The following is a 57671-nucleotide window of genomic DNA, read 5'->3' as shown; positions in this document are numbered from 1 at the left end:
GGCCATCATGTACAGGCAGACCATGATCGGGGTGAGCAACAGATGGCTGACGATTTTTCCTGAGCGTTGCGCAAGCCATTCATGCAAAGACTGTTGCTTCGTACTTCGATTAACCACAAACAGCAAGTACGCCCAGAAGGAAAAAGGGATACCGGCAATCAACACGCTCAACCAAGCATCTCTTCCGGCTTTACTCAATAAGAGGGGGATAACGGTTACGTGGTTCGTAATGCCGATCGTCAGCATCATCACCATAATGGCTTGACCAATCCCGATTTTTCCGTCCACTTTCATGAAAGACTTATCCCCCTGTGCGTGGTGGTGCTGTTAGGATTTGCCTGCTTGGCTGGAAATATGTATCACGTATAAAGGTTACATCCTCCCGAAAAAGTATGGTATTCTACTATGAGGTAAAAAGGTAGAAACGGAGTAAGGAGTGCAGCCGATGTATCAGCTCATAAGAAAATATCTGTTCCAGCAAGATGCGGAAGAGATTCACGAAAAGACAATTGGTGCCTTAAGGCTGGTGGAGGATTCTGCTCCAGGCAAAAGCATCCTGAAGATGATCTATCAGGTAAAAGACCAGCGGTTGGAGAATAAGCTGTGGGGAATGACGTTTCCGAATCCAGTCGGACTTGCAGCCGGTTTTGATAAAAATGCAGAAGTCTACCATGCGTTGGGTGCCCTTGGTTTTGGATTTGTGGAAATCGGGACATTGACGCCGCAGGGGCAGCCAGGCAATCCGAAGCCCCGATTGTTCCGATTGCCGGAACATCAAGCTGTCATTAACCGAATGGGCTTCAACAATCACGGTGCGTATTTGGCTTCCCAGCATTTGGTCGATTACGCATACTCAGATGTTCCGATTGGGATTAACATTGGGAAAAACAAAGTAACGCCCAATGAAGAAGCGGCCGTCGACTATAGCAAATGTATGGACATGCTCTATGCATACGGTCACTATTTCGTCATTAACATCAGCTCTCCGAATACCCCGAATCTGCGTGACTTGCAGGAAACAGAGAGCTTGCGTCATTTGGTGCGTGCAGTAAGGGAAAAGGCAACCGAAATGGAAGCGCGTTCCATCAAGAAAAAGCCGATTTTGTTGAAAGTAGCGCCAGACATGTCAGATGAGCACATGCGCGATGTGGTTCACGCTGCTGTAGAAGAAGGCATTTCCGGAATTATTGCTACCAATACGACACTATCACGCGAGGCGGTTTCCGGACATCGATTTGCCGAGGAAGCGGGCGGCTTGAGCGGAAGACCTCTTACAGAGCGTTCCACGGCTTGGGTGAAGGAGATTTATCAAGAAGTAGGAGATAAGGTACCAATTATTGGTGTCGGCGGTATTTATAACGGGGAAGACGCCTACGCGAAAATCCGGGCAGGAGCTAGTCTCGTTCAGGTGTATACAGGGATGATTTATCAGGGCCCAGGTATCGCCAAGCAAATCAACAAAAAACTGCTGAAGCTCATGCAACGCGATGGCTTTAAACATATTAGTGAAGTGATTGGCGTAGACGCAAAAGAATAGATAAAACAAAGTATGCATAGGTCGATGGCTCCGTTTGTAAGGGTCATCGACTTATGCGTTTTCGCTTATATTCTTCCGATTTATGTAGTGATCCGGTATAATGATGTGGGACAAACATGAATTGTCAGTCAATTGCATATAGTCGGCGTTAGGTGCCTTTATGTGACGCATAAAGGGTAACAGGGAATCGGGTGAAAGTCCCGAGCGGTCCCGCCACTGTAACCAGGGAGCTCTCTTTGAGAAGGAAACCACTCATTTTCGTATGGGGAAGGACAAGGAGCGCATGGATCTGGAAGCCAGGAGACCTACCTAGTAGCCACACCCACAGAACCTTCGCGGAAAGGAGCGGTGAATACGAGGCAATGAGGCTGTCTAGTCAGTCTGTTGTTTTGTGTGCACATCTCGTCCATTGATGGATGGGATTTTTTTGTTTGGAGGAAAGAACGAAAGTGAGTGAAGGAGGAATGAACATGAATCGATCTCGTCTCGTATCTACTTGTCTGATGATCGCGGGCTTCGTCCTGTATTTTTTGCTCAATGAACCTGAGACAGGACACGCGATGCACATCATGGAAGGGTATTTGCCTTTATCCTGGGCCTTATTTTGGTGGGCTGTCTTCTTGCCATTTTTTATTCTTGGGATTCGCTCGATTAACAAAATTGTAAAAGAACATCCCGAAATGAAGCTCCTAATTGGCGTTGCAGGAGCGTTTGCCTTTGTTTTATCTGCACTGAAAATCCCTTCGGTTACAGGCAGCAGCTCTCACCCGACTGGAACGGGCCTCGGTGCCATTATGTTTGGACCTTTTGCGATGTCTGTGCTAGGGAGCATGGTGCTCTTGTTTCAAGCCCTGCTATTGGCGCATGGAGGTTTGACTACGCTAGGGGCGAATGCTGTATCTATGGCAGTGGTAGGACCAATGGTGGCATACGGAATCTATCGGTTGATCATGAAAGTGGCAGGAAGCCAGCGACTGGCGGTTTTTGCGGCGGCGGCTTTGGCTGATCTCGCTACCTATGTAGTGACTTCGCTTCAACTGGCACTCGCATTTCCAGCTGAATCTGGCGGAGTGTTGGCCTCGTTTGCCAAATTCGCAGGAATTTTTGCATTCACGCAAGTACCGCTCGCCATCAGTGAAGGTCTGTTGACCGTTCTTGTTTGGAACTGGTTGTTATCTTACAACGCAAAAGAGCTTACACAGCTTCGTTTGCTCAAACGGGAGGAATCGCTGTGAAAAAAGGATGGAACTGGCTTTTACTCATTGGAGTAATCGTACTGGCTATTGTCCCGCTGTTGCTGGTTCAGGATTCGGAATTTGGCGGCGCAGATGGCGTGGCAGAGGAAGCGATCAAGGAAATCGCCCCGAACTACGAACCGTGGTTCCAGCCGCTGATAGAGCCGCCAGGGGGAGAGACGGAGAGTCTATTGTTTGCGGTGCAGGCGGCGTTGGGAGCGGGAGTGGTTGGCTACGCCGTGGGCTTGTACAAAGGCCGGTTGGATAAGCGGAAAAAATGAACGGTCTGCAGCTTGATTCTCTCTCTTATCAAAACAGGCTGAAACGTCTGCCGCCTGCTCATAAGCTATTACTGGCGAGCGCATTGTTACTGCTCGTCCTGGTAGGACATGTATGGATGCAGATGGCTGTCGCTGTGTGGATGACGGTATGGGTAGTGGTGTATGCCCGGATTCCTGTCCGTATCTATTTTACCTTTATGATCGTGTCGCTCTCGTTTTTCGCTGCGGGGCTTCCTGCTCTACTAGTTGAAGGGGCGAGAGCAGGAGAAGTGCAGGTCCAGGTCGCGGCAGCATGGGAGCTGGGTTCTTATGTGCTCTATGTGCCGATGTCGTCCTTCAGTAAAGCTTGGATCTTGTTTTGGCGTACCATGGCGAGCTTATCCTGCTTTGCTTTCATTTTGTTTACCGTGCCGTTTGCTGATATTTTGCAGGTGCTTCGCCGGCTACGTATGCCTGTCCTTGTAACTGACTTATTAATGATCATGTATCGGTTTATTTTTGTGTTGGTAACGATTTCTCATCAGCTCTGGATTGCCCAACGTTCGCGCGGAGGTCATCGCGGCTTCCGAGCGACGCTTCGGGATGCAGGGGTTCTCGTTGCGCAATTGTTTGTCAGAGCAATGCGCAAATACGAAGCCTTGCACAAAGGAATGGCGGCTAGGGGCTTTGGGGAGAGCATGCAGGTGCTCTCGTTTCATACCCATGCCCGCTCACGCCGCTATGAGTGGGAGGCAATCGCAGGCTGTATGCTGCTGGTGCTGCTTGAGTGGTGGACAGGAGGTTGGCGGTTATGACATCACGGTTGTTGGAGTTCATCGATTTGCAGTACACGTATCCGGGAGGGCGAGGACCTGTCCTGTCAGGGCTGTCCTTATGGATTCCTGAGGGGAAGAAATGTGTTCTTTTGGGACGGAATGGCTGTGGGAAGTCGACTTTGTTCTTGCATGGAAACGGAATCATCGAGCCACAGCAGGGACAAGTGCTGTGGAAGGGAAAACCGCTTGTCTACAAGCGAGCCGCATTGCAAGAGATGACGCAAAAGGTGGGCTTGGTCTTTCAAGATCCCGAGCATCAGTTGATCGCAAGCACGGTCGCAGAAGATATATCCTACGGTTTATGCAATCAGAAGCTGCCTGTGGAAGTAATCCGGGCAAAGGTAGAAAAGGTGCTGGATGCATTCGGGTTGAGAGAGCTGGCAGAAGCTCCGATTCATCATTTGAGCCTGGGACAAAAACGGCGGCTGGCGCTCGCGGGGGTCATGGTCATGGAGCCAGAGCTTTTGCTATTGGACGAGCCTACTGCGTATTTGGATCGCTATCAGACCAAAAATTTGCTGCGGGAGCTCGATGCCATTCACCGGCAAGGAACAACTGTTTTGATGGCAACACACGATATGGATATTGCCTTTGAATGGGCCGAGTGGATTTGCATCATGGATGCAGGCAGGCTTGTGTTCGCGGGAGATCCGCAGGAGGCATTGGAAAACAGAGCCATGCTGGAGAGTCTTCATCTGGGTATGCCGTTGCTCGTTGATGTGTGGGAGGCACTGCCTGAGCAGTGGAAGCGCGAGTTGGGCGGACATATTCCGCGTTCGGTCGATGAACTACGTGAAATGCTCCGTGTTCAGCGGGTGTGGTGAATGGAGTGGGCGCTTTCGGGTAAGCTAACCCCAAAAAGCCATGGAGGTACGCAGTATGGAACATGACTCTGTCTCGAGTTCATCTGTCCCAAATCATCAGGAAAAAGGAGTCCCTCGCCAAGTAAAGGATGAATTGATGTATCAGGTGTTGGAGAAAGACATGACCACCGCTGAACAGGAAAAGAAGATAAAGGATGATTACCTAAAAGGAAAGGCGTAAATTTGCGCCAAGAAGCCCTTCTCGTCACAAAAAGGCGTGAAGGGCTTTTGGACGTCTTAGGTAAGAGAGGGATTTGATTCTCGCTGAAAAAGTAAGAAGATTTGTGCGGATTTTGTAGGGATATGTCATTTCATCACGAATAACGTAAAGAAGGCACTTACTTACAATGGGAGAAGTGATGAGGTTGTGATTTCAACTTTGAATAAGACGCTATGCGTTCAGCAACTCGTAGAAAAGTTAAGAGACAAGCAGCTTCTTCATGTACCAATCGCTGATCTTCGAGAATCCAATAAAGCGTTGTATGAATACGTCAATGAGCTCAATGACTCGATTGCGATCATTCCGACCACGATTAATTCTGTCATTACAGGCGTCATCCGCTTCCAGGAAGGGTATTTTATTACCTTGGGCATGCTCATCTGGAAAGACGCCAACAAAAAAGGGGCATTCAAAGAAGGGACGTTTCTTTTTTACAAGCATGACGCTCATGATTCGATTGAGGATTGCGTTCATATTACCAATTCCATCGAGAATCACAATCTGATGGAAAGCCTATTCTTTGCGTGCTGCGAGAGCAAGGATGGCGATTCCGTGCTTTCCTATTCGCATATCGAGCATGCGATCACATACGGAGAGCTGTATCGTGATATGAAGACCAAAATCAAAAAAGGGTTTGCGTAATGAGGGAAACTTTACATGCCAAGTTTTGGGTGATATACTACTGAAAATTTATAAAATATTCCAATTGAAGAGGAGTTTTCCTACTTGATGATTAGGAAGTAACGTCTTGCCATTCACCAGTTGGCCCGACCCCCTCCACGTAAATGGTTTTGTTTACCCACAAATAAACACCACTTACAAGCAAATGGAGGAATATCACGATGAGTAAACCTGAAATGAATGTTGCCTTAGTAATTGGTCCGGATACGGATCTGGATAGCCAAGCAATCCGAAATACACTTGAGTATTTTGGAGCTCGAGTCTTTACGTACTGGATTGGTCGACCAAGCGATTTGATTGATGTATTGAATGGCACCGACCTTTACCCAAATACCGATATGATTGTTCTGAATTTCCATGGAGATGAGGGTAGCCTCATTATGCCAGAGCTAGGCGAGGACGTTTACGAGGAAGGAGAACCAAAGGGTGACTTTGGCTCTGACGAGGTTAGACGTTTTGCCAAGCTGGATGGAAAAATCGTGTTAGGTAACGGATGCTCGCTTGGTGATCCCGAATTAGCGAAGGCCTTTCTGGACAGTGGTTGCCATACGTATATCGGGCCAGATGATTACCCGGACGGAAATTCTGCGCTGATGTTCGCCCTGCGCTTTTTCTACGAGGTAATTCAAAACAAGAAAAGCGTGGAAGCAGCTTTTCGAATTGCAAAGGCAACGGATGAAGAAACCGGGATGTATCAGCTTTATGTAAAAGAGTAATGGAAACGCAAAGGGAGCCTTGTACGAGGCTCTTTTTGCATGTTTATGCCCGAAAAGTCTTGGAGGTATCATTCGTCTCTGTCGAGAATTGTCAGGTTGGCTGGATGTAGCTCCGGGCAATCAACGAAATACGGTAGCACCTGTGCCAACAACGCCAACTGGCACGGCTCCAGCTGAAGCTGAAGCAACCGCGCCAGCTACACCAACACAAGAAGCGACTGCTCCTGCAGCGACAGAGAAAGCAACGATCACGAAGAGTGAATTTGAACAGATTGAAAATGGGATGAGCTTGGAGGAAGTGAAAAAAATAGTGGGCGGAGAAGGCAAACTGCTTGCTGAGGTTGGGAAAAAGGGAGAGGAAGGACACACGATCGTCTACATGTATAAGGGAGAAGGGGCGATTGGGGCTAATGCGAATTTTTCTTTCCAAGGCGGGATTCTGCAAGTGAAATCGCAAATTGGATTGCAATAGCCAGAGTCAGTCTCTGCTTAAGTAAGAACGACTTCTAAAAAAACAAAATAGCTGCTAAATATAAGATGGGAGCTACGATGGCACGTTGAAAAGATTACACTCATATATTATTCTTATGGATTGAAATTTAGGAAATATTTACTAAAAAGAAAATGTAAAATGACATTTCATTACAAAAGTTTACACTACAAGAGGATTCTGCAAGTGAACATGACTCTTTGATAAAATGGAGATAAGCAAATAGGAGCTGAGCCACTCGGGACGCCGGGTGGCTTTTCTATTTTGTTTATTATCATCAGGTCTGTGATAAACGAAAAATTATAAGGAGTGAATTAAATTGAGTAAACTTCACATTATTACTTTCAAAGACAAAGACCACGGTAGAAACAAGCAGAAACTCAACAAGCAAGTCGAGAAGAATACCATGAAGTTGGCGGGAAAAGGACTAGTAAAGCAGCCCAAGATTCACGCAGAACTAAAACAGTTTCCTCAGTTGTTTATTATTGAAGATGCTAATGATGAAATGTTGAACGACTTGCGTAATGACCCGAATGTTTTGGATGTAGAAGAAGATTTTGTGTATAAAGCACACATGGCACAAACTATATCTTGGACTCACGTAGCACCCGCTGGTTCTCACATTACAGAGTTCCACAAACGAGGGTACACAGGGGCTGGTGTGAAGATTGGTTATCTGGACAGTGGAGCAGCAAATCACGAGGACCTAGTGTATGCTGGCAGATACAATGCATACAGCAATACAGTTCCCCCAGAAGCAGACCCCAGCGGACATGGAACGGCTGTAGCGGGCGTCATCGCCGGAAGAAACAACTCCTTAGGTTATGTGGGCGTTGCACCTGATGCACAATTATATGGTGTAAAAGTTGACGATAATAGTGGTGATGGGCTCATGAGAAATTCTGCTATTATTAAAGGACTCGAGTGGCTTGTATCTCAAAAAGTCAAAATTATCAGCTGTAGTTTTGGTTCAGAGAAAGAATCTTCTTCAGCAAGAACAGCTTATCAAAACGCTTACAATAGTGGTGCGATAATTTTTGCCTCTGCTGGTAATGAAGCAAACAATGTGACCGATTACAATCCAGTAAATAACCCAAGTAACATGAAGTATCCAGCCGGATATGATTTTGTTGTGGCCGTTGGAAACATAGACAAAACAGGTGCAATTGTCCATGCTTCTAGCAGAGGCTCTTATGTTGATGTGAGTGCCCCAGGAGAAAACGTAATGACAACACACCGTTCCATTGCAAACAAAAATGGGGAATACTCATCGATCAGTACGGAATACGGAACATTCGGTGGCACCTCTTCCGCTTGTCCACATGTCGCGGGAATGGCTGCTCTTTACTGGCAAATGAATCCGACATTTACGGCTGCACAAATCAGAAATCTGATTGAAACAAACGTGCAGGAAATGGGGGCAGAAGGTAAGGACATCACATATGGTTTAGGCAAAGTGGTGTCGCCGTGGGTTACGAAAGGTTATAGATACAACTTCACAGGAACATCTGTATCAAATACCTTAACTGCCGGTATGCCAGATACTTATAAATTCACTCCAACTGAAAGTGGTTTGTATAGATTCACAGTAGCGAGCCCGAATTCATTAATGTTTTCTTTATATACTTCAGATGGTGGATTAGCCAATGCGAACTGGGGAGGTGACTACCTTGTCGAGATGGAACTCACTGCTGGAAGAGCGTATTACTTGGAAGTTGCCACTTACTCAAGACAAGAAGCCGCTAGCTACACATTAAATGTAAACCGACCTGCAAATGGTGAAGTGGTTTCTGTTATGGCTGATTTTGAAATATTTGTTGGCTTTGCACCATTCGAGTTCACAGGTAATTGGGGTACATCTGGTAGCACCGGCTACAATGGAAGCGACGGAATTCGTTCTGCTCCCATTAGTCATGGCGAAAAAACGGATATGGCGTTTAACGTCACAGTACCAGCAGGAGCAACCGATGGAAAACTATCGTTCTGGTATCAAATGAATACAGAGTCTTCCGATAAATTCATCGTGTTGGATAATGGTTCAACTAAGTTGACTGTCGGTGGCACCCAGACTAACAAAACATTTGAAATGCCACTATCCGCTGGAACACACACGATCACTTTACGATATCAAAAAGATGGTAGTACCTCAAGTGGGACAGATTGTGTGTATGTTGACAATATCAAACTCAGTTATACAAATGGTACAGGTGGAGGAAGTACTCCTGGAGATTCTTTTACAAATCCAATTGTTGTATCAGGTACATCTGCTAATGGAACTTTGAAGGATACCAAGGACTTGTTTTTCAGATATACGGTGCCAAGTGCTGGTAGTTATACATTTACTACATCCGCATCGTTTGATTCTTATATGCAACTATTAGATAGTTCCCAAAACATCTTGGCTCAAGATGATGATGGCGCAGGTAGCTCGCAACCTAAAATCACATATGCGCTTTCCGCTGGCCAAGTGGTGTACGTAAAAGTTTACGGTTATAACCATGGAGCAGGAAAATACGGTTCAATTACACTGAACATTACACCAGCTTCTTCTGGATCTGCTCCTGGAACTCCTAACTTGACAGTAGGTTCTCCAACAGCATCTAGCTTAACCTTGAACTTCTTTGCTTCTGGAGCAGCGAGCTATGATATCTATCGTAATGGTGTTCGTATCGTAGCAGGAACTACTCAAACCAGTTATCAAGACACGGGTCTTTCTGCAAATACGACCTACAGCTATTTTGTAATAGGGATTAATAGTTACGGAACTACAACTAGTACCTCAGTGTACGGCACAACCTTGTCGAGTGGTGGCGGTGGAGTGACACCAACAACTATTCTTGAAGATTTTGAAGATGCGAACATGAACTTTAATTTCTCTGGAGATTGGACGCGAGTAACTAGAGGATATCAATCCACCTACGCTTTTATCAGTACAGTACCAGCTGTAGGAGCGTCTTCTTCGACTCAATTTACCGTTTCCGTACCAGCGGGTGCAACTACTGCACAGTTGAAGTTCAATGCAAGATGTGACTCTTCCAAAAATACAACTCCATTATGTGACCTCCAGGTTTTCGTTAATGGCTCTCTTAAACTTACACTCCCTGCAAATGCCACCACATGGTATGTAGATCAAGTTGTGGCACTTGGAACTGGTGACCAAACAATCAAGTTCCAATGGAACCGTAACAATAACAACACCTCCTTCTTAAGACAAGCGATCATTGACTCCGTAGAGGTAAAGTGGTCATAAAGTAAATTAGAACAGTAATAGATTGAGCCCAGACTCTGATAAGTAGAGTTCTGGGCTCTATTTTTATGTACGAATAAAATCGGAGGTAATTGCAAAAAGGGCGCAGGCAAATGCTTGCGTCCTTTTTGTTTAGTAGGTCATGGTACAGGCAAATCATGAGAAAAGCGCATACAGTAGTGTGTCTAAGGAAAGGGGGAGACAGAATGGGTTTCTTTGATGGCTTTGATGACTTTGCTCTGATCCTGGTCCTTTTCGTTTTGCTGGTAATTGTCGGTTGTGATTGTTAGGGAAACAAAGTAATGCAAAGGGACATACAATCCCTTTGCATTATTCATTTACGAATGGAGGGGAGGGTGAAAAGTGGCTAGAAAAATCCATGGTTTTACCCCTGAGTTTTCTGACTGGCTCAAGTCAAATAAGGTCTCGGTCAGAAAGCTGCAAAAAAATCCTGAATCCCTTGGCCAGTACTATCAAGAGTGGGCAAAAACAAGCCGTAAGACGAGAAAAGAGTCCCGACCGCCAAGGGTTTCCAATCTAAACCTTGATATGGACACCATTTTAAATGGTGTACGCATAGCAAACGAGGTATTCAGAACGTTCCAAGGAACAAATGGGATTGGAAGTATGTTTAAAAGGTTCATGTAGTGGATTACAAATCTTGTCGAGAGTTATTCCAGCAATCCCAGCTCTTGGTAAACCTTGCTGGACACGACACCGTTCGGTATTAATTTTCGATCCCGTTGAAATTTCTTTAGAGCTGCAGTTGTCGAGGATCGAAACTTCCCATCGCATATTCCGTGATAATAACCAGCGCTCTTTAATCGGGATTGAATGAGCTGTACATCTCCACCAACGTCTCCCTCGGCTAAATCTCTAGGATCGTGGCTCGGGTCCCCCAATACATGACCATAAATCGTTACTTTTGTTCCGAGTGGAATCATCGTGAACAGTTCAATGACGTCGTTGTTTCGCATGCGGATACAACCATGGCTCAAATGCTGTCCGATGGAGTGTGGCTTGTTTGTGCCATGGATGCCATAAATTCCCCAAGGGACGTTTAAACCTAACCATCGTGGACCGAATGAGGGTCCCCAATCTTTTCCTTTGGAAATGATTTTGTATTCTCCAACTGGTGTAGGTGTAGAAGGATTACCAACGGCAACGGGATACGTTTTTACTGTTTTTCCATGCTTTTTGACAATTAATTTGTGTTTTCTGGGATAAACCTCAATTGTAATAATCCCTTGGTCGCTTATGATTGGTAACGAATGCTCGGCGTAAACGACTTTTTGACCGATTTCGATTTCTGCAGGAAAGCTTACGGTTAGGAGAAGAATTGCAGCAAAACAAATGAGCAAGTGAGTTATCGTTCGATTCACCATTGTCAACGTTCATCCGATCATCTGTTTTTTTTCACAGTACAACTTTAATTTGTGAATGGAAACAGCATTTTATTCGGGAGAAAATGAAAGCCCTCCTCATCAGAGAAGGGCTGTTTCTTTGCTTATAGGTCGTAATACAGTTCATACTCTTTTGGATTCACTGTCCGTTCGACTTGCTCAATCTCACCGCGCTTTTGTGCAATCCAGCCTTCGATTACTTCTTTTGTGAAGACATTCCCTTCGAGCAAGAAATCATGGTCTTGTTCGAGTGCTACAAGTGCTTCTGCGAGAGAACCGGGAGCGCTCTTGATCTCGTGTTTTTCCGCATCGGACAAGTCGTAGATGTTTTTATCCATTGGTCCAAAGCCCAGTTCGCGCGGGTCGAGCTTGCGCTTGATGCCATCGAGGCCAGCCATCAGCATGGCGGCAAATGCCAAGTACGGGTTTGCAGTAGAGTCCGGGGTGCGGAACTCAACGCGGGACGCTTTTGGCGTAACGGCAGCAATCGGAATCCGAACGGCAGCAGAGCGATTGCCTTTGGAGAAGACGAGATTCACTGGTGCTTCATAGCCTGGAACGAGTCTCTTGAACGAGTTGGTGCTCGGATTCGTCAAAGCGATTAACGCAGGTGCGTGGTGCAAAATACCACCAATGTAGTGCAGCGCAGTCTCACTCAGGTTTGCGTAACCGCCTTGCTCGTAGAACAATGGGGTGTCGCCTTTAAACAGACTTTGGTGAACATGCATTCCAGATCCGTTGTCACCAACGATTGGTTTTGGCATGAAAGTAGCCGTTTTTCCGTGTTTCGCAGCTACATTGCGCACGATGTATTTGAACAACAATAGATTGTCTGCTGTACGAGTCAGTGTATCGAAGCGGAAATTGATCTCACCCTGACCGGCTGTTGCCACCTCATGGTGATGGCGCTCGACATGCAAGCCGCATTTTGTCATCAACGTGCACATTTCATTGCGGATATCCATTTGGGAGTCGGTTGGTTGAACAGGGAAGTATCCGCCCTTGTTGCGTACTTTGTAGCCGAGGTTTTGTCCTTCTTTCCCTGTGTTCCAGTAAGCTTCTTCTGAATCGATGTGGAAGAAGGAGCCAGACGGACCAGAGGCATAGCGTACATTGTCAAAGAGGAAGAATTCGGATTCTGGGCCAAAATAAGCAGCGGTAGCGAGGCCGGATTGTTGCAGATAGGCTTCGGCCTTGAGCGCAATGCCGCGAGGATCGCGTGTGTAGACGGTGTTGTCTGGATTGACGATGTTGCAGATGATATTCATGGTTTTGGCTTCTACGAAAGGATCGATGAAGGCGGTTGCCGGATCGGGCATCGCTACCATGTCGCTTTCTTCAATGGACTTGTAGCCGATTAGACTGGAGCCGTCAAATGCGACGCCATTGCGGAATGTTCCTTCGTCTACCGCGTAGGCAGGAACGGTGACATGGTGTTGGCGGCCGAGCAGGTCAACGATGCGAAAATCTACATATTCCACTTTTTCTGCGTCAATTATGGACAAGACTGTTTTCATATCCAACATGATTCACTCCATTCACGAATTAAAGTTAAGAATTCATTATCAACGTTCGGCTTTTCCTTGGTTTCTATATTCCGAATTATATCGACAATTATTATTGTTCGTCAAGAGGTTTTCTTACGTTGAATGTTAAGTTTTCTAACATTATATTGCGGGGTTTAGAAATTGGTTACTTTCTAATAAAATGTAGACAAATCAAGACTTATAAACGCGGAGGCGATATAGATGAAGGTTCTCGTACTGGGAGCGGGGGGCATTGGCGGTTATTTTGGTGGCAGGCTGGTTGAATCGGGAGTAGATGTAACGTTTCTTGTGCGCGAGCGTAGATACAAACAACTGCAGGAGCGAGGCTTGCGCATTCAGAGCATTCATGGAGATTTGCTTTTGGAGCAGCCACAACTGATTCAAGCAGGAGAGAAAGCGGGACCATTTGATGTTGTGCTTTTGTCCAACAAAGCTTACACGCTGGAAGATAGCGCGGATGCCATCGCTCCGTACGTAGGCGAGGACACAGTCGTTATTCCGCTGCTGAACGGAATCGCGCATATGGAACTTTTGTGGAATCGTTTTGGCCGGGATCGCGTGCTCGGGGGTCTGTGTTTTATTGAGACGACGCTGAATGCGGATGGGGATGTCGTGCAGACAAGTCCTATTCATGATGCGGTTTTCGGTGAGTGGGAAGGCGGCAAAAGTGAGCGTGTAGAGCGAATGGAGCAAGCCTTTTCCAAGATCAACGGAACGATGCGCGCAAGCACAAATATTCAACGGGAAGCCTGGCACAAATACTTGTTTATTGCGACATTTTCCGGTATTACCACATTGATGAATTCTGCTGTTGGACCGATCCGGGAATCGGCTTGGGGTGTAGAGCTGACACGTCAGCTTGCAGACGAAATCGCTTCTGTCATGAACGCTTTGGAGGCACCAATTAAGCCGGATATCGTCGACAAACAGATGGAGACTTTCCAAAATCAGCGTCCTCAAACGAAATCGTCCATGCTTCGTGATATGGAAAAAGGTCTTCCGGTGGAAGCGGATCATCTTCAAGGCTACCTCTTGGAGCGAGCGGAACAAAAAGGCTTGTCCACGCCGCTTTTAAAAGTTGTCTACAATAATCTGAAGGTTTACGAACAGAAGCGTGCAGGAGACAAATAAGGTATAATACGGGGTGAAATGTCTTTTGCTCACGCATTATAAAAAGTAGGAGGGGTAAAGATGGAAGTCATCAAGATTTCCCCCCGTGGATATTGTTACGGTGTAGTCGATGCCATGGTCTTGGCACTGCGAACAGCGCAAAACTTTGACTTGCCCCGCCCGATTCATATTTTGGGCATGATCGTACACAATGCTCACGTCGTTGAGGCGTTTGAAAAACAAGGGATAAAAACATTGGATGGAGAGGATCGGCTGGCTCTCTTGGATCAGGTTCATGAGGGAACGATAATCTTCACTGCCCATGGGGTGTCTCCTGAGGTGCGCAAGAAAGCACGCGAAAAAGGCTTGACTGTCGTCGACGCGACTTGCCCGGATGTAACGAAAACACATGATTTGATCCGCGAAAAAGTAGCGGAAGGCTACCATGTGCTATATATCGGGAAAAAAGGACATCCAGAGCCAGAGGGCGCTATGGGGATCGCGCCGGATCACGTACATCTGGTTCAAAAGCTGGAAGAGCTGGAGGCGCTCGAACTGCCAACAGACAAGCTGATCGTTACGAACCAGACGACGATGAGTCAATGGGATGTTAAGCATCTGATGGACGCCATTCTTAAACGTTTTCCCGGCGTGGAAGTGCATAATGAAATTTGTCTCGCTACGCAGGTTCGTCAGGAAGCTGTAGCGGAGCAAGTGGGAGAAGCAGATTTGTGCATCGTCGTAGGCGATCCGCGCAGCAACAATTCTAATCGTTTGGCACAGGTCTCGGAAGAAATCGCGAATGTTCCGTCGTACCGAATCGCTGATTTGTCTGAGCTGGACATTGAATGGCTGCGTGGAAAGAAAAATGTTGCGGTTACTTCTGGTGCTTCGACGCCAACTCCATTGACGAAGGAAGTCATCTCCTTCCTGGAGCAGTTCGATGAGTTCAACCCGACTACATGGGACAAAAAGCGGACCGTCAACATGGCGAAAATATTGCCGACGGTAAAATAAATCATGTAGGCATGCCTTGTGTTATGTTTTCTTACACGGTTAATTAACCTCAAAATAGGAGAGTTATATGCCAGAATCACACTCCGGTTTCGGGCTGGGGGGCGCAAAAGGCAGATACGTTAGTCTTTGCGCCCTTTATCTTTTTATTTACTACGGGCTTGGTGCTTTTGCTCCTCTCATTACGCAATACTACGAATCCATCCATCTAACTGGGACTCAAATCGGTCTCATCAGTGCAGTCGCGCCGATCGTTTCCATTGTGGCACAGCCGATGTGGGGGATGATCTGTGATCGCTATCAAATTCGCAAAACTGTGCTGATTCTGACATTGACCATCACCGGGCTGGTGGGACTTCTCTTTACGGGTGTCTCCACCTTTGTCTACGTCTTCTTGCTCTACATCCTGTTGTCGTTTTTTCAAAGTGCCGTCGTGCCCATCTCAGATAGCTTGGCTCTCGGTTATGCCAAGGGACATGGCATTCAGTTCGGCGACATTCGCTTGTGGGGAGCAATCGGCTTTGCGCTAGCGGCATTTATCACCGGTCTTCTCGTTGAGCAGTGGGGGCCACATGTTCTTTTTTACTCGTTTTGCTTGGCGTTTCTGATTGCCATTCTGTTTCTTCAGAAGGTTCCGGAAGAAGTGACAGAGGCTTCGCGGTTTCGTGTCAGTATGCTTGCGGGGATAAGGGATTTGGCGCGAATTCCGCGATTTGCGTTGTTTTTGATTTCATCATTTTGCATGATGGGCTCTGTCAATGCCAATAATATTTGGTTTTCCCTGTTTTATCAGGATATCGGAGGGACTATTGCCGGGATCGGTCTAGCCTTCTTGTTGTTTGCAGGCAGTGAGGCTCCTTTTATGAAGCTGGCGGGTTATATTGTCCGCAGGTGGGGACTGGAGTTGACGCTCTTGCTATCGGCGATTTTTTGCGCGATGCGCTGGTTCTGGTACAGCTCCGCTCCGAGTACCACTGCCGTGATTACGATGTTCTTTGTGCAGGGGATTTCAGTGGGCTTTTATTTGGCAACAGCAGCCCAATTTGTGCGCGAAAATACGCCCGCATCCCTTCAGGTGACGGCACTGGCCATCTTCTTTTCAGTGGGAGGCGGGCTTGGTTCGATGTTTTGCAATTTGGTAGCGGGGTGGATCAAAGATTCGTTTTCGGTGCTAGCCATTTATTTGTTTTTTGGAATCATCACCGCGATCGGGATCATTCCTCTGCTCATAATAAAATTCGGACGGTGGAAGCAAATCTCACCAGACGAAGAGGTGCAAGCTAGTCAATGACGAGCATGCCTTGGAACCCTGTTTCCGGATAGCCCGGTGCGTCTGATACGAAATAATACCGACCACGTTTGGCGGCTGAAAACTGCAAGAGAGTCGATTGAGTCGGCTTTAATTCTGTGGATGTAAGGTTTAGATCACGAATGGATAGATTGTGAGGGCGTGTATCGGTGTTGACGATCATCAACGAGACTCGCTCTCCTTCGTGCGCAGTCAATTGATTGGGCAAAAAGCCAGCGCTAGAAATCGTAACGGTATGTGTCCGCGTCGCGACAGCGTACGAAGCGGGCAGACGATGGTGATGATGTGTCCAAAGTAGCGTTAATGTCACAGCCAGAGCGATGATTGGATAACGAAGCTGCCGATACCAGTGACGAGACATTTTGCTTTCAACTCCTTTGAGGACAATAGCATGGGAAGTTACTATTATCCTGTCCCCGGAGTGAAGGGGATAAACACTTTTTCCCTATTCGATTGAAGTTTCGGGTATGATCTATTTCTTACGATTAATTAACGTTGAAAAAAATACGGAGTCACATACTTCCCCGGAGATGTCCCAAGCAGAAGCAGCCCAAATCGGTGTCAAAAAACTGGCGTACTATTTGCCAAGACAAATCACACAGCTAGCAATGGAGGGCGCGGCGGTGGAAGACTCAGCAATCAGGCTAGACTTCATTGCCATTACACATGGAGCATTAGTGGAGAGTCACAAGTATAAGGTTTGGGTGGAATAGTCTCTCACTGGAACTGCTTTATGTTTGGCCAGAAATAAACGGAAAACGGACGCCAGCACCCTATCTGGTGTACCAGGTGAAACAATAATGCGACCGGGCTGCCTATTTGTTCAAGACCATCTCAACTTTTTGGGTGGTCTTGTTTTTTTGTGTGAGTAGAAGGAATTTAATACATATTACTTTGTCACACATAGTAATATCTGTTATGCTATAGCTGCGAGGTGAACGAAATGAGTGACAGCATTATCAGCAGTGACATTATCCGCGGTCATATCGATACAATTATTCTCCGTGTCCTGTGTGATGGCGATAACTATGGATACGAAATCATCAAAGCCATTTTCAAAAACAGCGGCGGGCGATACGAACTGAAAGAGCCTTCCCTGTATACCAGCCTGAAAAGATTAGAGTCACACAAGCTGATCGTTTCGTACTGGGGAGATGAGAGCCAGGGGGGCAGACGCAAATATTATCAGGTGACAGAAACAGGGAGAAAAGCGTACGAAAAATCGCTGGCATCCTGGAAATTGGCCAAAGAATTGATTGACCAGCTAATCGAAAGGCGGGGCGAAGTGTGATGGAGAGTTTGCAGCACCATGTCGATCAATTGTTTCAAAAATATAGAGGAAGTAAACAAATCGAGGAGCTCAAGTGGGAAGTATTGAGCAATTTGGAGGCAAAGGTCGCCGACTTAGTTGCAGATGGGCTATCGCTGGGTGAAGCGGTGAAAAAAGCAAAGGCTAATCTGCCATCGATTGATTCGATTGTCGGAGAACGCCGTAAAGTATACATGCTTCCACTTCTGCAAGAGTTGTTGCAGCTCGGATTGCTGTACGGACTCATTGCCTGGATTGTGACTATGCCCTTGCGAATCTGGGGAAAGGGTATCTTTTTGAACTATGGTCTGTTTGCGATTTGTATCCTCATTGGGATCGTCTATTTGGTTTTGCTAAGGTTCAACCGACCGGCTTCCTCTCGTCAATTGACCAGCATGAATGTGCAATTTGCCTTTTTGTTGCGAAAAACGGGCTGGATGCTGTGGGCGCTTTATATTGTCGGGACACTCGTGTTTACGACTGCGCTCTATTTTGGCAGTAATCTATGGTTTTCAACGCCAGTGAATCTTACTGGACCATATCAATTCGCGAACATTGCTGTAACGTATGCGCTACCTTTTCTCTCCATCCTCATACCGCTGTGGCTCCAGGCCATTCCGCGACTTATTTTAAAATACGATGCAGGGGAGGGTGATCTCCATGCGAAATAAAATCATACTTGCTTTGGTTCTCATCGGGGTTGTCCTGTTCATGGCCATTCAGATCATGATTATTCCTCAGAACGAAGCGCAATCCGAGCAATATCAATTGGCTCAGCAAAACCCGCTGACTCACGATTTGGAATCCATTTTGCCATACAAAAACAAGTACATGGGCGCAACTTCGAATCTGGTCATGTTCAATCATCTGCCGTTAAGTGATTTTAAGCGGACCTTTCAGCTCCGTCCGGAGAAGTTTACGATTGAGATCCATTACGAGGACAAGACGACCGATATCGAGGCGAAATTGTTCAAGCAAGCGATGCTGTATAATTCTGTGGCAGCCTTTGCACTGGTAGACAATTTGCAAACTGTCGAATATCGTTTTGCAGATACTACGATTGTTGCCACACGAGGTGCCATACAAGGCCTCTTCGGTGAGGATTTGGCATCGCTTTTGACAAAAGAAAAGTGGCGTACAGGTGTACAGGACAAGTTGCGGGATGATCAATTTGTTGAAGAGGGTATGGTGGAAATAGAGAGTACATAGGTAAAAGAGGTAAAACGGAAGAGGAGAAATGAACGATGGTAACAAAGTCTTACTTGGGCTTTTCATTCGGATAAAAGAAAAAAGGGGCGAGCCTGTTACTCGTCCCTTTTGCTTTTAGATAAATACATGTAGCAACAAATAGATGGATGCAGCGAGCAAGGCAGAGATCGGCAGCGTAATAAACCAGGTGATCACGATGCGTTTGGCAACGCCCCAATTGACGCTTTTCAGCCGTTTGGCTGCACCGACCCCCATGATCCCGGAAGAGATGACATGGGTAGAGCTCACAGGCAATCCTAACTGCGTAAAGGTAAAAATGATCGAAGATGAAGTGAGATCGGCAGTGGCTCCGTTAATCGGTTCAATCTTGGTGATTTTGCCCCCCACAGTCTTGATGATTTTCCAGCCTCCGATAGAGGTTCCCAAGCCCATCGCGAGGGCACAAATGAACTGCACCCAGAAAGGAATCGTGCTTGTATCTGCATGCAGGTCAGCGGCTACGAGAGCGAACACGATAATGCCCATCGCTTTTTGTGCGTCATTCGTTCCGTGTGTAAAGGATTGCAGGGCCGCCGTGAAAATCTGAAAGAAGCGAAATCCCCGGTTGACCTTGGAAGGGGGAACCATGATCCGACTGAAAATGAAATAAACCAAATTCATCATGAGGTAAGCGGCAACCAGCGCGATAACCGGTGACACAATAAGCGCCTGGAAGATTTTCAAAAAACCAGCCCAGTTGATTTGCGCGCTCCCTGCGGAAGCGAGGACTGCCCCTACGAGTGAGCCGATGAGAGCGTGAGACGAGCTGCTGGGGATACCGTACCACCACGTAATCAAATTCCAAAGGATCGCAGCCAAGAGAGCAGCCATGACCACAAGCACACCGAATTCCAGCTTGGCTGGATCGGCGATATCTCCACCGATCGTTTTGGCGACCCCGGTAAACGTCAGGGCACCGATAAAGTTCATGATAGCCGCCAGGCCAATGGCAATCTTAGGCGGGAGAGCTTTGGTGGATACGGTGGTTGCGATGGCATTGGCAGTGTCGTGAAACCCGTTGATGAAATCAAAGAAGACAGCCAAAATGATAACGGCAATAACAAGGGGAAGGCTCGTATACATGAAAGTAGGTCTCCTTGTTTAAGAGTTGCCCATGATCACGGATTCCATCGCATCCGCGACATCCTCGCAATGATCCATGACATCTTCGAGCACTTCGTAAACCTCTTTGAGCTGCATAATGTGAATCGGATCGCTTGAGGTTTTGAACAATTGCCGGATGCTGCCCCGCACCAATTCATCCCCTTCACTTTCTAAATCGTTAATGCGGATGATGTACTCCTTCATAGCGGACAACTTTTGCTTTTGGAGCAGTTCGATGGCGAGAAGAATTTGTTTGGTAGCTTCTTCGATGAGTTGACCGAATCGCACCATCGTTTGATCTGGTTCCATGATGTCGTACATATAGAGTCGCGAAGCGCAAAACTCCAATCCGTCCAGCACATCATCCAGCTTGACGGCAAGGTCCAGAACGTCCTCGCGCTCGATGGCGGTAATAAATGTCTTGTTGATTTGCACGATGATTTCATGGATGAGCTTGTCGCCCGTTGTTTCGTACTCCTTCATCTCTGTAGCAAAGGTTTTGACTGTCTCTAAAGAAGTGATTTTGTATTCATTAAAATAGATCGCCGTCTGATGCACATTTTTCGCAATCTCATACAAGTCATCCAAGAGTGCATCCGATTTGGTAAAAAGCATTAAACAAACCTCCACTTCAAAACCCGAATAGGAGTATTTTGAGTGGAGGGGATGGGGATTATTCACTTTTTCATGAACTCTTTACGAGATGAGTAATTGGGCTGCCATATAGACGGCCACTCCCCACATAATCACGGCTGAAACCATATTCAGGCCACGCTGCAATTTTCCAGACCGGTCCAATCGTCCTGCCGTACGACCAGCTACAGAAAGGCCAAAAAACCAGATGCAGGATACGAGGATGCAGGCAATCGTAAAACCCCATTTTTCTGTTCCGGTGTAGCTCAGTGAGCTGGTACCAATCACCCCGATCGTGTCGAGAATCGCATGCGGATTCAACAAAGAGACAGAGGCAGCAAACATGATTTGCTTTTTGGCGGAAAAGCGCTCTTTCTCTCCAGCCTCCGTATTCGGACGGCTACGCCACGTTAAATATCCCATGTACACCAAAAAGAAGAAGCCGACCACATACAGAACCGTTTTCAGCCATGTGACTGTCAATACGACCAAAGAAACTCCTAATACCGCCAATAAAATGAGCAGGGTATCGCAGAGTGCCGCAGTCAGTACGACGGGCATGGCGCGAAGTAATGTAGGTTGTAGAGCCCCCTGATTAAAAACGAAAACATTTTGTGCGCCGAGCGGTAAAATAAGTCCAAAAGCAAGCACAAAACCGTGCAAAATCGCTTCCAGCATGATCATTTCCTCCCCGTTTCTCTCTCGATGCAAAGACCATTTGCATTACTGTCATTATTCATGGTTGTGAATCCGTTGTCTCCAGCCAATTGGTTTACATCCAAACCAACCAATTTGTACAATGATAAGACGAGGGGGAATGTGCCTGTGCTGACGATAGACTGGAAGCCTGACAAATCATCAGATATACCGATCTACGTGCAGATCGTGGCTTATATGAAGGGGAAAATAGCAGGCGGAGAGTGGCCGATCAATAGTAAATTGCCAACACAAAGAGCATTGGCACAAGCCTTTGATGTAAACCGCAGCACGGTAGTGACGGCTTTGGAAGAGCTAAAAGCGGATGGTTTCATTGAAGCAACAGTAGGCAGTGGCTCCGTCGTTAGCAACAATACATGGTCCTTATTGACGACCGCACCACCACCAAATTGGCTGGGCTACGTACAGGCCGGAGCTCATCTCCCCAATTCGCCGACGATTCAGGATATCAATCGTTATGAGCCAGACCCGAGGTACATTCGTTTGGGGACTGGTGAGCTGTCGCCGAGCTTAATTCCTGTTGCGGAGATGGAAGAGGTCATGGCTAGCTTGCAGGGCAAAATGACTCAGCTCGGATATTCGGAGCCAAAAGGGCTGTTGCCTTTGCGCCAGGCGATCAGCAATCATTTGCGGAGCAGGGGGATCGAAGCTTCACCGGCATCTATTTTGGTCGTGTCGGGAGCCCTTCAAGCCTTGCAGTTGATATCGATTGGCATCCTTCACCGTGGATCTGCCATCTTGCTCGAACAGCCTTCGTATTTATTCTCACTGCCTTTGTTTCAATCATCGGGAATGCGGCTGGTTGGTGTACCGATGGATGCGGAAGGAATCTCTCCCCAAGTGCTAACGAGACAAAAACAGGCGCATAACGCGGCGCTTCTCTATACAATTTCGGCTTACCACAATCCCACAGGAATTAGTATGTCAGAGAACCGAAGGGAGCAGGTGTTGGCGGCATGTGAGCGGGAGAGACTGCCTGTGTTGGAAGACGATGTTTACGGAGAATTGTGGTTAGATGAGCCGGGACCATTGCCGTTGAAGGCGAGGGATCAGAGCGGGTTGGTGCTGTATTTGGGCAGCTTGTCCAAAACACTCAGTCCGGGACTGCGGATTGGCTGGATTGTAGGTCCTGAGCCTGTCATTGAACGCCTTGCGGATGTGAAAATGCAGACGGATTACGGAGCGAGTGCTATTTCCCAATGGGTGGCGACAGAATGGCTCATAAGCGATAGATATTCCCGGCATCTGGATCAGCTTAGAGAAGCTCTGCGACATAGAAGGGACAGGATGTGCGAATGCCTTGCTCGCTGGTTTGGCGATTTGGCAGATTGGCGTATGCCGCATGGTGGTTTTTACATTTGGCTGCGTCTGCATCAGGCGGTTTCCATGCGCAAGCTTTTTACGGAAGCACTGGCAAAAGGGGTTCTGTTAAATCCCGGCTTTATTTATGATCAGACGGATAGTCATCATCTTCGCTTGTCCTACGTGTACGCAGAGGAAGCAGATATGGAAAAGGCGCTATTTGTAATATCGCAGCTCCTGCGTGGAAAGGGATAAAAGAAAGAAGACACCTGCTTGGGTCAGGTGTCTGGCTGCTGTTTAATGATAAGGGAACTGGGTGGAGTACCCGCTAAACTGCTGATAAGCTTGCTGAAGTTGTTGCTGCTCGGCAGCCTCCAGCTTGTACCATCCCTTTTGAAACATGAGATTAAAAGCATCGCGGGCTGATTGATGGGTTTCATTCAAAATTTGCAGCATGTCATCATAAAGCTGTTGGTGGCTGGCTTCACGAACGGCAATGTTAAAGTTATCTGTCAAGTATTTGCAGGTAGCCAAACAATCGTTGAGATAATCACGATCGTTCATTTGCGGACCTTTTACTTGTGGCAGCTGACCGGATTGCGGATTGGCGATCTGATTTTGGTTTGGCATCCCGATTCCTCCCTTACTGCATTTGTTGTTGCTGTTGTGATTGCTGTTGCTGGGACTGCATCTGCGGAATGGTCGCCATCACTGCGGTGTTGTTGTTTTGCAGGTGACTCAGCAGCTTTTGGTAGTGTCGCTGGTGCATTTGTCCTTGCTGTTCCAGACATTGCTTGACCTGGGGATCAGTAGCTTGCTGTGCAAAAGCATGCAGCTTTTTGAAAGCGATCAGTTCCCAAGACAAAGCATCTTTGAGATAGCTCAAGTCCTTTGTCGAAATGACCTTCGGCGGTTCGGGAATCGGAGCTTGTGTAAAGGGCTTGGAAGACAGGATAGATGGCATCGGGTTGCTCCTTTCAGATGGAATCATGTATAGGATGAGCAACAAGTCAGGATGTAACCCCTGAGGATTGCAGCCAAAAAAAAATCCGGTCGCAAAGGACCGGATTAGGTTAGCTCCAGAGAAGAAACGACAATGTCGATGCTGGCGGGAGCGATATTGAGACAATATTGAGCTTCTTTGTACAACGTAGATTGAAGGGCATGGATAAGTGCTGGAATATTTGTCATGTAAGGCAGTTTAAGAGCAATCGAAACCTGAAACCGAGGCAAATCCTCAAAGCTGGAGACGATCTTGACCACATGATGGACCTCGTCAAACTGGTCACAGGTCGCTTCCACGATTTTTCGCAACACCTGAGGATGAATCATGATGCGTCCACCTGAAAACGGAGGATGAACCACGGTTGTTTCCCCAATGACTTCTTTTTTCGAGCTGAAAATCTGTTGGGCTGAAGAGATGAGGCGCTGAAGGAAATCTTTTTCTACTTCCACACGCGGAATCGGTATCGTGTGCTTGCCCATTGTTTCCCGAATGTAGCGGGCAGCCTCGATTTCCTGCGGAGGCTTGATGGATTCAATCGGGATGAAGTCCACCTGAAAAGGCAAATGCAGCGCTTCGACGATACGACCAATCATCCGCTGCGAAGTTCCTAACACGAGTAGTCGGCTTGGTTGAATCTGGCCAAGACTTCGCCGTACTTCTTCAGCGTGCTCCGTATAATGAAAAATTGCTCGTTTGACCGCCTGAATTTTTGTCTTCTCATATTTGGCAGAGGTTCCGGCCACCTTGCGTCCCTGGTAAATCAGGATGCCATCATCAATAATGGCGTCGATGTTCATTCGGTGAGCAAGTTCTAATGCACTGGTGCTTTTTCCTGTTCCACTGGTGCCGTACAAGGCGTAAATTTCCATGGGACCTCCTTCGTCATTTCTCTCGATTATGCTTGATCTTTTTTATTATACATGACAAGAAGGGGGGACAAAACGACTTTACTGGTATTGTGCCCCCATCTCCCGCGATCTTTCGGCAGCACGCAAGATGGCTGCAGTAACGGCCTCCTGAAACTGATAGGCCTCCAATACTTCCAGTCCTGCCTGAGTCGTTCCACCCGGACTCGTTACTTTTTGCCGGAGAATAGAAGGCTCTTCGCGTGTATCGAGTAGCATATGTGCCGCCCCAATCACGGTTTGCAGCGTCAATTGGCGTGCCATTTCCCGATCCAGTCCCGCTGTGGCACCCGCCCCCATCATGGCTTCTACTAAATAGTAAATATAAGCAGGACCGCTTCCAGACAATCCAGTAATGATGTCCAGCTCTTCCTCGGCGACTTCATATACGGTACCAATTGCTTCGAAAAGCTTGGTAGCCAGCTCGCGGTGCTCTTCCTGGACAAACGGATTCGCGGACAGTCCGGTAGCGGACAAACCAACGGCAGACGATGTATTGGGCATCGTGCGGATGATCGGGCACTCTGCGCCGAGCCACTCTCCGATCAAGCTGGTGGAGACGCCAGCGACCACTGAAATGATCAATTGGTCGGAACGAACGACCCCACGCAAATCCTGCAAAGCCTCTGCTGTATCCTTCGGCTTGATGGCCAAAATCAAAATATCGGAAGAACGGACTACTTCAAATTTGTCCTGGGTAGCAGTTACCCCGTAGTCATTTGCCAACTGCTCCAAACGCTCCATGTTGTTGCGGTTGGTGACGGAAATACGCTCAGAAGGGAGTAAGCCTTTCTTTACGATACCGGAAAGCATGGCCTCCACGATCGAGCCTGCACCGAGAAAACCGATCCGTCCTTCTGTAATCGCTGTTGCTTGGTTACCCATGGTGATTCCCTCCCTTTTGACTATCGAATTTGACCGTTTCCGCGTACGACATACTTGTAAGAAGTGAGCGCTGACAAGCCCATTGGCCCACGAGCGTGAAGCTTTTGCGTGCTGATGCCGATCTCAGCACCGAAGCCGAATTCTCCCCCATCTGTAAAGCGGGTAGAGGCGTTGTGATAAACCGCTGTGGCATCGATCGCAGTCAAAAACTGACGGGCAGCGACTTCATCTTCCGTTACGATTGCCTCGGAATGGCCGGAAGTATGCGCTGTAATATGTTCAATGGCCACGCTCAGGCTATCGACAGTGCGAACCGCCAGAATCAGAGAAGAGTATTCCGTATCCCAGTCTTCTGATGTTGCATGGTGCAACTGAGAGGCTAGGTCGGAATGCAGCTCTATCGTACGCTCACAAACGCGGAGCTCAACGCCCTTCGCCAGGAGCTTTTGGAGCAAGGCACGTTGATTTTCCTGTGGCCAACTGCGGTGCATGAGTAGTGTTTCGGCAGCATTGCATACGGCAGGCCGACCTGTTTTGGCATTGATCACGATGTTTTCAGCCATGTCATAGTGAGCCGCCTCATCCACATAAATGTGGCAATTGCCGACGCCTGTTTCGAGTACGGGAACACTTGCGATTTGCAGAACCCGCTGGATCAGTCCTGCGCCACCCCGAGGGATGATGACATCGACGAGACCATTGGCGGTGCACAAGTAATCGACTGAGGCATGCTCGGCAAAAGGCAAGTACTGCACCGCTTCCGCGTCAAGTCCGGTCGCAGTAAGCGCCTGACGAATGCTGGTCACCAACGCGAGGTTGCTATGAACAGCGCTGTGGCTGCCGCGCAAGACGATCGCATTGCCTGTTTTGATGGCGATAGCTGCTGCGTCAACGGTGACGTTCGGTCTGGCTTCGTACACCATTCCAATGACGCCGAGAGGGACGCGGATTTGTTCGATGAAAAGTCCGTTTGGCCGCGTCCATGAGTCCATCCGTTCCCCGACCGGATCATCGAGAGATACCAGCTGCGCCAGGCTATCTACTAGCTGTGCCATTCGCTCCGGCGTCAACAGGAGACGATCCAGGTAGGAGGCAGGCTGACCGTCTGCTTCCGCTATGGCGATGTCCTTGGCGTTTTCGGAGAGAATGACGGCCTCATCAGCGAGCAACTGGTTGCCGATTGCGACGAGTACCTCGTCTTTTTCTTTGCGTGAGAGTATTGCCATTTTTCGTGAAGCCTGTTTGGCCAGGCTTATTTGTGTGTGCACTTTTTCCTTCAAGTTTTCCATGGTTTCTCCAACTCCTATCTTTCTATCTACATGGATTCGTTTAGATGACAGGTGTCCATTCATCCCGATGTATAACAGTACCGCTGTGTCGCGTTACGTTATCAGGGGAAAGAAAGTCACTTAGCTGTGCTGCAGTGAATCTGCTGATGCCGCGACCAATCAACGTACCCTCACAGTAAACCTCGATAACTTCACCTTGCTCGAACATGCCGGATACATCGCGGACACCTGCCAAGAGCAAGCTTTTGCTGTTTTCCAAAATCGCTTCTGCTGCACCGCTATCCACCGTAATTTTTCCGCGGGTAGGGGAGTGAAGCGCAATCCATTGCTTACGTGTAGGAACGCCGTTCGTTGCAGGTGCTTCTGGATGATAGTTGACGTAGGTGCCATTCCCGTTGCCAGTAAGGACATCTAGCAAATCAGTGGGATTCGTCAATTTTCCGATAAAGCCGGGAATTCCTAATGATTGGGCGGTTTTGGCTGCGATCAGCTTGGAGCGCATACCGCCTGTTCCCAGTTGGGAAGCTCCGCCTGCAAGTGCCTCGATTTCGTCCGTCACACATTCGAGCCAGCCCATGTGTTTGGCATCCGCATGATAACGCGGGTCTTTGTCATACAGGCCATTCGTATCAGTCAGGATCATGTACAAATCGGCATGGATGAGACCAGCGACGAGTGCGCCCAGCATATCATTGTCGCCGAAAGTCAATTCCGCTACAGATACCGTGTCGTTTTCATTGATGATTGGCAAAATGTTTTTATCTAAAAGCAGTGACAGCGTGGAGAATGCGTGCTGATACCGTTCCTTGTGAGAAAAGTCACCGCGTGTGAGCAAGATTTGCGCCACGCTGAAGTTATGGGCGCCGAACATTTGCGTATAGGTTTGCATCAACAAGCTTTGCCCGATGGCTGCCGCTGCCTGCTTGGCTGCCAAGGATCGCGGTCGCTGCTGGTAGCCGAGACTTTGATAGCCGCTGGCGACAGCTCCCGAGGAGACCAAGACAACCTGATGACCCGCTTCGCGCAACTGGCTGATAGCAGAGACGAGCAGCGACATTTTCGCCGGATCAACACCGCCTGTAGCTGCTGCAATTGAACTGCTCCCCACCTTTACTACCAAACGCAACTTACCCTTTTTCATGTTCAAAACCCCCTTCTTGCATACAAAACGGTCATGACCGTTTTGTTGACCGCAAGCGGTCGCATCCACCTTTATGAAAAACGTCGAGACGTTTTTCACAGAAAAAAGCCCTCTCGTCTCTTTGATAAGGACGAAAGGGCTTGAAGACCTCACGCGGTACCACCTTATTTGACGTTTTGGACTGAAGGCATACTTCAGCCATGAAACGCCCGGCTCTCTTTCTTTGATAACAGGTGAAAGAAACCTGTCCAGGTCTTCCCTGGATGCTCTGGGGTGGGTTCAAACCGATTCAAGGACGAAACCTCTCAGCCGGTGGATTTCGCTCTCTGGACCTGAAGGGCGGTTTTACTATTCCCCGTCATTGCCGCTCACTATGTGCTTATTAATTCACTATTATTCGCTGGGTCCATAAGAAATGTCAAGAGGCTTATTGAAATTGTTCATTTCCATAAGCGCCCATCCGTGATTTGATTTCGAACCGTTTTGTCTTTTGATCGCGTACGAGTCGGTAGCGCAGCGTGCGGTCAGAAGCAAAGGAGGAATCGGTTACATCTTCTACAGTCACACTGAGTTCTCCATTGTTTTTTTGAACAGTCGTGTTTCGTACAGAGATCAAAGTCGGATAGTCGACGCGTGGGATAGCTACGTATACTTTTTCCTTCACCAGCTTGGTTGTCATGTTGTCGTACATGGCTTCTGCCAGTGGACGGCTCCAAAAACGACCGAAGTACCCCGTTATCTTGTCTTTACTGTCGAAGCGCTTAGGCAATTCCCGAAAGACGAGACCATCCTCAATCACAGATTTGCCCTTCGCATTGTCCGCAGCAGCGTAATATACATTTTCCAGCTGATGCTCGGCTTGTTTCAAAAAAAGGACGACATCCATCTTGTTGTCGCCAAGCTTTTGGATGGCAGACTGCTTGGCAGGCTTACTCTGTGTTTTGGCCTTGATTTTTGCCTGCTGATCCTGCTTTACTTGCGTCAGGCATCCTGTGACGAGTAAAGAAAGAGCGAGAATAAACATCCAATTTTTCCAGTTAACTTTCATGGCGCACCTCACTTGGGAGCAGTGGTTTAACGTTAGCGTGTGTGTCAAAAAAGACAAATAGCCTAGTAAATATATGGATAGGGGTTGTCTGACTCTCGGATTATGTCTATCATGGAGAGAGTTGGACAGATCGAACGATTGAGGTGGAATATATGTTTGGGTTTGGCAAAAAAGCAAAAAAACCGGACGGTATTGATGTGTTGATTATCAAAACCGATGAAGCGAAAAATCGCAACTTTTATCAGGTTGCTTTTCCGAGCGTGGTAGCGAATGATATTTTGTCCATGCTGCAAAAATTGGAGAAATCAAAAATGAACAAGCCAGAGTTCCTGGGGGAAATCGGCGGTTTCCGTATCGTGACCCACTTGGAAGCCTTGACTGGTTTTGTAATTTTGGATGATGCGGATACGGAAGGACAACCGGTACAAATTCAAGATTTTGCTAATATGCTGCTGCGTCGTTTGGAAGCATTGGAAGAAAGTGGCAAATTGGACGAAAACGAAGATTTAGCATTCATCATGGGCGAATTGACTATGCTGCGTGATGGTAGCTTTGTACCACAAAACTAATCATGAGAGCTGTTGGGATAACCGACGGCTCTTTTTTTATTTCCTCTGGTTACAGGCCTTATGGCAGGAGGCCTAGTCGTTCTACAGTTTTTCGCTAGGGACATCCTTGTTAGGGACCGCTCTTGGGATTATCGTCCTGTTCACCCTCATCAACATTTTCTTATCTCGGCTGCTTGTGACCAAGGGACCAGGCTGGTCAGAGCAGATTGAAGGATAGTCAGCGCATAGAGAAAAAGGATATAATTGGGCCGCTCATACAAAGTGCGGCTCTTTTTCATTTATTTTGAAAAAGTATAACAAAGTTCGGTCTTCCTCCCGATACAAGAAAAGGAGAGATCAGACCCAGGAAAATAGACCAATATGGCAGGAATGGATGCTACTGGGGTCGAATTACCAAAAAAAGGGAGTAAGGAAACGATCATGAAAAGAAAGGAGTCATCGTAAGTCATGGTAAAGCGTTTTGCTATCGTTTTTCTCTTGGCACTGCTAGTAGTGCAAAGCGTTTTTTCAGGGAGTGCGAATGCGGCTACGCCTGGTATGTATACGGACATACAGGGACATTGGGCACGTGAGCAGATCGACAAAATGGCGGATTTGGGCATCATAAAGAGACAGGGATATCAGCCTTTTTACCCAAACAAGCCAGTTACTCGAGGCGAAGCTTTGGCTATGCTGAATCGCGTATTTGAAACCGTATACGGACCGATAGAAAAGCCAGTACGCAAGCCAAACCTGGATCATCGCTATCTACTCCGGGGGGAAGTAGAGCAACTGCTGAGCAATCTAAAGACCATGATGAAAATCGAAACGGACGATCTGGGCAAGTTTGATCCAGGAGACCGGATGCTGTACTATCTATATTTGGCTGAAACCGGGCACTTGATGAAAAAGCAAGAAAAGGAAAATCCGGACTGGTGGATGTCCAATGGCGGGATGCAGTGGCCACTGACAAGAGAAGAGGCCAGCTTGATCATGTTTCATATGCTCGCACCACAAAAATTCCGAACGGCCAATATAAAACCACAAGATACAGTCTCTTTCTTTAACAGCTATTATGAATGGAAGCGCGACCGATTCTATCGGGATACATATTCGCCATACCCACTGGCGATCCGGGAATTCAATTTGTTTCTGACGGACAAGAACTTTTCTCCAAACAAGATCCTGACGCGTGCAGAATACATCGTTGTGATGGATCGACTGATTGATTATTACCGGACGGATGTAGCTTTGCAGTTCCGTGGTTCACCTGCGAATCAGCAGCACATCGCGCAGGTGTATTTACGAGCTGCGAATTTGGCGTACGAAACCAAAAATCAGAAACAGCTGTCTGCGCTCTTTACAGACGATGCGATAAAAAGCATGGCAAAGCTGGAGCAAGTCCCTGCATACAACGGACCGGTAAAAGTATCGGTCAAGGCAGACGAAAACAATTCGAAAACCCTCTGGGTGATTGCTCATTATCCAGACCCGAAAAACGGAGACTTCCAGATTGAATACCGATTGGAAGAAGACGCGTCCAACGCTTACGGACGCAAGATCACAGCGCTGATTTATTCGCAAAAGTAGCACAGAAAAGGGGGCACTGGACAACCGTGTGCCCTTTTTCATTTCTTTCGTGAAGTGACGATTGCAACTGACAGAATTTTCGATTACAATAAAAACTGAACGGTGATTCAGTTGGTGGGAGCGTAGCATCTCCGGGCTTGTAAGACAGCCAAAAAGTGGGATGTCATTTTTTAACCCACATACTGAATGAGCATTCATTCAACATAAGACATGTGTTGAGGCACACAGGAATATCTATGGAGAAAGTAGAAGTTTTAAAAATACTCTGCTCGTCTGAATATTAGGTATTCACTGTTGCGAGGCCATTCTTTTGACCATGAATAAGCCATGACTAGGGTTTTAAAAAGGAGGATTTGGAGATGGAACGCAAAATTCGCAAGGCGGCAGTTCTCGGTTCAGGCGTCATGGGCGCCGGGATCGCAGCACACTTAGCCAACGTCGGTATTCCCACTTATTTACTGGACATCGTGCCGCGTGAATTGACAGCAGATGAGAGTAAAAAGGGACTTTCTTTGTCTGATAGCGTGGTGAAAAACAGGATAGCACAAGCGGGCCGTGACCGACTTTTGAAGGAGAAGCCGGCGCCGCTCTACGATAAAAAGAACATCGACCTGATTACAGTTGGTAACTTCGAGGACCATCTTACTTGCTTGAGCGAGGTCGATTGGATTATTGAGGTAGTTGTCGAGAACATCGAGGTGAAGAAAAGCGTCTTCGCTATGGTAGAAGCGCATCGCAAGCCAGGAACCATCGTGTCTTCCAATACGTCTGGGGTTTCTATCAACGAAATGGCAGAGGGACGCTCCGATGACTTCCGCAAGCATTTCCTTGGCACGCACTTTTTTAACCCACCGCGTTACTTGAAACTGTTGGAACTGATCCCGGGTCTTGATACAGACCCCCAAGTCATCTCTTTCATGAAGCATTTTGGTGAGCACGTGCTCGGAAAAGGAATGGTCGTTTGCAAGGACACGCCTAACTTCATCGCCAATCGCATCGGTACATATGGGTTGCAGGTGTCGATCCACGAAATGGTGCGACTGGGGCTTGGAGTAGATGAGGTAGACGCATTGACAGGTCCGGTCATCGGCCGTCCCAAAAGCGCGACTTTCCGCACACTCGATGTCGTCGGACTGGATACGTACGTGCATGTGGCGGGTAACGTCAGGAACAAAAGCACGGATGAGCAGGAGCGCTCCGTTTTTGAAGTGCCAGAATTTGTTCTGCAAATGGTGGAGAAAAGATGGATCGGGCAAAAGGCAGGTCAAGGCTTTTTCAAGCAGGTGAAAACGGAGAAAGGCAAAGAGATTTTGGCATTGTCGGTTGACACGCTGGAATACCGTCCAAGTGTAAGGCCGAAGTTCCCTTCCCTGGAAGCGGCCAAAACAGCCAAGACTTTGCCTGAGAAGTTGAGAGCGCTCGCATATGGCAAGGACAAGGGCAGTGAGTTTGTCTGGAATGTCTTCAAAAAGGTACTGCTGTACTCTGCGGAAAAGGCTTATGAGATCGCTGACGATATCGTCTCTGTTGACCAGGCCATGAAGTGGGGCTTCGGGTGGGAAATGGGGCCGTTTGAAACATGGGATGCCATTGGTCTCGAAAAGTCAGTGGCAAAAATGCGTGAAGAAAACGAGAAGATTCCGGCACTTGTCGAGGAGCTGCTCACGAGCGGGAAAACTTCCTTTTATCAAAAAGAGCAAGGGAAGCGCAGCGTGTTTTCCATCGGAGGCACATACAAGGACATCGAAGAGAGCAAGGAAAACATCAACTTGGCAGCCCTTAAGGAACAAGGCAAGCTGATCAAGAAAAATGCGGGTGCCGCTTTGATCGATATGGGCGATGGAGTCGCATGTCTGGAATTCACCTCCCCGCACAATGCACTCGGAATGGATGTCTTGCACATGGCAAGTCAGGCCGCAGAGGAAGTGCAGAAAAACTTCGCCGGTCTGGTCATCGGTAATCAAGGCAAAAACTTCTGCGTCGGGATGAATCTCGCGATGGCGTTGATGGAAGCACAGGATGAGAATTGGCTGGAGCTCGATATGCTTGTCACGAACTTCCACAAAACCGCACGGGCACTGCGCTATATGCATCGTCCAGTCGTCGCAGCACCGTTCGGCATGACGCTGGGCGGCGGTGTGGAGGTGGTCTACCTCGCGGATCGTGTGCAGGTATCGGCAGAGACGTACCTCGGATTGGTAGAGGTGGGAGTAGGACTTCTGCCAGGTGGCGGAGGAACGAAGGAGATGCTGTTCCGAGCAATGGAAAACGTTCCGGAGGGGGGCAGCATGCCAGTTGATCCGTTCCCGTTCGTTGCGAAGGCGTTTGAAGCCATTGCCATGGCAAAGGTATCTACGAGTGGTCAGGAAGCCATCAATCTGGGGTACCTGCGACCGACCGACCGCATCAGCGTGAATGCTGATCATCTGCTATACGATGCGAAGCAACTGGTGCTTACGATGGATAAAGAAGGCTACACACCGCCTGCGCCACGCAAAATTCGCGTTATCGGCGAAACGGGTTATGCGAACCTGCGCCAAAATATTTACGCCATGAAAAAGAGTGGATATATTTCAGACCATGATGAGCTGATCGCAAGCAAAGTTGCCTATGTTATGTCCGGTGGTAACGTGCCAGCAGGTACAGAAGTGACAGAGAGCTACATTCTCGAGCTGGAAAAGCAAGCGTTCCTCGAACTGATCAAAACGCCGAAAAGCCAGCAACGTATGCAGCACATGCTGACTAAAAACAAGCCTTTGCGTAACTAGGGAGAGGGAGGGATAACGATGAGAGAAGCAGTTATTGTCGCGGGCGCCCGCACCGCTATCGGTAAATCGAAAAAAGGAAGTCTCAAGGATTTTCACCCAGTCGATATGGGAGCCGCAGTTGTAAGCGACCTGTTGCGCCGCGTTCCACAGCTCGATCCGGCTGATATCGAGGATATCATCATGGGAACGGCTGTACCGGAAGCTGAGCAAGGCATGAATATGGCTCGCTTGATCGGACTGCGTGCCGGATTGCCGACCAATGTATCGGGGATCACGATCAATCGCTTTTGTTCCTCCGGTTTGCAGACGATTGCTTACGCTGCTCAGCAGATCATGGTCGGCAGCTCCGATGTGATTGTCGCTGGCGGGGTGGAGAGCATGAGTCTGGTGCCGATGCTCGGTCACAAAATCGCACTCAACCCGACTCTCGTAGAAACGAAGCCGGAAGCGTACATGAGCATGGGGCATACGGCTGAAGAAGTAGCGAAGAGGTACAACATTTCTCGTGAGGATCAGGACGCTTTTGCTCTGCAAAGCCATCAGCGTGCGACGGCTGCGATTACTTCAGGGAAATTCCAGGATGAAATCGTACCATTGACAATCAAGCAGCATTTTGTGGATGAAGCAGGCAAGCTTCACGTCCAGGAACGTGTTTTCGACAAGGATGAAGGAGCACGCGCGGACACGACGATGGAGGCACTCGCCAAACTGAGACCAGTCTTTCACGTGCAAGGCAGCGTAACAGCAGGAAACTCCTCGCAAACGAGCGACGGTGCGGCAGCAGTTCTCGTGATGTCTGCCGAAAAAGCAGCCGAGCTGGGTGTCGAGCCGATTGCCAAGTTCCGTTCCTTTACGGTTGGCGGCGTAGACCCTGATGTCATGGGGATTGGTCCAGTTGTTGCGATTCCAAAAGCATTGAAGCTGGCGGGGATCAGCTTGGAGGATGTCGATCTGTTTGAGCTAAACGAAGCGTTTGCTTCTCAATCGATTGCCGTCATTCGCGAGCTGGGACTCGATCCTGAAAAGGTCAATGTAAATGGTGGAGCTATCGCATTAGGGCATCCACTCGGTTGCAGTGGTGCCAAGCTGACCGTCCAGCTTTTGAATGAAATGAAGCGCAGAGGCGGCAAATACGGAGTCGTTACGATGTGTATCGGCGGGGGAATGGGAGCCGCTGGCGTTTTTGAGATGATCTAATTTTAAAATAAGGAGAGGGATAGTAATGGCAGAAACAAAAGATTTGATCCGCGGTGGAAGCTTTTTGATCGATGCAGGTTCAGCTGATGATGTATTCGTGCCAGAAGAGTACACTGAAGAGCAAAAGATGATTGCCAAGACGACGGAGGATTTCGTCAACAATGAAGTTCGTCCTCATCTGGAAGAGCTTGAAAACCACCAATTTGATATTTCGGTTCGGCTGTTGAAGGAAGCAGGGGAGCTTGGTTTGTTGGCTGGTGACGTTCCGGAGAAATACGAGGGACTGGGGCTGGATAAAGTCAGCACTGCACTCGTCACAGAGAAGTTCTCGCTGGCTCGCGGCTTTGCGCTCAGCTACGGCGCCCATGTCGGTATCGGATCACTGCCAATCGTGTACTTCGGAAACGAGGAGCAGAAACAGCGTTATCTGCCTGATCTGGCGTCTGGAAAACGAATCGCTGCCTACTGCTTGACAGAGCCAGGCTCTGGCTCAGATGCATTGGGAGCGAAAACGACAGCGACGCTCTCCGCAGATGGCACGCACTATATTCTCAACGGAGAGAAGCAATGGATCACGAATGCTGGCTTTGCTGATGTGTTCATCGTATACGCGAAAATTGATGGCGAGAAATTTACTGCCTTTATCGTCGAGCGTACATTCCCAGGTGTTTCGTTTGGACCGGAAGAGAAGAAGATGGGGATCAAATGCTCCTCGACGCGCACGGTCATTTTGCAAGATGTACCTGTGCCGGTAGCCAATCTGCTCGGTGAGCCTGGAAGAGGTCACGTGATCGCGTTCAACATCTTGAACGTTGGTCGTTACAAGCTCGCGGTGGGCGCAGTCGGCTCCTCGAAAAAAGCGGTGGAACTCGCGACGAACTACGCAAAAGAACGCAAGCAGTTCAAAACGCCCATTGCCAATTTTACTTTAATCAAAAACAAACTGGCGAACATGGCAGTGAAAACGTATGCGGCAGAAAGCTCCGTCTATCGGACAGTCGGTCTGTTCGATACAGCGCTGACTCGATTGGGTGAAAAAGCGGATGATGGCGCCGAGGTTGCGAAGGCGATTGCGGATTATGCAATCGAATGCTCGATCAATAAAGTATTTGCCACCGAGGTTTTGGATTACTGCGTGGACGAAGGCGTGCAAATCCACGGCGGATATGGCTTTATGTCCGAGTATGAGATCGAGAACATGTACCGTGACTCACGGATTAACCGCATTTTCGAAGGAACGAACGAAATCAACCGCATGCTCATCCCGGATACGCTCGTGAAAAAGGCGATGAAAGGCGAACTACCGCTCATGCAAGCAGCGAGCAGTCTGCAAGCAGATCTGATGAGCTATTATCCAGAAGAGATTGAAGATGCACCTTTGGCAATGGAGAAGCATCTGATCAACATCACGCGCAAAATCATTTTGATGGTGGCAGGATCTGCGTTGATGAAATACCAACAGGAAATGTCCAAAGAACAGGAGCTCTTGGCATTTGCGGCTGACATGCTGATCGAGCTGTATGCTATGGACAGCATCGTGAAGCGGACAGAGAAAGCAATGGCGGCAAATGGCATCGAAGCTGAGCAGCAAAAGCTGGAAATGACCGCTGTCTATGTGCATGAAGCATTCGATCGAATCGAAGGCTGGGCAAAAGAAGCATTGGCGGCGATGGAAGAGGGCGACGAGCTTCGACTGCGCCTCTCGATCCTCAAAAAGCTGACCCGCCGCACACCGATCAACACGGTGGCACTCAAACGTTCGATTGCTGATCGCGTGATCGAAGCAGGAGCATATATAGTGTAGTTTCAAAAAGGAAATGGGAAAAAGAGCAAAGCTCAATGCTTTGCTCTTTTCGCATTTCACGCACTTTCTTCACCTTCGAAATCTCGCCCGGTGAATCGTCACTTTGACGTTCACCGCCTCCAGAGAAGATGGCTAAAGCGGTAGTACTCCATTTAGCTGCCATTCTTACGGTTATTTGCGATTTGCAGGGTATTGGGATTTATTCGATTCAGCGGCAAGATGTGCCAAGTTGCATGCATATTTTGGGAGGCTCTCACGAACGCTAATGGAACATACTTCGGAAAAGGGCGGGAGCTGTAGCAGATGGCGATGAGAGGGTGGCTGAGAAGAAAAAAGACATCTGTCAAAGACAGGATGAGCCACTCGAGTGAGCCTATCCGTGTCCGTGAGATCAGTGAGCGATTAAGTGATAACCTTGCGGAGCTGAATGCAATATTTACGCTGACACCCGATTTGGTCATTCGGACGTTTGCGTGCCAGCATATAGAGGGGATGGTTGCTCTCGTCTACCTGAATGGCTTGGTTGACAAAAACTCTATAAACAACAATGTGCTTCGTCCGCTTTTGTCACACCCAGAGGGTGAGAAATCGACTGTTTTTGACCTGTTATCTGTCGGAAAGGTATCCGTTGCTTACGACTTTCGGAAAGTAGAAACCGAGATTTTGCTTGGGAGCAGTCTTTTATTTATCGAGGGTCGAAAAGAAGTGCTTGTGATTGAAACGAATGGATGGCCGCAGCGGGCGATAGAAGATCCACAGTTGGAGGCTGCGCTTAAAGGCGGACACCAAGGATTTGTCGAAACGGACACGCATAACATTGCCCTTATTCGCCGCTATATTCCCAACCGTGAATTAAAAATAAAAGAAATGTGGTTGGGAGAACGAGGCCTTACAAAGCTCTCGCTCATGTACTTGGCTGATGTGGCGAATCCGGAAATATTACAGGAGCTGGAGGATCGGCTCAAGATGATCAAGGTTGACTCGATTCTCAACGCGTCTGAACTGGAGGAGTATATCGAGGATAATCCTTACTCACTGTTTCCGCAGTTTTTGACCTCAGAGCGGCCGGATACAGTCGCCTCTCACATCTTGCAAGGGAAGATTGCTGTCGTTGTGGATCGCTCCCCGAGCGTATTAATCGGTCCAGCTACTTTCGCCTCCTTTTTTCAAAGTGTGGATGATTATGGTACTCGCTGGCCTGTTGCCACGTTTATTCGTTTGCTTCGATATTTAGCTTTTTTGATTGCTACTTTTTTACCTGCGATTTATATTGCGTTGATTTCTTTCAATTATGAGGTTATCCCACTCGATTTGATTTTGTCAGTCGGAGAGTCCCGCGAAAGGGTTCCATTCCCACCCTTGTTAGAGGCATTTATTATGGAGCTCACACTGGAAATGCTCCGGGAATCGGGTATTCGCTTGCCGGCTCCTATTGGACAAACTGTGGGTATCGTGGGAGGTATCGTGATTGGTCAAGCGGTTGTGCAAGCAGGGATTGTGAGCAATATTATGGTGATCGTCGTTGCATTTACAGCGATCTCATCCTTTATTATTCCGAACTACGATATGGCCTCGGCAGTCAGGCTTATTCGTTTTTTGATGATGATCCTCGCTGCGATGTTTGGGTTCGTTGGAATTATTGTGGGATTAATGGCACTGATTGGCCATTTGATTACGCTGGAATCATTAGGCGTTCCTTATGGAGGCCCTCTTGCTCCTGTGCGCTTCGGCGATTGGAAGGATTTGTTTATCCGCCTGCCACTGTGGAAAATGAAAGAGCGTCCCCTGTCAACCCATACGATTGAAGAGGAAAGACAAGGCGATAATCGGCCAAGGGAGGACGGGTGATGAAAAAGTACACGTACAACCAATTGAGCGTCCTTCAGTACATTCTCCTCATTCATGGGGCACAAGTAGGGATCGGCGTGTTGACGATTCCCAGAGATTTGGCGGAGAAGGCGAGCACCGATGGATGGATATCGCTTTTGATCGGATGGCTTGCGGCAACGCTAGTCAGTCTCGTCATCACGAACATGATGAAGCAGTATCCCGAGAAGACGATCATCGATATATTCCCATTGATCCTGGGGAAGTGGCTCGGTCGAGTCGCTATTGTTCTCATGTTCATTTATTGCGGGGTTGCAGCGTTCGTTTTGCTGATAAATGCCACGGGAATCATTAATGTTTGGCTCCTGTCTCAGACACCCGCCTATGTCGTCGTGTTCCTTTTTACGCTGCCAACTTATTTTGTTCTCCAGGGAGGGGTTCGCGCCATCGGAAGGTACGCCGAGCTCGTATTCTATCTTACGCTTTGGATACCTTTTGTTCTCACGACGGCTTATCGAGAGGTTCATTGGCTAAACTTGCTGCCAGTGATCAAGGAGGGCTGGCACCCGATATGGGAAGCGAGCAAATCCACCGTACTCTCCTTTCTTGGATTTGAGTTTGGTTATTTTGCCTACCCTTTTCTTCAAAAAAAGCAATATGCGCCTCTTGGCATTGTCATTGCGAATACATTGACGTTGTTCGTGTATCTGTCTGTCGTTGTCGTTTCCTTTGCATACTTTAGCCCCGATGAAATCACGCAGTATACATGGCCTACGCTCAATTTATGGAAAGCCATTGAGTTCCGCTTTTTAGAACGTGTCGATATTCTTTTTCTCTCTACTTATATGTTTATATTGTCAACGACTGCATTGCCGTACATCTATTTCTGTGTCTTTTCATCCAGTCAGTTATTCGGCATGAAGGATCACCGCAAGCATTTGCGCCTGTTCCTTCTTCTGGTTCCAGTGGCGCTATGGTTTTATACGCCATCCTTTATTGATCTGAAGAAATCGATACAAATTTGGAGCTTTGCAGGCTTGGTTTTTGCTTATGCACTTCCTTTATTGGCTTGGGGGCCGATCAGGCTATCGAAACGAGCAGAAGGGGGGAAAAAAGCATGAGGGCATTTGCTCAGGTACTGTTATTGAGCTTGCTGGTAACCATGTTGGCAGGTTGCAGGGATCAAATCAATTTGGAGGATACTACTTTATCGCTGATGGTCGGAATTGATTTGAACGAAAAAAACGAGCTTCTCTTTTATATCTCAAGCCCGGTGTTCAATCGTGAGGCAAAGGAAAAATCTGAGGAATACGGCATTCGGTCATCTACGATTAGAGAGTCAAGAATGGGGTTTGATGAGCGAGTAACAGGCTTGACCCAAGCAGGCAAAATTCAGGTGCTCGTGTTTGGGAAAAAGCTACTGGCTCACCCGGACTGGTTTCGGTTGCTGGATGTCGTTTTTCGGGATGCAAAGTTCAGTGTCAACGCCCGCGTGGCTATGCTTGATGGTCCGTTGCATGAGTTGTTTGATTATAAACCAAAGGACAAGCCTCGTCTGTCCATTCATGTAACAACGCTGATTGACACAGCCAATAAAAGAAATCTGACAGTAAAGACGAGGGCGCAGGAGCTCCATCGACAAATGTATGAAAAAGGGATGACACCTAGCTTGACTGAGTTGAAGAAAGAAAAGCGGGCGGTCAAGGTAATGGGGACAGCTTTGTTAAAAAAAAATGGAACGTACGTAGACTCGATAGAACCGCGGGATACGATTCTTTTGCAAACGCTGATCCATGAAAAACAAGGGGAATTGTCTGTCACCATCCCGATTAAAGAGACGGACGATCAAAAACAAATTACGAAAGACAGGATCAGTTTTTTTATCAAGGGCGTCAAAAAAAAAGTAAAAACAACCTATCAGAACGGTCGGTTTCATTTTGACGTTCATTTCAGGTTGCGAGTTTCCATATCGGAGCGCATGTTTCCGTTCAACATGGAAAAGGACTACAAAAAGATGGAGCGAATGATCAGTGACGAGTTGCAGAAGGATTACATGAAGTTAATCAAGAAATGCCAGGAAACCGGTATAGATCCGTTTGGGTTTGGTCTCTATGCGCGTGCTCATGAATATAAGGAATACAAAAAGGTAGAGGATGATTGGACGAAGGCGTTTTCCAATGCCGTTGTTGAAATCAAGCCAGACGTATCGATCAAGGGAAATGGTGTCATAAAATGAAGGGTGAAAGACAAAACCCCCTGGCAATCAGTAAATGCCAGGGGGTCGTTATTAATAGATCGCTTCCCAGCCTGCTGGAGTGACGAATAGGCGAATCGCCTTGATTTTGCGGTCGTCCATCAGGGTGAAGTAGTGGCGGTAGTTCGGTGGTACGGAGATCAGATCGCCCGGCTCCAGCTCGACGTCGAAGTAGCGACCGTCTTTGCCCTTGATAGCGAAAATACCGTGACCATCGACGCAGAAGCGGCACTCATCGTCGGTGTGGTGATGCTCGCCCTTGAATTTCACCAACAGCTCGTCGAGATTAGGTGTTTTGTCAGAGAGGACGATAATGTCCGCTGTCAAGTAACCGCGACGTTGGCTGATTGCATCGATTTCCGGTTTAAAGGTGTCGAGAATCTCTTGTTTCTCCTCGTCTGTCGGGCTGTAGTTATCACGGTGCTTTGGATCAAGGCGATCCACGCCCCATTTTTCATAAATGATCTCTTGGGTATCCAGGAAGGAGACAACTTCCTCGGGTGCGGAAATGTACTCATTGTTGTCGTGAAAACGAATTTGTGCCATCGTTTATTCCTCCTTAATTGGTGGTTGTAGTGGACACGACTGCTTGGCGCAATTGCAGCCAGCGGGCGTGATACTCGAATAGGAACTCAAAAGCTTCCAGGTGGCGCTTAGCCTCGAAGTCATTGCCGCCCCACGTGTAGATACCGTGGTTACGGATGAGTACGCCGGGAACTTCTGGTGTAATCACTTTTTCAATTTCGGTAGCCAAGGTCGGAATATCAGCAAAGTTCTCAACAATCGGAACAGTAATGCGTGCGTTTTCTTCCCAGATTCCGAGTCCCTTGATCAGCTCTTGTCCTTGTATGGAGAAAGCCCGTTGTCCAAAGTACAGCTCGGAAATGAGGTTGTTCCATACGGTATGGACGTGGAAGCAAGCCCCTGCCTTCGGGAACGTTTTGTATACGACGGCGTGGATGAGTGTTTCTGCGGACGGCTTGAGAGCAGTTTCATCCACTGGACGAGAGTCTTGATCCACAACCAGGTAATCTTCGGGGGACAGCTTGGTTTTGTCTTTGCCGCTTGCCGTTACAGCAAATTGCAAGGGATCGTTTTGTATTTTAATAGAGAGATTGCCACTGGTGCCGGGAAACCAGTCCCGGCGGGCAAATGTCAGCTTGGCGTCATCCAGACGGCGAAAGGCATCCAGACGTTGTTCGAGTGTTGCAGTCATGAATTAGACGACCTCCTGTTGGACTTGCTGTAAAATGCGAATCACATCGTGGAACGTGGCAAACTTGCTATGCGGCAATTGCAGCTCTTCCGCCTTGTCAGCGAGGAAGGAACGGGCAATCACATAGTCAGCGATTTTGGCTCCAGCCAAATCAGTGATGGAGTCGCCGATGACGATGCGGAAATGAGTTGTTGGATCGTAACGACGGATGATGGTCGTCTTGCACATGCCGCAGCCGTTCGTGCAATGTTCATCGCAAGCGTTGGGCCACGTAATGGTGATACGCTCGCCGCTGAAATCACTGCCATTACAGTAGATCGGCACATCGGTAAGATCGAAGGGTGCCAGGATAGGCTCCAGAAAAAAGTCGATGCCGCCACTCGTGATCAACAGCTCGATGCCTTCTGCGCGGCAATAGCTCACAAATTCAGCAAATCCCGGGCGAATGGTCGCTTCATGGACAATAAAATCGATAATGTCCTGGCGCAAGGAGGAGGGCAAGAGTTGAAACAGCTTGCCAACCCCTTCCTGAACGCTTATTTTTTGCGAAAGGATTTGCTCCGTCAAGCCTTCCCACTCAGGGGGAGCAAACTTGCGGACAATCGCTACAATGTTGTCTTTTTCGGTAATCGTTCCGTCGAAATCGCAGAACAGGACGAGCTTCTTGCTCATCGTGCGCCACCCCACTTTTCCAGAGCGATCGCCAGCTCTTGTGATTCAGCAGCAGCCTCTTCCAATGTTCGACCTGCGGTGACTGCCTCAATCGCGGCAACGAAAGCTTTTGCTCCTGCGGTTGCTCCACCAGGATGACCGTGGATTCCGCCCCCTGCATTGACGATTTGATCGATACCGAAGTCTTGATACAGCTGTGGAACCAGCCCCGGATGAATGCCGGCAGATGGAACCGGGAAGGAACGTCGTACACCATTCAGTGGGTCAGTCAAATGCTTGGCGAGCTGCAACGCTTCTGTTTTGTCCAGGGCGACATTGCCGTACGGAGACGGGAAGAGTACCAAATCTGCCCCAGCTACACGCATCAACGTGCCGAGTAGAAGCGGGGTGGCGATACCGTAGTCAGGTGAAGGATAGTAAGCCCCTGCCAAAGCCGGATGTGCCATGATCGGTACGTGTACATCAGGATCGGCTGCCAAACGGTGCAGAGCATCGAAGCCAAACGCCAGCACGTTGAACAAAAGGCAGTCAGCACCCGCCTCTACCGCACGCTTCGCTTTTTCGTTCAGCTCATGCACAGGTCCAGTCAGGTTGGCTGCATAGAGGACGGGCTTGCCTGTTTCGGCTTCGGTCTCCTGGGAGATCTGCTTAAACGCTTTGATCCGTTCGATAAAAGGAGCGCGGTCGTCTGCAAAGAAGATTTCGTCATCTTTCACGAGATCAACTCCGCCCAAGGCTTGTGCTCGGAATTGTGTCTTCAAATCGTCGAAAGGAAGACCCAGGCACGATTTGAAAATGCTCATCAAGAGTGGACGGTCATGTGCCCCTAAACGTTCGCGCAGACCATCAATGCCGAACTTCGGTCCAGGAAAGGCCTGAAGGAATGAGTCAGGGAAAACAACGTCAACGAGCTTGATTTTGCCATCCATCGACAGTTTACCGAATATTCCGGTCAACAAGGATGGAATGTCTGCTGTAAAATTGCGAGTCGGATAGCTAACGGTAATCAGACCGCGTGTTTCTCCGTTTTCCAGTGTCGCAATCGGTGTCGCGCTCACGGCTTCACCGAGATAAGGCGCTAGCTCAGCTTGCTTGGCAAGCGGCAGGTCCGTCCAGGAACCGACTGTCATGCCGACAGCAATGGCTTGCGCTTTCTTGTTCAAGTCTTTTGCTTGTGTGAGATAGGTGACGAGGATACGTTGTTCACTCATGGTACGCCTAATCCTCCTTGAATTATTAAAAAAGCCTCCCCATTGAGCGGGGAGGCGGTTGTCGACTATGAAAGCGTCTCGTCTCCTCTCATCTCTCGGGTCAGTAGCCGAAACGAGCCCAAAGTGCTCGATCTCGACTCTTATCCGTTGGAATTAGCACCGTTTCGCTATCCAAGGTACGCAATTATGAGCGTACGAATCATGGTATAGCGCCGGTTGCCGGGCATCATAGGGCCAGTCCCTCAGCCAGCTCGCGATAAGAGTTATTCGTTTCCCCCATGATATGACGTTCATTGTCAGGAGTCAATCTTTGTTTTTGCAGAGAATGTGCAGCAAGTTATGAGAAAAATGAGACTAAGGTGAAACTTTTTGGCAATTCCTTCGTGGTAAGGGATGAAGGGGTGTGAACGGTTTGGGAAAGTAGGTCTGGAGGATGTGTACCAGCTGCATGTAAACGATATTTACCGCTATCTTTTCCGGCTGACACGAGATGAGAAGCTGGCAGAGGATTTGACACAGGAAACCTTTTGTCGCGCCTTCTCTTCCTTGGACGACTACCGTGGGGAAAAAGTACGGCCCTGGCTGTTCAAGGTGGCCTATCACGCTTTCGTGGATGGTTATCGTAAGAGGACGAAACAACGATTTGCGTTTGTAGAAGCCCTGCCAGAAAGACCTGATCATTCGGCTGTTGATCCGGCTGAGCATGTCGTGAATCAGGAGCTGTGGGAAGTGGCCCACGACTATTTGGAGAAGCTTCCGGAAAAGCAGAGACAGGTCATTTTGTTGTCTGCATTGCAGTTTTCCTATGCGGAGATGGCAGAGGTACTCGGGATTGAGCTGGCAGACGTCAAGCGTTCCTTGTTTCGGGGACGACAAAAGATGCGGCAGTTGTGGAGGGAGGAAAGCCAGTGATGAACAAGGATGAGAATCATCGCGAGCAAAGGCTGCTTGCTTATTTGCGTGGGGAAATGGCGGAAGAAGATTCAAAACTATTCGAGGAAGAAATAGCGGCTGACGTGGAGTACGCACAGCGGTTGGAAAGGCTTTTGTTGGGGGAAGAAACGGGGGAGGACAAGGTGAAAATAAACCAGCCTGAAGCACTGTCGGCTGAAAAACAGCGTGCCATTGTGCGCCGGGGGAAATGGAAAAATCGGTTGTCCAACGCTGGGTTCACCATAGGGCTTCCCTTTTTGGCCGGAGTTGTGTTGCTGATTTTGAATGGCTGGGTCGGGTCGCTGATGCATGAAGATCTGTTCCGCGTTGCGAAGTCGATAGTCAATTTTACTCAGCCAGGTGTGAGAGTGGGTAGTAGTGGCTCGCAGGTCGGATTGCTGTACGGAAACATCAGCATGGAACTACGTGAGCGGGTTGGGGGGGAAGAAAAGGTCGCTGGTCGTTTTGAGAGTACGAATGTGCTATGGAACGTAAATACGAAGCCGCAATGGACGAACGGGGTTAGGGAACAGAAGCTGTATTTCCGTTATCCGACAGACGGGGAAATGGGGGATACGGAATCTCGCACTGCACCTGCCTGGACAACGATGGAGAAGCTACCTGAGGGGACCGTTTCTCAGCTCGCGATTTCCTTCGATCACTTCCTAACATACGAGGAGTACTATGAATTGGTTTCCCGCCATGTCACCTCTTCGGGACAAGATACGGTTTGGTTTGCGGTAGACACAGGGGTGGAGCGAAAGCAAGCAGAAGACGATGGGGCAAATCGATTTCTCGGTCCCGGGTACGTGTGGGGATTTGCGCAGCATGAACTGGATTACGGAGATGCGCCCATTCGGGTAAACGGGGAAGGGAACAGAAGAATGGCCGCCTACTTAGAAGAGATGAAGTACTTATCTGAGCAAGAAGATCTGGCTCGCGATGTCGGCAGATCTTTGCTATTTCGTAGCGACCTTCAGATAGCCGAACGATACAACTACATGCAGCAAAACGGAGTGCGAATCTACGGCGCCGTCCTCACTGGACCGACGAAAGAACTGTTGAAGCTCAAGGCCGAAAAGTCGATAACAGCAGCGTTTTTAGGCAAAGTAGACTGGTGGAATTGGGATCACCCTGCGGCATCGGGAACACAATCCAGCTATTGATAGCAAGGTGCGAATTTTTGCACAAAAGGGTGTTGACATCGTGGAAGCGTTGGTTGTATGATTCAAACTAAATCAAAAACCGAATACGTTTTGGATACCTTATCCAGAGAAGGTGGAGGGACTGGCCCGATGATACCCGGCAACCGACATGACGCCATTCAGACGCGAGGAAGCGACTGATTGACAGGCGACATGCACGGTGCTAATTCCTGCAGAAACAAAAGTGGTCTGGAAGATAAGGGGGACATCAACACGGTTCTTACACGTGACGACGGCGACCTCTTTTCTTCGGGAAAAGAGGTCTTTTTTCGTCGATAAGAATTTTAAAATTAATACTCTCGGGACACAAACAAAACAAGTAGAGATAGAGGAAAAATACGTAGAGGGGAGTTTTGGCATCATGGCATATCGCGCATTGACTGAACAGGAAGCAGTGGAGTACGTAAAAGGAATACCGGATCTTTTTAGCGAAGGAGCAGAGCTGACCAGCCGTGAAATCGGGGATGGTAACCTCAATCTGGTTTTTGACATTCTGGAGCCGGCAACCGGTAAGAGCGTCATTGTCAAGCAAGCACTGCCTTTTGCCCGCGTCGTGGGAGAATCTTGGCCGCTTACGATTGATCGGGCTCGCATCGAGAGCGAGGCACTCCGCATTCAGCACAAATACGTTCCAGACCTGGTGCCGCAGGTGTATCATTTCGACGGGGAGCTTGCGTTGACTGTCATGGAAAACGTCGGGGATCACATCATCATGCGCAAAGGTTTGATCGAAGGAAAGCGGTACCCACTATTCGCGAAGCAAATTGGCCGTTTTCTCGCGCAAACCTTGTTCTTCACATCCGATCTGGGCGCGCATCCGTACGATAAAAAAGCGCTAGTCGGAACATTCATAAATCCAGAATTATGCAAAATCACAGAAGATCTCGTCTTTACCGATCCATATGAAAATGCGCCTACCAACGATTTCAATCCGTTGATTCGCCGCGAAGTCGAGGCGATCTGGAACAACCGGCCGCTGAAGCTGGAAATCGCCAAGCTGAAATACGATTTCCTTACGCGCTCGGAAGCGCTGCTGCATGGCGACTTGCATACCGGAAGTATTTTCATCACGGAGAACAGCTTGAAAGCAATCGATCCAGAGTTTGCTTACTACGGCCCAATCGGTTTTGACATCGGGGCGGTCATTGCCAATCTGCTGCTCAACTACGCAGGCCAGCACGGTTTGCAAAAAGATCAAGGAGAACGGGAAGCGTACCGCGAATACTTACTGGAAACGGTCGAGGATGTCTGGAATGAATTCGTTTCGCAATTCGTTCAACTCTGGCACAAGCACGCCAAAGAGCGCAGCGCCCATGTCGAAGGGCTGTGGCAAAGCTACGTGAAGCGCTTGATTCAGGATACAGCAGGCTATGCCGGCTGCAAAATCTTGCGCCGTGTCATCGGTTTGGCAGGCGTAGCAGACCTGAATGCCATTGAAGACGACCAGACTCGCGCAGAAGCAGAACGTCTGGCGCTCTCGATAGGAGAAGCGTTGATTCTCGGTCGCGGCGGCATCGACGAATCGACAGATATCACGGACATCGTACGCACTGTGACCGAACGTTACTATCAGGAGGCTACAACAGTATGACAACCAGCACCCAATTGGCACCTGTTAAGTGGGAGAATGACGCATTGGTCTTGCTTGACCAGACGCGTCTGCCAGTAGAAACGATCTATTTGAACTTGACCACCTCCGAGCAAGTATGGGGTTCCATCCGACGCTTGGAAGTCCGTGGCGCACCAGCGATTGGCATGGCGGCGGCTTACGGGCTCTACCTGGGCATTCGTGGCAGTGAAGCGAGTAACTACGACGAGTTTTGGCAGGAACTGAACCAGCAGGCAGACTACTTGGGCTCTTCCCGTCCGACAGCCGTGAATCTGTTCTGGGCGTTGGATCGCATCAAGGCTCGTGTTGAAAAAGAAAGCGGTGCGTCGATTGCCGAGTTGAAGGCGTCCGTGCTCGATGAAGCACTGGCGATTCAAAAGGAAGACGCTGAAGTATGCCGGACCATCGGAGAGCATTTGCTGACTCTGTTGCATGACGGTATGGGAATTCTCACGCACTGTAATCCAGGAGCATTGGCTACGGCAGCGTACGGTACGGCTACCGCTCCCTTTTATTTGGCAAAGGAACGCGGCTGGAACTTAAAGGTGTACGCGGACGAAACTCGTCCTGTCCTGCAAGGCGCTCGTCTTACTGCATTCGAATTGCAGCAAGCAGGGATTGATGTGACGCTGATCTGCGACAACATGGCGGCGATGGTGATGTCCCAAGGGAAAGTAGAGGCTGTCATCGTGGGTACAGACCGCGTAGCAGCGAACGGAGATGTCGCCAATAAAATCGGTACGTATGGGGTTGCGGTATTGGCAAAAGCTCACGGCATTCCTTTTTACGTGGCAGCTCCCTTGTCCTCCGTCGATCTGGAGACACCGACAGGCGCAGATATTCCGATTGAAGAACGTCCAGCCGAGGAAATTACCCATGGCTTGGGCAAACAGGTAGCTCCAGACGATATCAAAGTGTACAATCCTGCGTTCGATGTAACGCCTGCGAAGTACATTACAGCGATCGTCACGGAGACAGGCATTTTCAAGCCGGAAGAGATCGGCAATAGCAAAAAATAAAAGAACTTTTTATAAGCGTTCGCCTTTTGTTGCTGGCGGGCGCTTTTTGCTCATTTTGGTGTTTTCCAGTAAAATATCCAAGAAAAGGGGAGATTCGTATGCAAACGATTCAACGGATAGCCATCAATGAAGATACGTACTTGAAACAATTAGAATTAGCTGATGCTGAGGAGTTATTTTTGCTTACGGATTCGAACCGGGAAAGTCTTATGGAATGGCTGCCGTGGCTGAATTATACGAAGAAGGTAGAGGATTCTCGTCAATTCATCCAAGCGACGATCCATCAGTACAACGATAATCGCGGCATCAACTATGGCATTTGGTACCAAGGACGTCTGGCTGGCACAGTCGGCGTACATACGATAGATTGGATCAACAAAAAGACGTCCATTGGCTATTGGCTGGGTGCGCAATTTCAGGGCAAGGGTCTGATGACAGAAGCAGTGGCGACCTACTTGGACGTATTAATCTTCGGGTCATGGGATTTGGAAAAAGTAACGATTCAGGCTGCTACAGAAAACTATAAGAGCAGATCGATCCCGGAGCGATTAGGCTTTCAACTGGAAGGGATACTGCGCCGGAATGAATTCCTGTACGATCATTACGTGGATCATGCTACTTACAGCTTGCTAAAAGAGGAATGGCTTGACTGGAAAGCCGATAAAAAATCTTAGATTGAACTGTATGCTTCGATTGACAATGAAAATTCTGTAAATTACGATGGTGAAGACAGATCAAGAGGGCTGCGTGTGATTCGCAAGCCCTTTTTTAGTCGTGCTGTTAGGCTTGAAAAAAATAGAGGTGAAATACATGCAGACACTTCGGCAATTATCTTGGTTTTTCCGCGCCTATTGGAAACGGTACGTCATTGGAATCGCTGTGCTGTTTATCATCGACGTCCTCATGCTTTGGCCGCCGAAATTAATCGGGGACACGGTGGATTCGATTCGCAACAGTTCCCTGACGGACGCTGATTTGACGCAAACAGTGGTCATCTTGCTCGTATTGGGTGTTAGCTTGTATGGATTGCGGTTTCTCTGGCGGTATTTGTTAAATGGAGGAGCTTTAATTCTCGAGAGGACGTTGCGCGAGCGACTTTTTGCCCATTTGACCAGAATGACCCCGTCGTTTTTTCATCGCAAACGCAGTGGTGATCTGATGGCTGTCGCCACCAACGACATTCCTGCCATCGAACAAACGGCGAGTACAGGGGTGCTTACGCTTGTCGATGCGTTGTTCATGACCTTGTTAACACTAGGCGTCATGGTAACAGCAATTGATTGGAAGCTGACGCTGGCTGCACTGATCCCGATGCCGTTTTTGGCTTGGTCAACGGCGTACTATGGAAGACTGCTGCATGAGCGTTTTTACTTGGCGCAGGAAGCCTTCGGAGAGATGAATGATCATGTTCAACAATCCGTATCTGGCGTTCGGGTATTGAGAGCATTTGTTCAGGAAAAGGCCGATATCGAGGCATATCGCCGGGTTAGTGAGAAAACGTTGGAGCGAAATGTGAGCGTTTCGCGGATCGACGCCCTGTTCGAGCCGACGATCGCGATTATTATTGGCTTCAGCTTTTTGATCGGGCTAGGCTATGGGACGTATTTGGTGTTCACCAGCGCCATTTCCTTAGGGGATTTGGTTGCGTTCAATTTATACTTGGGACTTTTAATTTGGCCGATGTTCGCCTTTGGTTGGCTGGTCAATGTGTTGCAGCGCGGTGGCGCATCCCATAAGCGTTTTACAGAGCTAATGGTGGAGCAGCCAGATGTGACAGAGGCAGCGAATCCGGTCACGAGTCAAATAGCCAATACCGTGGAAGCACGCCATTTTTCCTTTACGTATCCGGGCACTGACAAGCCGGCACTCACCGACATCTCGTTTCGTTTGGGTGAAGGAGAGACGCTTGGGATTGTCGGACGGACAGGGAGCGGCAAGTCGACGTTGTGCCGTGCCTTATTGCATCAATATCAGATGAAGGAACATGCCCTGTTTATCGGGGGCATCCCGATTGAAGAACTTGCTTTTGATACGCTGCGGGAAAAAATCGGCTACGTGCCTCAGGAGCATTTGCTGTTCTCACGGACGATTGCAGAAAATGTTACATTCGGAAAACCACAAGCGACGACCGAGGAAGTGATGCATGCGTTGGAGCTTGCGGAGATGAAGAGAGATCTGGAGCAATTCAGAGATGGATTGCAAACCATGGTTGGAGAGAAGGGGGTCACCCTCTCCGGGGGACAAAAACAGCGCATTTCCATTGCACGCGCGCTTTTGATGGATGCGGGTATTCTGATTCTCGACGATTCTTTATCGGCTGTGGACGCGCGGACGGAGGAAAGCATCCTTCGTCATTTGCGACAGGAGCGCGCGGATAAAACGACCATTATTACGGCCCATCGTCTGTCTGCGGTACAGCACGCTCAACTGATTCTCGTGCTGGATGAGGGGCAGATCGTCGAGCGGGGGACACATGATGAGCTGATGCAACGCAACGGCTGGTATGCAGAGCAGTACCGTCGTCAGCAAATGGAACAGGATGTGGCTGGTTGAGAGAGGGGGAAAGCGTTTCATGAGCAAAGAAAATGTATGGGGGCGTTTGACCGAGTACGCCAGGCCATTTCAAAAGCAAATACTGGGCGCGCTGTTCCTGCTCTTGCTGGGGACGAGTGCAGAGCTGGCGGGTCCTTTTTTAGCCAAGGTCATGATTGATAATCACATTCTGGCGATCCAAAAACCTTGGTATCAACTGGACGAAGTGCCACCACAAGCAGCGGGGCAAGTCGCCTCATTGAACGGTACGAACTATATTCGTGAAGATGTCGCAGCAAAGACGGGTCTTGCTTTGGACAGGATCAATCAAAAAGAAGTAACGGTACTGACTGAGGGCACGACCTATTACCTGGTGTCCGGCAAAGTGAATCCAAACACGGAGAAGCAATTCACCCCGATTACGCCAGAAAACGGCAGGGAACGCTTCGAGGTAACAACGAAGGATCAATCAGGTCAAAAGATGACCTCCACAGGCATTCGGCTGACCGCAGAGGAAGTCAAGGAGATGTATCAGGGGGATGTCTTGCCCATTGTTTGGCTGTCCGTAGGTTATGGAGCATTGATCTTGCTCTCAGCTGGTTTCAACTACGTCCAGATTTTGTGGCTGCAAAAGATCGCCCAGCGCATCATTCAGCAAATGCGGATGAAGCTGTTTATCCATTTGCAAAAGCTCCCGGTTGCCTTTTTTGACAAAACGCCAGTAGGTGCGCTTGTCTCCCGTGTGAGCAATGATACAGAAGCCATCCGTGAGCTGTATGTAAGTGTGCTCGCCACATTTGTACAGAACGGTCTTTACTTGATTGGAATCTTGATCGCGCTCTACCTTTTGCAGCCTGAGCTCGCCCTCTTCTGCTTTTTGACGGTGCCAGTGCTCGTCCTGTTAGTCTACGTGTATCAAAGGTACAGCTCTCGCTACTATGCCGTGATTCGCGCGAAGCTCGGTGATATGAACACTACGATCAATGAAATGATCCAAAACATGACGATCGTGCAGGCTTTTCGTCGGGAGAAAGGTGTACAAAAGGAGTTTGCTGATGTAAACGAAGGCTACTTCAAGGTGCGGATGAAAGAAATCAACCTCGAATCCTTGCTTTTGCGCCCAGCGGTGGATTTGATCTGGAAAGTTTCCTTGACCCTGATCGTCTGGTATTACGGCTCAACTTCCTTCCATAGCGCGATTTCCTTCGGGGCGCTTTTTGCTTTTGTCGATTACATGGGACGTTTTTTCGAACCAATCAACATGATCATGAATCGGTTGTCGCAAATGCAGCAGGCGACTATTTCGGCGGGACGTGTCTTCGAGATTATGGATGAGATGCCAGAGAAGAAAGAAACGGGTGCACAAATCGAGCGCCCGCGTGGAGAGGTTGTCTTTGATAACGTTTCTTTTGCCTATCAGGGTGACGATTATATCTTGAAAAACGTCTCCTTTACGGCTCAGCCTGGTCAAACGATTGCGCTGGTAGGGCACACCGGATCGGGAAAAAGCTCTTTGATGAATTTGCTGCTCGGGTTCTATCCGGTGACGAAAGGGAGCATTTTGATCGACGGACAAGATATGAGACAGATTGATACGCACTCATTGCGCAGTCATGTCGGTCTCGTTTTGCAGGACCCGTTCTTGTTTACGGGAAGCATTGGATTCAATATTCGTATGTACAAGGATACGATTACGGATGAAGAAGTGAAGCGGGCTGCAAAAGCCGTCCGTGCTGATGAATTCATTTCCAAGCTGCCGGGCGGTTATGACGAGCCAGTCGTCGAGCGAGGCATGACACTATCTGCCGGTCAACGCCAATTGATCTCTTTTGCACGTGCATTGGCTGCTGATCCCGCGATGTTGATCTTGGATGAAGCAACGGCAAGCATTGACAGTGAAACCGAGCTAGCCATTCAGGAAGCGTTGCATGTACTATCAAAAGGTAGGACGACATTCATCATTGCACATCGATTGTCGACGATTCAGCACGCCGACCAGATTCTTGTCTTGTCCCGTGGAGAAATCATGGAACGAGGTACCCATGATGAACTCATGGCGCAAAATGGTCTTTATCAAAAAATGTATCAGCTTCAGCAGGGGAGTGCTTCCGTAGAGAGTGCTTAGTAGGGGGCTGGGGAGGAGAAACAACACCATGTCACAGTCACGTTACACCTTTTGGGTGTTGATTTTGGTTGTCGGTATTGCGGGGGTGAGCCAAGGCTTGACGATCCCGATGCTGACGGTTTTATTGGAAAAACAAGGTGTTTCATCCGTGATGAACGGACTCAACGCCGCTGCCTTGTATATTGGGATGGTCATGGTCAATCCATTTTTGGAAATCCCACTGCGGCGCATTGGATACCGGGCCACGATATTATGGGGATTGCTGTTAGTGACAATCGCAACAGCGCTCATCCCGCTGTTCAGTCATTTGGCGGTCTGGTTCGTATTGCGTTTACTGATGGGTGTGGGCGATAGTGGTTTACATTACGCCAGCCAAATGTGGGTGACCAAGATCGCAGCTCCGGAGAATCGTGGACGTGATCTTTCCATTTACGGGTTGGCATATGGCGTGGGCTTTAGTGTTGGTCCACTAGGCTTAAGCGTGCTGCATTTGGGGATTTGGGTACCTTTTGGCGGCTTGCTTGTTCTGTATCTGATTGCCTTCTTATTATTATCCCGGATCAAAAATGAATTCCCGGCACAGATCGAACAAACGGAAAAGAAGCAAAACAAATATGCGTTTGTCTTGCGACTTGCCTGGCTGGCGCTGATTCCTTCGTTTTTGTACGGATTCATGGAGACGTCACTCAACGGCAGTTTTCCTGTTTACGCGTTGCGTACCGGCTTGTCCGTTGAATGGGTTTCCTTGATCCTTCCGTCGTTTGTCGTGGGAAGCATTATCTTGCAGATGCCATTGGGGGCATTGAGTGACCGTGTAGGACGCAAGCAGGTCATGCTCGTGTGTGCGCTTGTAGGAGGATTGGCCTTCTTCCTGTTCCCGTTTGCAGGTGAAAACGTATGGCTGATGATGCTGTTGTTGGCCATAGCAGGAGCGGCTGTCGGTTCCTTTTACTCGCTGGGATTGGCTTTTTCGGCAGATATTTTACCAGCATCGATGGTTCCTACCGCAGGAATCATCGCGGGCGTCAATTTTGGTGTCGCCAGTATTTTGGCTCCGAATGTGAATGGCTTGCTGATGGACGTGTGGGAGCCGTGGACGATCTTTTGGCTGATGGGATCGCTGCTCATTGTTTTCGCGGCAGCTTGCCTGTTTTTCAAGCAAAAAGCAACCCAGGAACAGGCGTATTCAATGCCGTTGCAAAAACAGGGGTAAGAACCATGAGGGATAAGCTTCGCCAAGTTTTTGGCGAGGCTTTTATTTTTTGCCCAAAAAAGCATAAACGGGCACCAAGGAGGGAAGCGTATGAATAGTAAGTAGAACAGCATGATTGGAAGGGGTTACCCGATGCTGACACCTTGCATTTTCAGAAGAGGCATTGCCTGGATTTTATTTTTCGTGCTTAGTCTGGTAATCATCCCGTTTTTCTCAGATGACGATCAGGCTCCGAAACCGTCTGCACCTGCTACTACAAATGCAACTTCGCAGCCATAGCAACTGACAAAGAGGCTACAAAAAAAGACCGGTTGATCTGAGAAAGGTACAGTCACTCACAAAAGATGAGGAGACTGTACCTTTTTTCCTTTAGAAAAAATGCGATTGTGCTTATTTGATATCTTTTCCAAGACTCCTATAGATTTGAAGGGCATGCAGGTGACAAAGCGAGAAGAATAAGGAAGTATTTCTGAAATTTTGAGAGGTTAAATCGACATATGTACATATTTACGAATTTTCACATACACCTATGATCTCTTTAGGTATTGACTCAAAAACCAATACTTCTGGTTTTAGGTAAGGTTTTTTTTAACAAGTACTCTTCTAGTGTCATCATACTATTCCAATACAAATTGATCCAATGCTCAAGAGATTCACCAGTATCAAAATCCAACGCCTCTTCAAAGGTGAATTTATTATCTTCATAGAAAGATTGGTCATATATATTTAATATTCCCATCAAAAACTAAAATTTTTTCAGTAAAGACAGGAAAGTAAAACGATTTCGGCTTGTGAGGCTCTAAGTTTACTCCTATAGCTGTCTGAAAGTTCACCCAGATAGGTGCATTAAGAGGTTTTAACTTATCAGCTATCTGTGACTTAATCTCCCCACCATTTCCATACCAGTTATTAGATTTTGTTGAATAGTTTATCCCTCGACTCATAATTTCTTCGATTGAAACATGATGATCATGATCTTCAGGCAATATTGCATGATATAGAAACATAGTCATTTGTGTACCTGCTTTCTATTCTTTATTTCTAGGAACATGCGGAAAGTGGGAACTGTTTTTCGGATTATCTAAATTTTCGAAGACCCTGTGACTTCCTGTCGGTGTGTCAGTTGTGCTTATATTCCCGTCAAATTCCTTATAATATATCGTTATTTTATTTGGATTTGGATTATTAGGATTGGGCCAATTTGTATAAGCTTTATCTGGATTGGTCATGGTTTCCCTTCTCAATTCTTTTACATCAACATCCTGACCATACTGGGATCTATTCTTTGTGGAAGGTTTACTAGGATCGTACATATGTTTTTTCGCATGCTCATTTACAAAATTATTTGGATCGCTCCCAAGCGACTACGGGATTTTTCAAGCTACTGCATTTACCAAAAGGCATGATGTTTACATTGGGGACAAAATCCATGATGTTCATTTGGGGCTTCCCTTTTACAAAAACACCATGACTGAATGGCATTTTTAACCGACTTACCTTACTGCCGTTGCTACATGATAGAATGGCACCAACAACCACGTAACTCTTTCGTTCCGCATTCGACTTCTGGACGGTGACATCTTCAATATTGGGCATGCAGTCTCCTCCTCTCAGGCAGATTCCTATACAGATGGAAGATGCTTGTGTTGAAAGATGATGACTGATATCCAATCTATATAAATAAAGGGAATAATGCCCATATATTGAGATATCGGATGTGTAGTGGTGACAAACAATAGATAGAAAGTCTCGAATGTACCGTACATCTATAGGTGCTTGGATAGAAATATTAGATGGAACAGAGAAAAGACGACCCTATTCCCCAAAATTTGAGGACAGGGTCGTCTTTTGTATCAGTTACCCAAAACTTAGCGAGTAACAAAATTTTGCGTGAAATACGGGCGGCCGTCTTTCATAACGATACCGACACCGAGCTGCTTGAATTTTGGAGAGAGCAAGTTTTGACGATGACCTGCGGAGTTCATCCAGCTTATGTGGGCTTCGACCCCGTCTAGCTGTCCGTAGGCAATATTTTCACCAGCTGAGCTGTAACGAATGCCGGCTTTCTTCAAACGATCAAACGGACTACCCGTAGATGGGGAGGTATGGTTGAAAAAGTTATGCTGGGCCATGTCTTGGCTGTGGGCTCTGGCCACTGCTGCAACTTGTTCATCCCAAGTGACAACCGACAGCTTGGCACGTTGCCTTGCGACGTTGAGCAAGTCCAAATTTTGTTTCTCGTATGCAAGCGCTGCTTGCTTTATTTGTACGTCTGCCAGTTTCGGCAGTTCAGGTAACTTTGTATAGGAAATGGGATACATCAAGCCAATCGCAATGGTGGCAAAATGCTCAGGAGTAGAGATGCGCACTCCTGCGACCTTATTTCCACCCAGCTGATCGATAGAGAAGGTGATCGCCTGATTGTTTTGGATATAGGTCGGGTGAGCAAGGGTATTTTTTTGGATACGCAGACTCGGGATGATCGTCAGCGTTTCTTGCGGTGCACCCCAGCTATTTTGTAGGTCTTTAGTAGTAGATCCAATCGTGACACCATTCAGATTCAGCTTGGCGCCATTGGTAAACAATGTTACGACTTTGCCGTTTTGCATGCCGACTTGAATGTAGTTGTTCAAATCCTGATTGTAAATCCACCATTCCACACCCGTATGACTAGGATCAATGCGAGCAGGCTTGCCTAATGTTTGTTCTACCTGCGCTGTGCTCATTCCTAGTTGAAGGTTATAGACATTATTCGTTTTAACGGCTGTTGCTTGAGGGGCAGCCGTTGCAGCTGAAACAGGAAGGACAGGGGCAACGTGGCCGAGCAGAGCCAGCGAAAGGCTCATGGCGAGGATGCTGGTTACTTTGTGTTTACGCATGTATCTTCCTCCTC

The 57671-nt window shown here is 48.2% G+C and carries 56 protein-coding genes, 1 pseudogene and 3 riboswitches (1 of these 60 only partly in view); of the genes and pseudogenes, 35 read left to right on the top strand and 22 right to left on the bottom strand.

Annotation, left to right across the window (positions count from 1 at the left end; translation table 11 throughout):
• A protein-coding gene (locus HP567_RS27270; protein WP_173609948.1) for a GerAB/ArcD/ProY family transporter crosses the window boundary here: on the bottom strand, positions 1–294 show its 5' portion. 807 nt of this gene lie to the left of the window's left edge; the window shows 294 of its 1101 coding nt (coding positions 1–294); it begins with the start codon at positions 292–294; its stop codon lies off the left edge, out of view.
• Positions 295–445: 151 nt separating this feature from the next.
• Here HP567_RS27270 and HP567_RS27265 point away from each other — a divergent pair, with 151 nt between their 5' ends.
• The 11 genes from HP567_RS27265 (at position 446) to HP567_RS30075 (ending at position 10375) form a co-directional block, all read left to right on the top strand.
• On the top strand, positions 446–1537 hold the full coding sequence (locus HP567_RS27265) for a quinone-dependent dihydroorotate dehydrogenase (protein WP_173609949.1): 1092 nt from the start codon (positions 446–448) through the stop codon (positions 1535–1537).
• Between the two features lie 133 nt (positions 1538–1670).
• Positions 1671–1864, top strand: a riboswitch (cobalamin riboswitch).
• Between the two features lie 143 nt (positions 1865–2007).
• Positions 2008–2772, top strand: coding sequence for an energy-coupling factor ABC transporter permease (locus HP567_RS27260; protein ID WP_016742902.1), 765 nt, complete (start codon positions 2008–2010; stop codon positions 2770–2772).
• Positions 2769–3053, top strand: a complete 285-nt coding sequence (locus HP567_RS27255; RefSeq protein ID WP_173609950.1) for an energy-coupling factor ABC transporter substrate-binding protein — start codon at positions 2769–2771, stop codon at positions 3051–3053. The genes HP567_RS27260 and HP567_RS27255 overlap by 4 nt, the downstream gene beginning before the upstream one ends.
• On the top strand, positions 3050–3847 hold the full coding sequence (gene cbiQ / locus HP567_RS27250) for a cobalt ECF transporter T component CbiQ (RefSeq protein WP_173609951.1): 798 nt from the start codon (positions 3050–3052) through the stop codon (positions 3845–3847). Before HP567_RS27255 ends, cbiQ begins: the two co-directional genes overlap by 4 nt.
• A complete protein-coding gene (locus HP567_RS27245; protein WP_173609952.1) occupies positions 3844–4692 on the top strand; it encodes an energy-coupling factor ABC transporter ATP-binding protein in 849 nt (282 codons plus the stop codon). Before cbiQ ends, HP567_RS27245 begins: the two co-directional genes overlap by 4 nt.
• A 55-nt stretch (positions 4693–4747) precedes the next feature.
• Positions 4748–4912: a hypothetical protein gene (locus HP567_RS27240; protein WP_173609953.1), complete on the top strand. Its 165-nt coding sequence runs from the start codon at positions 4748–4750 to the stop codon at positions 4910–4912.
• A gap of 186 nt (positions 4913–5098) precedes the next feature.
• Positions 5099–5593, top strand: coding sequence for a hypothetical protein (locus tag HP567_RS27235; protein ID WP_173609954.1), 495 nt, complete (start codon positions 5099–5101; stop codon positions 5591–5593).
• A gap of 200 nt (positions 5594–5793) precedes the next feature.
• On the top strand, positions 5794–6348 hold the full coding sequence (locus tag HP567_RS27230) for a delta-aminolevulinic acid dehydratase (RefSeq protein ID WP_173609955.1): 555 nt from the start codon (positions 5794–5796) through the stop codon (positions 6346–6348).
• A 19-nt stretch (positions 6349–6367) separates the two neighbouring features.
• Positions 6368–6820 carry a hypothetical protein gene (locus tag HP567_RS27225; protein WP_229088166.1) on the top strand — a complete coding sequence of 151 codons (453 nt, stop codon included), beginning with the start codon at positions 6368–6370 and terminating at the stop codon, positions 6818–6820.
• A 337-nt stretch (positions 6821–7157) separates the two neighbouring features.
• Positions 7158–10088, top strand: a complete 2931-nt coding sequence (locus HP567_RS27220; protein ID WP_173609956.1) for a S8 family serine peptidase — start codon at positions 7158–7160, stop codon at positions 10086–10088.
• Positions 10089–10198: 110 nt separating this feature from the next.
• On the top strand, positions 10199–10375 hold the full coding sequence (locus HP567_RS30075; RefSeq protein WP_370648053.1) for a YjcZ family sporulation protein: 177 nt from the start codon (positions 10199–10201) through the stop codon (positions 10373–10375).
• Positions 10376–10756: 381 nt separating this feature from the next.
• Here the strand turns inward: HP567_RS30075 and HP567_RS27210 are convergent, their stop codons facing one another.
• Complete coding sequence (locus HP567_RS27210; RefSeq protein WP_173609958.1) at positions 10757–11470, bottom strand: L,D-transpeptidase family protein; 714 nt, start codon at positions 11468–11470, stop codon at positions 10757–10759.
• Positions 11471–11592: 122 nt separating this feature from the next.
• On the bottom strand, positions 11593–13011 hold the full coding sequence (gene glnA / locus HP567_RS27205; protein ID WP_173610240.1) for a type I glutamate--ammonia ligase: 1419 nt from the start codon (positions 13009–13011) through the stop codon (positions 11593–11595).
• 225 nt (positions 13012–13236) lie between these two features.
• Here glnA and HP567_RS27200 point away from each other — a divergent pair, with 225 nt between their 5' ends.
• The 3 genes from HP567_RS27200 (at position 13237) to HP567_RS27190 (ending at position 16450) form a co-directional block, all read left to right on the top strand.
• Positions 13237–14166, top strand: coding sequence for a ketopantoate reductase family protein (locus tag HP567_RS27200; protein ID WP_173609959.1), 930 nt, complete (start codon positions 13237–13239; stop codon positions 14164–14166).
• Positions 14167–14226: 60 nt separating this feature from the next.
• Positions 14227–15162, top strand: coding sequence for a 4-hydroxy-3-methylbut-2-enyl diphosphate reductase (locus HP567_RS27195; protein ID WP_173609960.1), 936 nt, complete (start codon positions 14227–14229; stop codon positions 15160–15162).
• Positions 15163–15229: 67 nt separating this feature from the next.
• Positions 15230–16450, top strand: a complete 1221-nt coding sequence (locus tag HP567_RS27190) for an MFS transporter (protein ID WP_173609961.1) — start codon at positions 15230–15232, stop codon at positions 16448–16450.
• On the opposite strand, the gene HP567_RS27185 is transcribed toward HP567_RS27190, so the two are convergent.
• On the bottom strand, positions 16440–16829 hold the full coding sequence (locus tag HP567_RS27185) for a cupredoxin domain-containing protein (RefSeq protein ID WP_173609962.1): 390 nt from the start codon (positions 16827–16829) through the stop codon (positions 16440–16442). The genes HP567_RS27190 and HP567_RS27185 overlap by 11 nt on opposite strands.
• 106 nt (positions 16830–16935) lie before the next feature.
• On the opposite strand from HP567_RS27185, the gene HP567_RS27180 reads away from it, so the two are divergent.
• From HP567_RS27180 to HP567_RS27165, 4 genes are all read left to right on the top strand, one after another.
• Positions 16936–17181 (top strand): hypothetical protein, encoded by a 246-nt coding sequence (locus tag HP567_RS27180; RefSeq protein ID WP_229088164.1) that lies wholly within the window; start codon positions 16936–16938, stop codon positions 17179–17181.
• 230 nt (positions 17182–17411) lie between these two features.
• Complete coding sequence (locus HP567_RS27175) at positions 17412–17759, top strand: PadR family transcriptional regulator (protein WP_173609963.1); 348 nt, start codon at positions 17412–17414, stop codon at positions 17757–17759.
• The gene (locus HP567_RS27170; RefSeq protein WP_173610241.1) at positions 17759–18448 is read left to right on the top strand and encodes a permease prefix domain 1-containing protein; all 690 of its coding nucleotides are present in this window, start codon (positions 17759–17761) and stop codon (positions 18446–18448) included. Before HP567_RS27175 ends, HP567_RS27170 begins: the two co-directional genes overlap by 1 nt.
• Positions 18438–18986 (top strand): DUF4825 domain-containing protein, encoded by a 549-nt coding sequence (locus HP567_RS27165; RefSeq protein WP_173609964.1) that lies wholly within the window; start codon positions 18438–18440, stop codon positions 18984–18986. The genes HP567_RS27170 and HP567_RS27165 overlap by 11 nt, the downstream gene beginning before the upstream one ends.
• Positions 18987–19100: 114 nt before the next feature.
• On the opposite strand, the gene HP567_RS27160 is transcribed toward HP567_RS27165, so the two are convergent.
• The 3 genes from HP567_RS27160 to HP567_RS27150 form a co-directional block, all read right to left on the bottom strand.
• On the bottom strand, positions 19101–20108 hold the full coding sequence (locus HP567_RS27160; RefSeq protein WP_173609965.1) for an inorganic phosphate transporter: 1008 nt from the start codon (positions 20106–20108) through the stop codon (positions 19101–19103).
• Between the two features lie 18 nt (positions 20109–20126).
• Complete coding sequence (locus tag HP567_RS27155; RefSeq protein WP_173609966.1) at positions 20127–20744, bottom strand: DUF47 domain-containing protein; 618 nt, start codon at positions 20742–20744, stop codon at positions 20127–20129.
• An 81-nt stretch (positions 20745–20825) separates the two neighbouring features.
• Positions 20826–21440: a LysE/ArgO family amino acid transporter gene (locus HP567_RS27150; RefSeq protein ID WP_173609967.1), complete on the bottom strand. Its 615-nt coding sequence runs from the start codon at positions 21438–21440 to the stop codon at positions 20826–20828.
• A gap of 147 nt (positions 21441–21587) precedes the next feature.
• Between HP567_RS27150 and HP567_RS27145 the strand changes: the two genes are divergently transcribed.
• Positions 21588–23036 (top strand): aminotransferase-like domain-containing protein, encoded by a 1449-nt coding sequence (locus HP567_RS27145; protein WP_173609968.1) that lies wholly within the window; start codon positions 21588–21590, stop codon positions 23034–23036.
• Between the two features lie 42 nt (positions 23037–23078).
• On the opposite strand, the gene HP567_RS27140 is transcribed toward HP567_RS27145, so the two are convergent.
• The 7 genes from HP567_RS27140 to HP567_RS27110 all read right to left on the bottom strand — a co-directional run bounded on the left by HP567_RS27140 (position 23079) and on the right by HP567_RS27110 (position 29055).
• Complete coding sequence (locus tag HP567_RS27140) at positions 23079–23411, bottom strand: spore coat protein (RefSeq protein ID WP_173609969.1); 333 nt, start codon at positions 23409–23411, stop codon at positions 23079–23081.
• A 13-nt stretch (positions 23412–23424) separates the two neighbouring features.
• Positions 23425–23745, bottom strand: a complete 321-nt coding sequence (locus tag HP567_RS27135) for a ferritin-like domain-containing protein (RefSeq protein WP_142497014.1) — start codon at positions 23743–23745, stop codon at positions 23425–23427.
• 104 nt (positions 23746–23849) lie between these two features.
• Complete coding sequence (locus HP567_RS27130; RefSeq protein ID WP_173609970.1) at positions 23850–24656, bottom strand: hypothetical protein; 807 nt, start codon at positions 24654–24656, stop codon at positions 23850–23852.
• 78 nt (positions 24657–24734) lie between these two features.
• Entirely contained in the window at positions 24735–25577 is an 843-nt protein-coding gene (gene proC / locus HP567_RS27125) for a pyrroline-5-carboxylate reductase (RefSeq protein ID WP_173609971.1), read from the bottom strand.
• Between the two features lie 20 nt (positions 25578–25597).
• Complete coding sequence (locus tag HP567_RS27120; protein WP_173609972.1) at positions 25598–26866, bottom strand: glutamate-5-semialdehyde dehydrogenase; 1269 nt, start codon at positions 26864–26866, stop codon at positions 25598–25600.
• A 40-nt stretch (positions 26867–26906) separates the two neighbouring features.
• The gene (gene proB, locus HP567_RS27115) at positions 26907–28007 is read right to left on the bottom strand and encodes a glutamate 5-kinase (RefSeq protein ID WP_173609973.1); all 1101 of its coding nucleotides are present in this window, start codon (positions 28005–28007) and stop codon (positions 26907–26909) included.
• A 427-nt stretch (positions 28008–28434) separates the two neighbouring features.
• Entirely contained in the window at positions 28435–29055 is a 621-nt protein-coding gene (locus tag HP567_RS27110) for a hypothetical protein (RefSeq protein WP_173609974.1), read from the bottom strand.
• A 152-nt stretch (positions 29056–29207) separates the two neighbouring features.
• Here HP567_RS27110 and HP567_RS27105 point away from each other — a divergent pair, with 152 nt between their 5' ends.
• The 8 genes from HP567_RS27105 (at position 29208) to HP567_RS27070 (ending at position 41025) form a co-directional block, all read left to right on the top strand.
• Positions 29208–29624 (top strand): hypothetical protein, encoded by a 417-nt coding sequence (locus tag HP567_RS27105; protein ID WP_173609975.1) that lies wholly within the window; start codon positions 29208–29210, stop codon positions 29622–29624.
• A gap of 447 nt (positions 29625–30071) precedes the next feature.
• A complete protein-coding gene (locus HP567_RS27100) occupies positions 30072–31193 on the top strand; it encodes an S-layer homology domain-containing protein (protein WP_173609976.1) in 1122 nt (373 codons plus the stop codon).
• 359 nt (positions 31194–31552) lie between these two features.
• The gene (locus HP567_RS27095) at positions 31553–33961 is read left to right on the top strand and encodes a 3-hydroxyacyl-CoA dehydrogenase/enoyl-CoA hydratase family protein (RefSeq protein WP_173609977.1); all 2409 of its coding nucleotides are present in this window, start codon (positions 31553–31555) and stop codon (positions 33959–33961) included.
• 18 nt (positions 33962–33979) lie between these two features.
• Entirely contained in the window at positions 33980–35158 is a 1179-nt protein-coding gene (locus tag HP567_RS27090; RefSeq protein WP_173609978.1) for an acetyl-CoA C-acetyltransferase, read from the top strand.
• A 25-nt stretch (positions 35159–35183) separates the two neighbouring features.
• Positions 35184–36962, top strand: a complete 1779-nt coding sequence (locus HP567_RS27085; protein ID WP_173609979.1) for an acyl-CoA dehydrogenase family protein — start codon at positions 35184–35186, stop codon at positions 36960–36962.
• A gap of 303 nt (positions 36963–37265) precedes the next feature.
• A complete protein-coding gene (locus HP567_RS27080) occupies positions 37266–38810 on the top strand; it encodes a spore germination protein (RefSeq protein WP_173609980.1) in 1545 nt (514 codons plus the stop codon).
• Positions 38810–39910 carry a GerAB/ArcD/ProY family transporter gene (locus HP567_RS27075; RefSeq protein WP_173609981.1) on the top strand — a complete coding sequence of 367 codons (1101 nt, stop codon included), beginning with the start codon at positions 38810–38812 and terminating at the stop codon, positions 39908–39910. Before HP567_RS27080 ends, HP567_RS27075 begins: the two co-directional genes overlap by 1 nt.
• Positions 39907–41025: a Ger(x)C family spore germination protein gene (locus HP567_RS27070; RefSeq protein ID WP_173609982.1), complete on the top strand. Its 1119-nt coding sequence runs from the start codon at positions 39907–39909 to the stop codon at positions 41023–41025. The genes HP567_RS27075 and HP567_RS27070 overlap by 4 nt, the downstream gene beginning before the upstream one ends.
• 51 nt (positions 41026–41076) lie before the next feature.
• Here HP567_RS27070 and HP567_RS27065 read toward each other — a convergent pair whose 3' ends face one another.
• Genes HP567_RS27065 through HP567_RS27050 form a run of 4 tightly spaced genes read right to left on the bottom strand, consistent with a single transcriptional unit; the run spans position 41077 to position 44142 of the window.
• On the bottom strand, positions 41077–41589 hold the full coding sequence (locus HP567_RS27065; protein WP_015893125.1) for a 1,2-dihydroxy-3-keto-5-methylthiopentene dioxygenase: 513 nt from the start codon (positions 41587–41589) through the stop codon (positions 41077–41079).
• Between the two features lie 13 nt (positions 41590–41602).
• Complete coding sequence (locus HP567_RS27060; protein ID WP_064201529.1) at positions 41603–42259, bottom strand: methylthioribulose 1-phosphate dehydratase; 657 nt, start codon at positions 42257–42259, stop codon at positions 41603–41605.
• A gap of 3 nt (positions 42260–42262) precedes the next feature.
• The gene (locus HP567_RS27055) at positions 42263–42931 is read right to left on the bottom strand and encodes a 2-hydroxy-3-keto-5-methylthiopentenyl-1-phosphate phosphatase (RefSeq protein WP_173609983.1); all 669 of its coding nucleotides are present in this window, start codon (positions 42929–42931) and stop codon (positions 42263–42265) included.
• Complete coding sequence (locus HP567_RS27050; protein ID WP_173609984.1) at positions 42928–44142, bottom strand: 2,3-diketo-5-methylthiopentyl-1-phosphate enolase; 1215 nt, start codon at positions 44140–44142, stop codon at positions 42928–42930. The genes HP567_RS27055 and HP567_RS27050 overlap by 4 nt, the downstream gene beginning before the upstream one ends.
• An 85-nt stretch (positions 44143–44227) precedes the next feature.
• Positions 44228–44405, bottom strand: a riboswitch (SAM riboswitch).
• Positions 44406–44535: 130 nt separating this feature from the next.
• Between HP567_RS27050 and HP567_RS27045 the strand changes: the two genes are divergently transcribed.
• The 8 genes from HP567_RS27045 to HP567_RS27010 all read left to right on the top strand — a co-directional run bounded on the left by HP567_RS27045 (position 44536) and on the right by HP567_RS27010 (position 54778).
• Complete coding sequence (locus HP567_RS27045) at positions 44536–45054, top strand: sigma-70 family RNA polymerase sigma factor (RefSeq protein ID WP_217367099.1); 519 nt, start codon at positions 44536–44538, stop codon at positions 45052–45054.
• Positions 45054–46241, top strand: coding sequence for an anti-sigma factor (locus HP567_RS27040; protein WP_173609985.1), 1188 nt, complete (start codon positions 45054–45056; stop codon positions 46239–46241). The genes HP567_RS27045 and HP567_RS27040 overlap by 1 nt, the downstream gene beginning before the upstream one ends.
• A gap of 96 nt (positions 46242–46337) precedes the next feature.
• Positions 46338–46483: riboswitch (SAM riboswitch) on the top strand.
• A gap of 158 nt (positions 46484–46641) precedes the next feature.
• Entirely contained in the window at positions 46642–47871 is a 1230-nt protein-coding gene (gene mtnK, locus HP567_RS27035; protein WP_173609986.1) for an S-methyl-5-thioribose kinase, read from the top strand.
• The gene (gene mtnA / locus HP567_RS27030) at positions 47868–48908 is read left to right on the top strand and encodes an S-methyl-5-thioribose-1-phosphate isomerase (protein ID WP_173609987.1); all 1041 of its coding nucleotides are present in this window, start codon (positions 47868–47870) and stop codon (positions 48906–48908) included. Before mtnK ends, mtnA begins: the two co-directional genes overlap by 4 nt.
• Positions 48909–49006: 98 nt before the next feature.
• Positions 49007–49582 (top strand): GNAT family N-acetyltransferase, encoded by a 576-nt coding sequence (locus HP567_RS27025; protein ID WP_173609988.1) that lies wholly within the window; start codon positions 49007–49009, stop codon positions 49580–49582.
• A gap of 136 nt (positions 49583–49718) precedes the next feature.
• Positions 49719–51461, top strand: a complete 1743-nt coding sequence (locus HP567_RS27020) for an ABC transporter ATP-binding protein (protein ID WP_173609989.1) — start codon at positions 49719–49721, stop codon at positions 51459–51461.
• A gap of 19 nt (positions 51462–51480) precedes the next feature.
• A complete protein-coding gene (locus HP567_RS27015) occupies positions 51481–53565 on the top strand; it encodes an ABC transporter ATP-binding protein (RefSeq protein WP_173609990.1) in 2085 nt (694 codons plus the stop codon).
• Between the two features lie 28 nt (positions 53566–53593).
• Entirely contained in the window at positions 53594–54778 is a 1185-nt protein-coding gene (locus HP567_RS27010) for an MFS transporter (RefSeq protein ID WP_173609991.1), read from the top strand.
• Positions 54779–55494: 716 nt separating this feature from the next.
• Here the strand turns inward: HP567_RS27010 and HP567_RS27005 are convergent.
• The 4 genes and pseudogenes from HP567_RS27005 to HP567_RS26990 form a co-directional block, all read right to left on the bottom strand.
• Positions 55495–55791: a hypothetical protein gene (locus HP567_RS27005; RefSeq protein WP_229088163.1), complete on the bottom strand. Its 297-nt coding sequence runs from the start codon at positions 55789–55791 to the stop codon at positions 55495–55497.
• Between the two features lie 15 nt (positions 55792–55806).
• A complete protein-coding gene (locus HP567_RS27000; RefSeq protein ID WP_229088162.1) occupies positions 55807–56007 on the bottom strand; it encodes a hypothetical protein in 201 nt (66 codons plus the stop codon).
• Between the two features lie 133 nt (positions 56008–56140).
• Positions 56141–56374: pseudogene (locus tag HP567_RS26995) on the bottom strand (DUF4280 domain-containing protein); the annotation flags it as partial.
• 272 nt (positions 56375–56646) lie between these two features.
• On the bottom strand, positions 56647–57657 hold the full coding sequence (locus tag HP567_RS26990; protein ID WP_229088161.1) for a CAP-associated domain-containing protein: 1011 nt from the start codon (positions 57655–57657) through the stop codon (positions 56647–56649).
• Between the last annotated feature and the right edge of the window lie 14 nt (positions 57658–57671).

Origin of the sequence: Brevibacillus sp. M2.1A (assembly GCF_013284355.2) — a bacterium.
GTDB lineage: Bacteria > Bacillota > Bacilli > Brevibacillales > Brevibacillaceae > Brevibacillus.
This window is presented reverse-complemented; position numbering and strand designations above follow the sequence as displayed.

Excerpts from the sequence above, each read along its gene's own strand:
- HP567_RS27100 (WP_173609976.1), top strand. The coding sequence starts at position 30,072 with ATGGTAAAGCGTTTTGCTATCGTTTTTCTCTTGGCACTGCTAGTAGTG.
- cbiQ (WP_173609951.1), top strand. The coding sequence starts at position 3,050 with ATGAACGGTCTGCAGCTTGATTCTCTCTCTTATCAAAACAGGCTGAAA.
- HP567_RS27245 (WP_173609952.1), top strand. The coding sequence starts at position 3,844 with ATGACATCACGGTTGTTGGAGTTCATCGATTTGCAGTACACGTATCCG.
- HP567_RS27120 (WP_173609972.1), bottom strand. The coding sequence starts at position 26,866 with ATGGAAAACTTGAAGGAAAAAGTGCACACACAAATAAGCCTGGCCAAA.
- HP567_RS27095 (WP_173609977.1), top strand. The coding sequence starts at position 31,553 with ATGGAACGCAAAATTCGCAAGGCGGCAGTTCTCGGTTCAGGCGTCATG.
- HP567_RS27045 (WP_217367099.1), top strand. The coding sequence starts at position 44,536 with ATGAAGGGGTGTGAACGGTTTGGGAAAGTAGGTCTGGAGGATGTGTAC.
- HP567_RS26990 (WP_229088161.1), bottom strand. The coding sequence starts at position 57,657 with ATGCGTAAACACAAAGTAACCAGCATCCTCGCCATGAGCCTTTCGCTG.
- HP567_RS27130 (WP_173609970.1), bottom strand. The coding sequence starts at position 24,656 with ATGGAAATTTACGCCTTGTACGGCACCAGTGGAACAGGAAAAAGCACC.
- HP567_RS27265 (WP_173609949.1), top strand. The coding sequence starts at position 446 with ATGTATCAGCTCATAAGAAAATATCTGTTCCAGCAAGATGCGGAAGAG.
- HP567_RS30075 (WP_370648053.1), top strand. The coding sequence starts at position 10,199 with ATGCTTGCGTCCTTTTTGTTTAGTAGGTCATGGTACAGGCAAATCATG.
- HP567_RS27090 (WP_173609978.1), top strand. The coding sequence starts at position 33,980 with ATGAGAGAAGCAGTTATTGTCGCGGGCGCCCGCACCGCTATCGGTAAA.
- HP567_RS27070 (WP_173609982.1), top strand. The coding sequence starts at position 39,907 with ATGAGGGCATTTGCTCAGGTACTGTTATTGAGCTTGCTGGTAACCATG.
- HP567_RS27015 (WP_173609990.1), top strand. The coding sequence starts at position 51,481 with ATGAGCAAAGAAAATGTATGGGGGCGTTTGACCGAGTACGCCAGGCCA.
- HP567_RS27175 (WP_173609963.1), top strand. The coding sequence starts at position 17,412 with ATGAGTGACAGCATTATCAGCAGTGACATTATCCGCGGTCATATCGAT.
- HP567_RS27040 (WP_173609985.1), top strand. The coding sequence starts at position 45,054 with ATGAACAAGGATGAGAATCATCGCGAGCAAAGGCTGCTTGCTTATTTG.
- HP567_RS27020 (WP_173609989.1), top strand. The coding sequence starts at position 49,719 with ATGCAGACACTTCGGCAATTATCTTGGTTTTTCCGCGCCTATTGGAAA.
- HP567_RS27195 (WP_173609960.1), top strand. The coding sequence starts at position 14,227 with ATGGAAGTCATCAAGATTTCCCCCCGTGGATATTGTTACGGTGTAGTC.
- HP567_RS27210 (WP_173609958.1), bottom strand. The coding sequence starts at position 11,470 with ATGGTGAATCGAACGATAACTCACTTGCTCATTTGTTTTGCTGCAATT.
- HP567_RS27105 (WP_173609975.1), top strand. The coding sequence starts at position 29,208 with ATGTTTGGGTTTGGCAAAAAAGCAAAAAAACCGGACGGTATTGATGTG.
- HP567_RS27165 (WP_173609964.1), top strand. The coding sequence starts at position 18,438 with ATGCGAAATAAAATCATACTTGCTTTGGTTCTCATCGGGGTTGTCCTG.
- HP567_RS27150 (WP_173609967.1), bottom strand. The coding sequence starts at position 21,440 with ATGCTGGAAGCGATTTTGCACGGTTTTGTGCTTGCTTTTGGACTTATT.
- HP567_RS27170 (WP_173610241.1), top strand. The coding sequence starts at position 17,759 with ATGGAGAGTTTGCAGCACCATGTCGATCAATTGTTTCAAAAATATAGA.
- HP567_RS27135 (WP_142497014.1), bottom strand. The coding sequence starts at position 23,745 with ATGCCATCTATCCTGTCTTCCAAGCCCTTTACACAAGCTCCGATTCCC.
- HP567_RS27080 (WP_173609980.1), top strand. The coding sequence starts at position 37,266 with ATGGCGATGAGAGGGTGGCTGAGAAGAAAAAAGACATCTGTCAAAGAC.
- proB (WP_173609973.1), bottom strand. The coding sequence starts at position 28,007 with ATGAAAAAGGGTAAGTTGCGTTTGGTAGTAAAGGTGGGGAGCAGTTCA.
- HP567_RS27185 (WP_173609962.1), bottom strand. The coding sequence starts at position 16,829 with ATGTCTCGTCACTGGTATCGGCAGCTTCGTTATCCAATCATCGCTCTG.
- mtnK (WP_173609986.1), top strand. The coding sequence starts at position 46,642 with ATGGCATATCGCGCATTGACTGAACAGGAAGCAGTGGAGTACGTAAAA.
- HP567_RS27160 (WP_173609965.1), bottom strand. The coding sequence starts at position 20,108 with ATGTATACGAGCCTTCCCCTTGTTATTGCCGTTATCATTTTGGCTGTC.
- HP567_RS27180 (WP_229088164.1), top strand. The coding sequence starts at position 16,936 with ATGATCTATTTCTTACGATTAATTAACGTTGAAAAAAATACGGAGTCA.
- mtnA (WP_173609987.1), top strand. The coding sequence starts at position 47,868 with ATGACAACCAGCACCCAATTGGCACCTGTTAAGTGGGAGAATGACGCA.
- HP567_RS27050 (WP_173609984.1), bottom strand. The coding sequence starts at position 44,142 with ATGAGTGAACAACGTATCCTCGTCACCTATCTCACACAAGCAAAAGAC.
- HP567_RS27240 (WP_173609953.1), top strand. The coding sequence starts at position 4,748 with ATGGAACATGACTCTGTCTCGAGTTCATCTGTCCCAAATCATCAGGAA.
- HP567_RS27005 (WP_229088163.1), bottom strand. The coding sequence starts at position 55,791 with ATGACTATGTTTCTATATCATGCAATATTGCCTGAAGATCATGATCAT.
- HP567_RS27085 (WP_173609979.1), top strand. The coding sequence starts at position 35,184 with ATGGCAGAAACAAAAGATTTGATCCGCGGTGGAAGCTTTTTGATCGAT.
- HP567_RS27010 (WP_173609991.1), top strand. The coding sequence starts at position 53,594 with ATGTCACAGTCACGTTACACCTTTTGGGTGTTGATTTTGGTTGTCGGT.
- HP567_RS27055 (WP_173609983.1), bottom strand. The coding sequence starts at position 42,931 with ATGAGCAAGAAGCTCGTCCTGTTCTGCGATTTCGACGGAACGATTACC.
- HP567_RS27260 (WP_016742902.1), top strand. The coding sequence starts at position 2,008 with ATGAATCGATCTCGTCTCGTATCTACTTGTCTGATGATCGCGGGCTTC.
- HP567_RS27025 (WP_173609988.1), top strand. The coding sequence starts at position 49,007 with ATGCAAACGATTCAACGGATAGCCATCAATGAAGATACGTACTTGAAA.
- HP567_RS27230 (WP_173609955.1), top strand. The coding sequence starts at position 5,794 with ATGAGTAAACCTGAAATGAATGTTGCCTTAGTAATTGGTCCGGATACG.
- HP567_RS27000 (WP_229088162.1), bottom strand. The coding sequence starts at position 56,007 with ATGACCAATCCAGATAAAGCTTATACAAATTGGCCCAATCCTAATAAT.
- HP567_RS27060 (WP_064201529.1), bottom strand. The coding sequence starts at position 42,259 with ATGACTGCAACACTCGAACAACGTCTGGATGCCTTTCGCCGTCTGGAT.
- HP567_RS27190 (WP_173609961.1), top strand. The coding sequence starts at position 15,230 with ATGCCAGAATCACACTCCGGTTTCGGGCTGGGGGGCGCAAAAGGCAGA.
- HP567_RS27110 (WP_173609974.1), bottom strand. The coding sequence starts at position 29,055 with ATGAAAGTTAACTGGAAAAATTGGATGTTTATTCTCGCTCTTTCTTTA.
- HP567_RS27140 (WP_173609969.1), bottom strand. The coding sequence starts at position 23,411 with ATGCCAAACCAAAATCAGATCGCCAATCCGCAATCCGGTCAGCTGCCA.
- HP567_RS27155 (WP_173609966.1), bottom strand. The coding sequence starts at position 20,744 with ATGCTTTTTACCAAATCGGATGCACTCTTGGATGACTTGTATGAGATT.
- proC (WP_173609971.1), bottom strand. The coding sequence starts at position 25,577 with ATGGGTAACCAAGCAACAGCGATTACAGAAGGACGGATCGGTTTTCTC.
- HP567_RS27075 (WP_173609981.1), top strand. The coding sequence starts at position 38,810 with ATGAAAAAGTACACGTACAACCAATTGAGCGTCCTTCAGTACATTCTC.
- HP567_RS27200 (WP_173609959.1), top strand. The coding sequence starts at position 13,237 with ATGAAGGTTCTCGTACTGGGAGCGGGGGGCATTGGCGGTTATTTTGGT.
- HP567_RS27065 (WP_015893125.1), bottom strand. The coding sequence starts at position 41,589 with ATGGCACAAATTCGTTTTCACGACAACAATGAGTACATTTCCGCACCC.